The 51,466-nt window shown below is 69.4% G+C and carries 55 protein-coding genes and 1 tRNA gene; 36 read left to right on the top strand and 20 right to left on the bottom strand.

All coding sequences use genetic code 11. From position 1 onward, the window contains the following. Positions 1-128 precede the first annotated feature (128 nt). The 7 genes from ACWDKQ_RS15315 (at position 129) to ACWDKQ_RS15285 (ending at position 5,218) form a co-directional block, all read left to right on the top strand. Complete coding sequence (locus tag ACWDKQ_RS15315) at positions 129-1,298, top strand: isobutyryl-CoA dehydrogenase (protein WP_450139378.1); 1,170 nt, start codon at positions 129-131, stop codon at positions 1,296-1,298. Positions 1,299-1,342: 44 nt separating this feature from the next. After that, positions 1,343-2,377, top strand: coding sequence for an enoyl-CoA hydratase/isomerase family protein (locus tag ACWDKQ_RS15310; protein WP_450139377.1), 1,035 nt, complete (start codon positions 1,343-1,345; stop codon positions 2,375-2,377). Positions 2,378-2,426: 49 nt separating this feature from the next. Then, the gene (gene mmsB / locus ACWDKQ_RS15305; protein ID WP_450139376.1) at positions 2,427-3,317 is read left to right on the top strand and encodes a 3-hydroxyisobutyrate dehydrogenase; all 891 of its coding nucleotides are present in this window, start codon (positions 2,427-2,429) and stop codon (positions 3,315-3,317) included. Positions 3,318-3,473: 156 nt separating this feature from the next. Then, positions 3,474-3,710: a hypothetical protein gene (locus ACWDKQ_RS15300; RefSeq protein WP_010695717.1), complete on the top strand. Its 237-nt coding sequence runs from the start codon at positions 3,474-3,476 to the stop codon at positions 3,708-3,710. After that, positions 3,707-4,132 carry a ribonuclease domain-containing protein gene (locus tag ACWDKQ_RS15295; protein WP_450139375.1) on the top strand — a complete coding sequence of 142 codons (426 nt, stop codon included), beginning with the start codon at positions 3,707-3,709 and terminating at the stop codon, positions 4,130-4,132. The genes ACWDKQ_RS15300 and ACWDKQ_RS15295 overlap by 4 nt, the downstream gene beginning before the upstream one ends. A 50-nt stretch (positions 4,133-4,182) precedes the next feature. Then, the gene (locus tag ACWDKQ_RS15290; protein ID WP_450139374.1) at positions 4,183-4,551 is read left to right on the top strand and encodes a barstar family protein; all 369 of its coding nucleotides are present in this window, start codon (positions 4,183-4,185) and stop codon (positions 4,549-4,551) included. A 61-nt stretch (positions 4,552-4,612) separates the two neighbouring features. Next, on the top strand, positions 4,613-5,218 hold the full coding sequence (locus ACWDKQ_RS15285) for a Uma2 family endonuclease (RefSeq protein ID WP_450139373.1): 606 nt from the start codon (positions 4,613-4,615) through the stop codon (positions 5,216-5,218). A gap of 77 nt (positions 5,219-5,295) precedes the next feature. Here ACWDKQ_RS15285 and ACWDKQ_RS15280 read toward each other — a convergent pair whose 3' ends face one another. The 3 genes from ACWDKQ_RS15280 to ACWDKQ_RS15270 form a co-directional block, all read right to left on the bottom strand. Next, entirely contained in the window at positions 5,296-6,072 is a 777-nt protein-coding gene (locus tag ACWDKQ_RS15280; protein WP_450139372.1) for an enoyl-CoA hydratase family protein, read from the bottom strand. A gap of 169 nt (positions 6,073-6,241) precedes the next feature. Then, complete coding sequence (locus tag ACWDKQ_RS15275) at positions 6,242-6,496, bottom strand: DUF397 domain-containing protein (RefSeq protein ID WP_450139371.1); 255 nt, start codon at positions 6,494-6,496, stop codon at positions 6,242-6,244. Then, positions 6,493-7,335: a helix-turn-helix domain-containing protein gene (locus tag ACWDKQ_RS15270; RefSeq protein WP_450139370.1), complete on the bottom strand. Its 843-nt coding sequence runs from the start codon at positions 7,333-7,335 to the stop codon at positions 6,493-6,495. The genes ACWDKQ_RS15275 and ACWDKQ_RS15270 overlap by 4 nt, the downstream gene beginning before the upstream one ends. Before the next feature lie 68 nt (positions 7,336-7,403). On the opposite strand from ACWDKQ_RS15270, the gene ACWDKQ_RS15265 reads away from it, so the two are divergent. Both ACWDKQ_RS15265 and ACWDKQ_RS15260 read left to right on the top strand, forming a co-directional pair. Next, positions 7,404-7,712 carry a zinc finger protein gene (locus ACWDKQ_RS15265; RefSeq protein WP_450139369.1) on the top strand — a complete coding sequence of 103 codons (309 nt, stop codon included), beginning with the start codon at positions 7,404-7,406 and terminating at the stop codon, positions 7,710-7,712. Next, complete coding sequence (locus tag ACWDKQ_RS15260; RefSeq protein ID WP_450139368.1) at positions 7,694-7,903, top strand: hypothetical protein; 210 nt, start codon at positions 7,694-7,696, stop codon at positions 7,901-7,903. The genes ACWDKQ_RS15265 and ACWDKQ_RS15260 overlap by 19 nt, the downstream gene beginning before the upstream one ends. A 451-nt stretch (positions 7,904-8,354) precedes the next feature. Here the strand turns inward: ACWDKQ_RS15260 and ACWDKQ_RS15255 are convergent, their stop codons facing one another. The 12 genes from ACWDKQ_RS15255 to ACWDKQ_RS15200 form a co-directional block, all read right to left on the bottom strand. Then, on the bottom strand, positions 8,355-10,706 hold the full coding sequence (locus ACWDKQ_RS15255) for an ADP-ribosylglycohydrolase family protein (RefSeq protein WP_450139367.1): 2,352 nt from the start codon (positions 10,704-10,706) through the stop codon (positions 8,355-8,357). A gap of 21 nt (positions 10,707-10,727) precedes the next feature. Next, positions 10,728-15,503, bottom strand: coding sequence for a type VII secretion system-associated protein (locus ACWDKQ_RS15250; RefSeq protein WP_450139366.1), 4,776 nt, complete (start codon positions 15,501-15,503; stop codon positions 10,728-10,730). 233 nt (positions 15,504-15,736) lie between these two features. Further along, positions 15,737-15,970 (bottom strand): hypothetical protein, encoded by a 234-nt coding sequence (locus ACWDKQ_RS15245; protein ID WP_450139365.1) that lies wholly within the window; start codon positions 15,968-15,970, stop codon positions 15,737-15,739. A 379-nt stretch (positions 15,971-16,349) separates the two neighbouring features. Continuing rightward, positions 16,350-16,610 carry a Txe/YoeB family addiction module toxin gene (locus ACWDKQ_RS15240; protein ID WP_450139364.1) on the bottom strand — a complete coding sequence of 87 codons (261 nt, stop codon included), beginning with the start codon at positions 16,608-16,610 and terminating at the stop codon, positions 16,350-16,352. After that, on the bottom strand, positions 16,607-16,849 hold the full coding sequence (locus ACWDKQ_RS15235; RefSeq protein WP_245761466.1) for a type II toxin-antitoxin system Phd/YefM family antitoxin: 243 nt from the start codon (positions 16,847-16,849) through the stop codon (positions 16,607-16,609). Before ACWDKQ_RS15235 ends, ACWDKQ_RS15240 begins: the two co-directional genes overlap by 4 nt. A gap of 80 nt (positions 16,850-16,929) precedes the next feature. After that, positions 16,930-17,688 carry a sirohydrochlorin chelatase gene (locus ACWDKQ_RS15230; RefSeq protein ID WP_450139363.1) on the bottom strand — a complete coding sequence of 253 codons (759 nt, stop codon included), beginning with the start codon at positions 17,686-17,688 and terminating at the stop codon, positions 16,930-16,932. Between the two features lie 7 nt (positions 17,689-17,695). Next, positions 17,696-19,039 carry a sulfate adenylyltransferase subunit 1 gene (locus tag ACWDKQ_RS15225; RefSeq protein WP_450139362.1) on the bottom strand — a complete coding sequence of 448 codons (1,344 nt, stop codon included), beginning with the start codon at positions 19,037-19,039 and terminating at the stop codon, positions 17,696-17,698. Positions 19,040-19,288: 249 nt separating this feature from the next. Then, positions 19,289-20,224 carry a sulfate adenylyltransferase subunit CysD gene (gene cysD, locus ACWDKQ_RS15220; RefSeq protein ID WP_450139361.1) on the bottom strand — a complete coding sequence of 312 codons (936 nt, stop codon included), beginning with the start codon at positions 20,222-20,224 and terminating at the stop codon, positions 19,289-19,291. 17 nt (positions 20,225-20,241) lie between these two features. Beyond that, a complete protein-coding gene (locus ACWDKQ_RS15215; protein ID WP_450139360.1) occupies positions 20,242-20,967 on the bottom strand; it encodes a phosphoadenylyl-sulfate reductase in 726 nt (241 codons plus the stop codon). Continuing rightward, positions 20,964-21,143: a hypothetical protein gene (locus ACWDKQ_RS15210; RefSeq protein ID WP_450139359.1), complete on the bottom strand. Its 180-nt coding sequence runs from the start codon at positions 21,141-21,143 to the stop codon at positions 20,964-20,966. Before ACWDKQ_RS15210 ends, ACWDKQ_RS15215 begins: the two co-directional genes overlap by 4 nt. Next, positions 21,140-22,837 (bottom strand): nitrite/sulfite reductase, encoded by a 1,698-nt coding sequence (locus ACWDKQ_RS15205; RefSeq protein WP_450139358.1) that lies wholly within the window; start codon positions 22,835-22,837, stop codon positions 21,140-21,142. The genes ACWDKQ_RS15210 and ACWDKQ_RS15205 overlap by 4 nt, the downstream gene beginning before the upstream one ends. 119 nt (positions 22,838-22,956) lie before the next feature. After that, positions 22,957-23,049 carry a putative leader peptide gene (locus tag ACWDKQ_RS15200; protein ID WP_328592488.1) on the bottom strand — a complete coding sequence of 31 codons (93 nt, stop codon included), beginning with the start codon at positions 23,047-23,049 and terminating at the stop codon, positions 22,957-22,959. A gap of 66 nt (positions 23,050-23,115) precedes the next feature. Here ACWDKQ_RS15200 and hemW point away from each other — a divergent pair, with 66 nt between their 5' ends. Further along, on the top strand, positions 23,116-24,345 hold the full coding sequence (gene hemW, locus ACWDKQ_RS15195) for a radical SAM family heme chaperone HemW (protein ID WP_450139357.1): 1,230 nt from the start codon (positions 23,116-23,118) through the stop codon (positions 24,343-24,345). 94 nt (positions 24,346-24,439) lie between these two features. On the opposite strand, the gene ACWDKQ_RS15190 is transcribed toward hemW, so the two are convergent. Then, positions 24,440-24,793, bottom strand: coding sequence for a type II toxin-antitoxin system VapB family antitoxin (locus ACWDKQ_RS15190; RefSeq protein ID WP_450139356.1), 354 nt, complete (start codon positions 24,791-24,793; stop codon positions 24,440-24,442). A gap of 245 nt (positions 24,794-25,038) precedes the next feature. On the opposite strand from ACWDKQ_RS15190, the gene hrcA reads away from it, so the two are divergent. From hrcA to ACWDKQ_RS15130, 12 genes are all read left to right on the top strand, one after another. After that, positions 25,039-26,064, top strand: coding sequence for a heat-inducible transcriptional repressor HrcA (gene hrcA, locus ACWDKQ_RS15185; RefSeq protein ID WP_450139380.1), 1,026 nt, complete (start codon positions 25,039-25,041; stop codon positions 26,062-26,064). Between the two features lie 59 nt (positions 26,065-26,123). After that, positions 26,124-27,299: a molecular chaperone DnaJ gene (gene dnaJ, locus ACWDKQ_RS15180; RefSeq protein ID WP_450139355.1), complete on the top strand. Its 1,176-nt coding sequence runs from the start codon at positions 26,124-26,126 to the stop codon at positions 27,297-27,299. 233 nt (positions 27,300-27,532) lie between these two features. Continuing rightward, a complete protein-coding gene (locus ACWDKQ_RS15175) occupies positions 27,533-28,276 on the top strand; it encodes a 16S rRNA (uracil(1498)-N(3))-methyltransferase (protein ID WP_450139354.1) in 744 nt (247 codons plus the stop codon). Positions 28,277-28,694: 418 nt separating this feature from the next. Beyond that, positions 28,695-29,060, top strand: coding sequence for a histidine triad nucleotide-binding protein (locus tag ACWDKQ_RS15170; RefSeq protein ID WP_450139353.1), 366 nt, complete (start codon positions 28,695-28,697; stop codon positions 29,058-29,060). Positions 29,061-29,182: 122 nt separating this feature from the next. After that, entirely contained in the window at positions 29,183-30,262 is a 1,080-nt protein-coding gene (locus tag ACWDKQ_RS15165) for a PhoH family protein (RefSeq protein WP_450139352.1), read from the top strand. Further along, positions 30,259-30,825: an rRNA maturation RNase YbeY gene (ybeY, locus tag ACWDKQ_RS15160; RefSeq protein WP_450139351.1), complete on the top strand. Its 567-nt coding sequence runs from the start codon at positions 30,259-30,261 to the stop codon at positions 30,823-30,825. The genes ACWDKQ_RS15165 and ybeY overlap by 4 nt, the downstream gene beginning before the upstream one ends. A gap of 17 nt (positions 30,826-30,842) precedes the next feature. After that, entirely contained in the window at positions 30,843-32,165 is a 1,323-nt protein-coding gene (locus ACWDKQ_RS15155; protein WP_450139379.1) for a hemolysin family protein, read from the top strand. Further along, a complete protein-coding gene (locus ACWDKQ_RS15150) occupies positions 32,158-32,523 on the top strand; it encodes a cytidine deaminase (protein ID WP_450139350.1) in 366 nt (121 codons plus the stop codon). The genes ACWDKQ_RS15155 and ACWDKQ_RS15150 overlap by 8 nt, the downstream gene beginning before the upstream one ends. A 155-nt stretch (positions 32,524-32,678) precedes the next feature. Further along, the gene (era, locus tag ACWDKQ_RS15145) at positions 32,679-33,632 is read left to right on the top strand and encodes a GTPase Era (RefSeq protein WP_450139349.1); all 954 of its coding nucleotides are present in this window, start codon (positions 32,679-32,681) and stop codon (positions 33,630-33,632) included. Positions 33,633-33,760: 128 nt separating this feature from the next. After that, a complete protein-coding gene (locus tag ACWDKQ_RS15140; protein WP_450139348.1) occupies positions 33,761-34,198 on the top strand; it encodes a CD225/dispanin family protein in 438 nt (145 codons plus the stop codon). 79 nt (positions 34,199-34,277) lie between these two features. Continuing rightward, positions 34,278-34,664, top strand: a complete 387-nt coding sequence (locus ACWDKQ_RS15135) for a CD225/dispanin family protein (RefSeq protein ID WP_450139347.1) — start codon at positions 34,278-34,280, stop codon at positions 34,662-34,664. Continuing rightward, entirely contained in the window at positions 34,661-35,080 is a 420-nt protein-coding gene (locus ACWDKQ_RS15130) for a DUF2752 domain-containing protein (RefSeq protein ID WP_450139346.1), read from the top strand. The genes ACWDKQ_RS15135 and ACWDKQ_RS15130 overlap by 4 nt, the downstream gene beginning before the upstream one ends. On the opposite strand, the gene ACWDKQ_RS15125 is transcribed toward ACWDKQ_RS15130, so the two are convergent. Continuing rightward, on the bottom strand, positions 35,077-35,439 hold the full coding sequence (locus ACWDKQ_RS15125) for a DUF4190 domain-containing protein (RefSeq protein WP_450139345.1): 363 nt from the start codon (positions 35,437-35,439) through the stop codon (positions 35,077-35,079). The genes ACWDKQ_RS15130 and ACWDKQ_RS15125 overlap by 4 nt on opposite strands. A 113-nt stretch (positions 35,440-35,552) precedes the next feature. On the opposite strand from ACWDKQ_RS15125, the gene recO reads away from it, so the two are divergent. The 5 genes from recO (at position 35,553) to ACWDKQ_RS15100 (ending at position 39,608) form a co-directional block, all read left to right on the top strand. After that, the gene (gene recO / locus ACWDKQ_RS15120; protein ID WP_450139344.1) at positions 35,553-36,350 is read left to right on the top strand and encodes a DNA repair protein RecO; all 798 of its coding nucleotides are present in this window, start codon (positions 35,553-35,555) and stop codon (positions 36,348-36,350) included. Between the two features lie 66 nt (positions 36,351-36,416). Further along, entirely contained in the window at positions 36,417-37,259 is an 843-nt protein-coding gene (locus ACWDKQ_RS15115) for an isoprenyl transferase (protein ID WP_450139343.1), read from the top strand. Further along, positions 37,259-37,687, top strand: a complete 429-nt coding sequence (locus ACWDKQ_RS15110; RefSeq protein WP_450139342.1) for a hypothetical protein — start codon at positions 37,259-37,261, stop codon at positions 37,685-37,687. Before ACWDKQ_RS15115 ends, ACWDKQ_RS15110 begins: the two co-directional genes overlap by 1 nt. A 218-nt stretch (positions 37,688-37,905) precedes the next feature. Then, positions 37,906-38,910, top strand: a complete 1,005-nt coding sequence (locus ACWDKQ_RS15105) for a permease (RefSeq protein ID WP_450139341.1) — start codon at positions 37,906-37,908, stop codon at positions 38,908-38,910. Next, entirely contained in the window at positions 38,910-39,608 is a 699-nt protein-coding gene (locus tag ACWDKQ_RS15100; protein ID WP_450139340.1) for a TIGR03943 family putative permease subunit, read from the top strand. Before ACWDKQ_RS15105 ends, ACWDKQ_RS15100 begins: the two co-directional genes overlap by 1 nt. A 409-nt stretch (positions 39,609-40,017) precedes the next feature. On the opposite strand, the gene ACWDKQ_RS15095 is transcribed toward ACWDKQ_RS15100, so the two are convergent. Beyond that, positions 40,018-40,443, bottom strand: a complete 426-nt coding sequence (locus tag ACWDKQ_RS15095) for a Fur family transcriptional regulator (RefSeq protein ID WP_450139339.1) — start codon at positions 40,441-40,443, stop codon at positions 40,018-40,020. Then, the gene (locus ACWDKQ_RS15090; RefSeq protein WP_450139338.1) at positions 40,440-40,904 is read right to left on the bottom strand and encodes an ArsR/SmtB family transcription factor; all 465 of its coding nucleotides are present in this window, start codon (positions 40,902-40,904) and stop codon (positions 40,440-40,442) included. The genes ACWDKQ_RS15095 and ACWDKQ_RS15090 overlap by 4 nt, the downstream gene beginning before the upstream one ends. Before the next feature lie 282 nt (positions 40,905-41,186). On the opposite strand from ACWDKQ_RS15090, the gene ACWDKQ_RS15085 reads away from it, so the two are divergent. The 5 genes from ACWDKQ_RS15085 (at position 41,187) to ACWDKQ_RS15065 (ending at position 46,469) form a co-directional block, all read left to right on the top strand. Continuing rightward, a complete protein-coding gene (locus tag ACWDKQ_RS15085; protein ID WP_450139337.1) occupies positions 41,187-42,572 on the top strand; it encodes a glycine--tRNA ligase in 1,386 nt (461 codons plus the stop codon). A gap of 160 nt (positions 42,573-42,732) precedes the next feature. Beyond that, positions 42,733-43,389: a YdcF family protein gene (locus tag ACWDKQ_RS15080; protein ID WP_450139336.1), complete on the top strand. Its 657-nt coding sequence runs from the start codon at positions 42,733-42,735 to the stop codon at positions 43,387-43,389. 67 nt (positions 43,390-43,456) lie between these two features. Further along, positions 43,457-44,761, top strand: a complete 1,305-nt coding sequence (locus tag ACWDKQ_RS15075) for a deoxyguanosinetriphosphate triphosphohydrolase (protein WP_450139335.1) — start codon at positions 43,457-43,459, stop codon at positions 44,759-44,761. Positions 44,762-44,933: 172 nt separating this feature from the next. Further along, positions 44,934-45,119 (top strand): hypothetical protein, encoded by a 186-nt coding sequence (locus ACWDKQ_RS15070; RefSeq protein WP_450139334.1) that lies wholly within the window; start codon positions 44,934-44,936, stop codon positions 45,117-45,119. A gap of 255 nt (positions 45,120-45,374) precedes the next feature. Then, positions 45,375-46,469 (top strand): serpin family protein, encoded by a 1,095-nt coding sequence (locus tag ACWDKQ_RS15065; RefSeq protein WP_450139333.1) that lies wholly within the window; start codon positions 45,375-45,377, stop codon positions 46,467-46,469. Between the two features lie 265 nt (positions 46,470-46,734). Here the strand turns inward: ACWDKQ_RS15065 and ACWDKQ_RS15060 are convergent, their stop codons facing one another. After that, entirely contained in the window at positions 46,735-47,628 is an 894-nt protein-coding gene (locus tag ACWDKQ_RS15060) for a sigma-70 family RNA polymerase sigma factor (RefSeq protein ID WP_450139332.1), read from the bottom strand. 68 nt (positions 47,629-47,696) lie between these two features. On the opposite strand from ACWDKQ_RS15060, the gene dnaG reads away from it, so the two are divergent. From dnaG to ACWDKQ_RS15040, 4 genes are all read left to right on the top strand, one after another. Further along, entirely contained in the window at positions 47,697-49,589 is a 1,893-nt protein-coding gene (gene dnaG / locus ACWDKQ_RS15055; RefSeq protein WP_450139331.1) for a DNA primase, read from the top strand. Continuing rightward, entirely contained in the window at positions 49,586-50,125 is a 540-nt protein-coding gene (locus tag ACWDKQ_RS15050; protein WP_450139330.1) for a hypothetical protein, read from the top strand. The genes dnaG and ACWDKQ_RS15050 overlap by 4 nt, the downstream gene beginning before the upstream one ends. Before the next feature lie 66 nt (positions 50,126-50,191). Then, positions 50,192-50,950: a trans-aconitate 2-methyltransferase gene (locus ACWDKQ_RS15045; protein WP_450139329.1), complete on the top strand. Its 759-nt coding sequence runs from the start codon at positions 50,192-50,194 to the stop codon at positions 50,948-50,950. A 111-nt stretch (positions 50,951-51,061) separates the two neighbouring features. Next, a tRNA-Asn gene (locus tag ACWDKQ_RS15040) sits at positions 51,062-51,134 on the top strand. The last annotated feature ends 332 nt before the right edge of the window (positions 51,135-51,466 follow it).

Raw genomic sequence — 51,466 nt, 5'->3', positions numbered from 1 at the left:
GCAGGATGGCGAGGTCGCGGAGGCCCGGCTGGCGATCTACGAGCCCCCGCGTTTTTTCGCGAAATCGCCGCCGCACCCCATTGGAGGTGGCGGTTTCGCACGAAACCGCCACAGGGAAGGGAGCGGACGTGTCCGTTGCAGCCGTCGCCGGTCCGGTGTCGCCGTTCGAGCTCACCGAGGACCAGCGCGCTATCCAGCAGACCGCGTGGGAATTCGCCGCCGAACAACTCGCCCCGCACGCCATCGAGTGGGACCAGGCCAAGCACTTCCCGGTGGAGGCCCTGCGCGCCGCCGGGGAGCTCGGCATCGGCGGGGTCTACGTCGACGAGTCGGTCGGCGGCAGTGGGCTGAGCCGATTCGAGTCGGTGCTGATCTTCGAGGCGCTGGCCACCGGCGACCCGTCGATCGCCGCCTACATTTCCATCCACAACATGTGCGCGGGCATGATCGACCGCTTCGGCACCGCCGAGCAGCGCGTGCGCTGGCTGCCCCGGCTGTGCTCGATGGAGCAGTTGGCCAGCTACTGCCTCACGGAGCCCGGCGCGGGCTCGGACGCGGCTGCGCTGCAGACCCGCGCGGTCCGCGACGGCAACGACTACCTGCTCACCGGCGTCAAGCAGTTCATCTCCGGCGGTGGCAGCTCGGACGTCTACGTGGTGATGGCCCGCACAGGCGAGCCGGGCGCGAAGGGCATCTCCACCTTCATCGTCGAAGGCGACGCCGAAGGCCTGTCCTTCGGGGCCAACGAGAAGAAGATGGGCTGGAACGCCCAGCCGACCCGGCAGGTGATCTTCGACGGTGTCCGGGTGCCCGCCGACCAACGGCTCGGCGAGGAGGGCATCGGCTTCCGGATCGCCATGACCGGCCTTGACGGCGGCCGCGTGAGCATCGCCGCGTGCTCGCTTGGCGGTGCGCAGGCCGCGCTCGACAAGAGCCTCGCCTACGTGCGGGAACGCAGCGCCTTCGGTACCAAGCTCAGCGAGTTCCAGGTGCTGCAGTTCAAGCTCGCCGACATGGCCACCGATCTGGAGGCCGCCCGGCTGCTGCTGTGGCGGGCGGCGTGGGCGCTTGACGTCAAGGACCCCGGGGCCACCCGGTTGTGCGCGATGGCCAAGCGGCTGGCCACCGACGCGGGATTCGCGGTGGCCAACGAGGCACTTCAGATCCACGGTGGATACGGCTACCTTGCCGAGTACGGCTTGGAGAAGATCGTCCGCGACCTGCGGGTGCATCAGATCCTGGAAGGTACCAACGAAATCATGCGGCTGATCATTTCCCGGGGCCTGCTGGCGGCCTGACGCCGCCGGCCCGGGTGGGCAGCGCGAGAACTTGGAGTCGCATCATGACGGAGCCCGAGATCCTGGTTCGCGAACAGGGATCGCTCGGACGGATCACGCTCAACCGCCCCAAGGCGCTCAACTCCTTGACGCTGGGGATGGTGCGGGCGATGGCGCAGGCATTGGAGCAGTGGCGCACCGCCGAGCACATCCAGGCGATCCTGATCGATGGGGCGGGCGAGCGAGGGCTGTGCGCGGGAGGCGACGTCCGCGCGCTGCACGACGCGGCGAAGGCCGGTGACGAGTCGCTGCCCGCCGCGTTCTGGACCGAGGAGTACCAGCTCAACTCGGCGCTCGCGGGCTACCCGAAGCCGGTCGTCGGGATCATGGACGGCATCTGCATGGGCGGCGGCGTGGGCATCTCTGCGCACGGCTCGCACCGGGTGGTCACCGAGCGCTCCAAAGTCGGCATGCCCGAGGTCGGCATCGGCTTCATCCCCGACGTCGGCGGCACCTACCTGCTCTCCCGCGCCCCCGGCGACCTTGGCACCCACCTGGCGCTGACCGGCGCACCGATCGGCGGCGCCGACGCGATCTACTGCGGTGTGGCCGACTACTACGTCAACAGCGCGAACCTGCCTGAGCTCGTCAAGGCCCTGGCCGGCGGCGAGGTGGATGAGGCGCTGCAGAAGTTCTCCGAGCCCGCCCGCGAGGCGCCGCTGGCCGCGCAGCGGGAGTGGATCGACGCGGTGTACTCGGCGGACAGCGTGGAGGAGGTTCTGCGGCGCCTGCGCCAGCGGCCGGAAGAAGCCGCCCGCGAGACCGCCGAGGCGATCGAACACAAGTCGCCGACCTCCCTCAAGGTCACCCTGAAGGCCCTGCGCAGCGACTACGGTTCGCTGGAGGAGGCCCTCGTCCAGGAGTACCGGCTGGCGATGGCGTGCGTGCGGATCGGCGACTTCGTCGAGGGCGTGCGCGCGACGCTGGTGGACAAGGACCGCAACCCGCAGTGGTCCCCGGCGCAACTGTCCGATGTGGACGAGGCGCGGGTGGAGAAGTTCTTCGAGCCGGTCGAGGACGAGCCGAAACTGCTTGGCTGACGCCGCTTCGGCCTTGACGGAAGTTCCAGCGCAGAAGGGGAAAATGACAATGGCTGTCATCGGATTCATCGGGCTGGGCCACATGGGCGGCCCGATGTCGGCGAACCTCGTCAAGGCCGGTCACGCGGTGCAGGGCTTCGACCTTGTGCCGGCGGCGCTGGAGGCCGCCGACCGGCAGGGCGTGACCACCGTGGCGTCGGCCGCCGATGCCGTCGTTGGCGCCGATGCGGTGATCACCATGCTGCCCAGCGGCAAGCACGTGCTGGCTTGCTACGACGAGGTGCTGGCCGCGGCGAACGCCGGCACACTGCTCATCGATTCGTCCACGGTGGACGTCGCCGATGCCCGCCGGGCGCACGAGCGCGCCGCCGAGGACGGGTTCGGCTCGATCGACGCCCCGGTCTCCGGCGGCACCGCCGGCGCCGAGGCGGGCACCCTGACGTTCATGGTGGGCGGGTCGGAGGAGGACTTTCACCGCGCCGAGCCCCTGCTGGAACCGATGGCGCGCAAGGTGATCCACTGCGGTGGTCCCGGCAACGGCCAGGTCACCAAGATGTGCAACAACCTCATCCTCGGCGCGTCCATGGTTGCGGTGAGCGAGGCGTTCGTGCTGGGAGAGAGGCTGGGGCTCTCGCACCAGGCGCTCTACGACGTGGCGTCGATCTCGACCGGGCAGTGCTGGGCGCTGACCACCAACTGCCCGGTGCCGGACCTGGTGGAGACCAGCCGGGCCAACCACGACTACGAGCCAGGCTTCGCCGCGGCGCTGATGCTCAAGGACCTCAAGCTGGCGACTTCGGCGGCGGAGCAGAGCGGCACGGACGCCGCGATCGGGCGCCTGGCCACCGAGCTCTACCAACGGTTCAACGAAGAGGGCGGCGGCAGCCTCGACTTCGGCGCGATCATCAAGTCCGTCCGGGAGCACTCCGAGCAGCACTGACCTGCGATGTCGGTTTCGCGCGGAATCACCGTTCCCCAGGTGGCGGTTGATTCCTCGTTAGATCGTGCTGTCCTGGGGACAGGTGCACGTGGCGTAGTCGCGGGACGGGCCGGGGTGGCGCACGGCGTCATCGGACCGGGCGTACCCTGACGCTCTGTGTTGGAGTGGCTGGTCGAGTGGTATGACGGCGTCGAGCTGTGGCTCGTGCAGCTCGTCTACCCGCTGCAGGTGACCCTCGTGCTGGCGGTGCTGCTACCGCTGTGCTGGGGGCTCGCCCGCGTGATCGATCGCGGCATCGACGGCCTAGGAGCGAAGCTGACGAGGGTCCGTGACGCGGAACCCCCGGTCGGCCGCCGGGACGGCGAGACCGGGCGGAAGGGGACGGCGGCGTGACGTCGCGCAGACGTATCTCGGTGGCGTTGGTCGGGCTGATCGCGCTGGTCGTCATCGGCTGGTTCGTCCGGGACTACGTGGACCTGGATCCCGGTGCGGCGACGCAGCAGCGGGCCGTGCCCGGGACTGAGTCCGGCCTGCCGGTGAAGCAGCTGTCCATGCTCCCGCCGGAAGCCGGGAAGACCTGGCAGCTGGTCGTCAAGGGCGGGCCGTTCCCGTACCCGGGCAAGGACGGCTCGGTGTTCGGCAACCGGGAAGGCGTCCTGCCGGACAAGGCCTCCGGGTATTACCACGAGTACACCGTGCCGACCCCGGGCTCGAAGGATCGCGGAGCCCGGAGACTGGTCACCGGTGGCCAATCCGAGCTTTACTACACGAGCGATCATTACGATTCATTTGTGGTTGTCGACCCCGCAGGTTGAGTGCGATGTTTGCGACGAAGTGGGCTAGCAGGGTGCGGAAGGAGCCGGCGGTGAGCGAGGTGGAGCAGCCGTCGGGCGGCGTCACTGCGCGCGAGGCCGTGCAGGAAGCCGAGCGGCGCGGCGCGACCGCGCACGTCTTGGACGGCTCAGACCTGGTCAGCAAGCGGACGACGCTGGACGGTATCGCCGCGGTGCTGAACTTCCCGGAGTGGGCGGGCCGAAACCTCGACGCCCTCTACGACTGCCTGACGGACCTGTCGTGGCTGCCGGAGGGCGAGCACGTGCTGGTCTGGTCCGGCTTCCAGACTCTGGCGGAGCACGACCCGAAGGCCTTCGGCCGGATCAACGCGGTCCTACGCGACGCCTCCGAGCACCCCATCTGCGGCCGCGAGTTCACCGCAGTCCTGACCAGGCCTTGATCGCCCATTAGTGGCCGGGACCGTCTCGCAATACTGGCTGCCGTGCAGAACAGGAGGCAGTATGACTGTCGTGAACATGCGGGCGGACGAGCAGCACGTGCCGATGACCGTCGACGACCTGGAGCGGCTACCCGACGACGGGCGCCGCTACGAGTTGGTCGACGGGAGGCTTGACGTGTCTCCTGCGCCAGTAAGCATCCACTCCCTCGTTGAGGCAAGGCTCTGCCAGTATCTCGGCTTCGAAGTCGCCCCGGCGGATTTCGTGGTGATGCAAGGTGCTGGCATCAACTTCAACGCGGATCGGACGCACCACCGCATCCCGGACGTAGTCGTGCTCAACGAGACCGATTTCGAGCAGCCGTACCTCACCCGGCCGCCGTTGCTCGCGATCGAGGTTGTTTCCCCGGAGAGCGTCCTCCGCGACCATCACACCAAGCGTCGCGAGTACGCCAACTTCGGTATCCAGGCGTACTGGATCGTCACGCCGGATGAAGAGAAACCGGGGATCGTCGAGCTCCGGCTGGAGAATGGCGAGTATCGAGAGGTGCAGCAGGCGATCGGCGAGGACACCTTCGCCACCGACTTCCCGTTCCCGATCAAGCTCGTTCCTTATTGGCTTCTGGCCAAGGGGCCGTGGCGCAAGCGGATCGGCGGCGAAGACGACTGATCAGCCGGTCACCTGGGGTTTTCAAGCGCCTATGCGGGCTTTCGCGGCGAAGCCCCGCATGCGACTGAGCGGGCTGGTCACCTGAGATTTTCGGGCACCCATGCGGGCTTGCGCTTTTCGGCGAAGGCCTGCATGCCTTCCTGGCCCTCTTCGCCCGCGAAGTGCTTCGCCGACAGCTCTAGCATCTGCGCGAACGCCTCGCCCATGTTCGGCGGGCGCTGGCTGGTGAGCATCTGCTTCGTGGCCGCCAGGGCGTTCGGGGCGCCGAGGGCGAGCATGTCGGCGTAGCGCTTGACCTCCGCGTCCAGCTCGTCGGCCGCGACCGCGGAGTTCAGCAGGCCGATTTCGGCGGCGCGGCGAGCGTCGAAGGTCTCGCCGGTCAGGAACAGCTCGTGCGCCTGGCGGGAGTTGAGGCGGGGCAGCACGGTCACCGAGATCACCGCGGGCACGACGCCGATGCGCACCTCGGAGAATGCGAAGGTCGCGGTGGCCGCCGCGACCGCGATGTCGCAGGCCGCGACGATGCCGACGCCGCCGGCGCGGGCGGGCCCGGCGAGCTTGGCGACCACCGGCTTCGGGCTGGTCCAGATCTGCTCCAGGATCGCGGGGAACTCGTTCACGCCCTGCTTCTCGGAGTCCGCCGAACGCGACTCCTTGAGGTCCATCCCGGCGCAGAACACCGTGCCCGTGTGGGCCAGGACGATCACGCGCACAGCGTCGTCCGCGATCGCTGCGTTCAGGTGGTCCCGCAGTTCACGCCGCAGCTGCGCGGACAGCGCGTTGCGGTTGTGGGGCGAGTCCAGCGTGATCGTCGCGATGCCGTCGGCCACGGCGAGGTGCACGAGTTCATCCATGACAGGCACGCTAACCGCCGTTAGCCATCCAGGGCCAGTGAGCAACATCCCACTCCGGGTCGGACTGAGCGCCTCCACCGCAGGCCACGGCCCGTGAGCACGCCGTAGTGGTCCAACGTACTCGCGGGCCCTGGCCAGTAGAGATGCGGTACCGGTCCCGGCGTGCGGGTCAGGCTTGGAAGCGCCCGGCCTTGACGGCGGTGAGGAACGAACGCCACTGGGCCTGATCGGCGGTGATGTACCCGGCGTCGCGGTCCTTGGTGTCCCGGATCGCGGCGCCCCCGGCTAACCGCCCGACCTCCGCACAGTTGCCGTTGGGGTTGCTGTAGCTGGACTTGCGCCAGTCAGTAACACGTCCGACCTCGACGCAGTTGGTCTGGTTGCCGCTGTAGCTGGACTTGCGCCAGCCTTGGATCATGCTCATTTCAGTCGCTCCATCTCGTCTGCGATCTCAGCGATGAGACTCGCGGTTAGGTCTGCGCTCAACGCGGCCTTGCGGACGCTATCCGTCGCGGTTTGGTAGTCCTTGACGTCGGTGGCGTCAGTGATCGTCGTGCTTGAGCGGTAGTGCTCCAGATGCACGACGGCCTTCGCGCGGTCGAACTCGATTAGCACGAACGGCCCTTCCAACGTCGGGGAATAGCCTTGATCGATGGGGATCGCGTGGATGTTGACGTTGTCCAGCTCGCCCCACTTCACCAGGTGCCGGAGCTGTTCGACCATCACATCGCGGTCGCACGGCGGGTATCTCAGTGCGTGTTCACCGATGATTGCGACCAGTTCAACCGGGTTTCGGCGCGTGAGGACGTCTCGGCGACCGAGTCTGAACGTGACCCGTCGATCGGCCTCGCCACGCGTCGTTCCGGCACCGACCATGATGGATCGCGCGTAGTCGGCGGTCTGCAACAAACCGGGAATCAGCAGCGGCTGCACATCGGTGACCGTTCGAGCTGTCCGCTCGTACTCGGTCAGCGCTGCGAGTTGACGATCGACACCAGGTGCCACCCAGTTGGGATCGCCCGCGTCCCTTGCGAGTTGCAGTAGTCTTTCGCGCTCTTTCCCAGTGACTCCGAGGATGCCCAGCACTGCACCCGCATCCGCTTCGCTGGGAGTCAGCTTCCCGTTCTCCCAACGCGATATGTGCGTGTGGGATCGGCCCAGCTTCTTCCCGAGCGCTTGCGTCGACATACCAACTGCCTTGCGGGCGGTCCGCAATTCGGCTCCGAGCTGCCTCGCGCGCGGTGTGTCAGCGGTGCTGGCCATGCACGAATCCTAGTCCCGCCACCAATGACGATCACGATCACGCGATCGAGTAATTGCGAATCTTGTGCATGCACAATCATTCTGTGCATGCACAAATGATCGTCGGGTTGGAGGTTGCGATGTACCCGTTCCACTGGGTACCGGCGGGTGGGGTTCGGCACGCGAGCACCGATGCGCGCTCGGCTGGCCTCCTGGTGTATCCGACTGGGACTCCGGTTTCGACTTTGTGCGGGCTCGATGCCGTGGCCGACAACTCTGAACTGGCGTGGCTGTGGGCGACCTGCGCGGAGTGCAACTCCCAAGCTCACCGAATCGCGCAGTCGTTCACCGGCTCGATCACGGGGAAGGAGCCCGGAAAATGGGCGCTGAGACCGTGACATTGGCGGTGCTGCTGCGCCAAGCCCAGTGGTTGCTGGACGATCTGGCTTTCCACGTCGGCGCGGGTCGCCTCGACGCTCGGGAATTCGCCGACACCGCAACCGTTCTCGACGAGATCTCCCTGCTGTTGCGGGAGAAAGATCCGGTCCCGATCGACGTGGAAGGTCCTGCTGCATGTTCCTCACACTGACCCAGGTCGTCGAAATCACCGGCATCGCCGGTTCCTACCTGCTCTTGACGTGCTGGCGGAACCATCGCCCGCAGCATGCCGGAGGTGGCGCGGATGCGCTGCCGGTACGGCAGTTGATCGCCCATGTCGAAGCGGAGCGACGACAACGCGAACGAGGCGGTCAGCACCGGCTTCGCGAGCCCGAACCGGATCTCCCGGTGCCCGAAGCGTCTACATCAGACGGTCCAGTGATGGCGTCGCTGCACTCCAGCGCAGAGTGCTGGAAGGACTCCGGCGCAGCTGACGCTCCAAGCCACGGGTCGGGTGGCAGACGCATCCCCGGGCGTCCCCGGCCCTTGCGGGCCGGTCGGTGCGGTCCCTCCCCGTGCACCGACCGGCCACCCCGCGGCGCCGCCGCTGGTGAGTGAAAGTTCCGGTAAGGACCGGAACTTTCACTCACGAGCCTTGGGTGTCAGGTCGGGGGGTAGCGGTCGGACCAGTCCGGCGGGCGGGGACCGAACTCCAGGACCGCGTCGTGGGCGAGGCGCTCGATCACCTCGTACACCTCCAGCTCGGCCTTCCAGCGCTCCGGGATCTGCTCCGCCCCGGATGCTGCGCCGATCAGGCTGCCGCAGACCGCGCCCGTCGTCGCGCTGTTGCCCGAGTGGTTCACCGCTACCGGCAGCGCCGCATCGAAGTCGCCGTCGCAGACCAGCGCCGCGTACAGCCCGATGCCCAGCGCTTCGGCCGCCGTCGATCCCGTGCCGAGGTTGCGCTCCAGATCGCTCGGCGCGATACGGCCGCTGCGGGCCAGGCGGACCGCCGCGGTGATACGGCGGCTCACGTCCTCGTGCCCGGTGTGCGGGGTGAGCTGCTCCATTGCCGCATCGACCGCTGTGGCCAGCGGCTCGCCGTTCATCAGGCGCGACACCAGGAACGCCAGCGCTCCCGCGCTCAGCCAGGCCGCCGGGTGGCCGTGGGTCAGCGCTGCCGTCCTCATGCCTACGTGGAAGACCTCCGCCGAGTCGTTGCTCCACAGCGCGGCCGGAACGGCGCGCGTGATCGCGCTGCTGCCCTGCGAGTCGCTGACCGGGTTGTCCGGGGATCCCATCTGCTGCTGGCCCTTGGCGAACGCGATGAGCGTTCGCATCATGGTGCGGCCCGGGTTGCGGGTCTGGAACAGCGCCCGCTGGCCGACCAGCCAGCCGTCCGGTTCGGGGCTGTCGTGGAGGAACTCGCCGGCCGCGCGCGGCCAGCTAAGGTGCTGGGTGTGCAGCCAGCGCTGGTAGGCGTGCTGGATGTGCCGGGTCGGGTTGTGGGTGCCGGTGGCGCGCCGGCTGATGTTGGCCCGGATCGTGCCCTCCAGCGAGAACAGCAGCAGTTGGGTGTCGCTGCCGAGCCGCCCGGACGGGTGCCCGGCCGGGACGTAGTCGGTCAGGCCGTCCGCGCCGTGCCGGGACTGGATCTCGTCCCAGCTGTCGGCCGAGATGGGCATGCCGAGCGCCTCGCCGACCGCGCAGCCGAGCACCGCGCCGAGGAACCGGTCGCGGGACGCCGCCAGGCGGGGGACCGCGGTCAGCCCGGTACGGTAGTCCGCTGTGGACGGGGCCAGGGGCTCGGCGGATTCGGTGGTCGGGTAGCGGCGCTCCCACTGATCGGATTCGTCCGGGTACGGGCCGAATTCCCTTGCTGCGTCCGCGGAAAGCTGCTCGACCAGTGCGATGATCGGGAGTTCTTCCAGCCATTCCGGCGGAATCGCCGTCGGGCCGTGCAGCGCGCCGAGCAGCTGCCCGCACAGCACGGCTGCCGTCGCCCCGTCTCCGCTGTGCTCGCTGGCGGAGCCGATGGCGGCGGCGAAATCGTCCTCGCAGGCCGATGAGACCCTGACCGCGACCGCCAGCGCGTCCAGGCCGCTGCGGCCGGGTTGCGTCGCGTCGAGGTTCCTGCGGCGCGGCCGCAACCCTGCGGGGCTGATCTGGCCGAGCCGCAGTGCGCGCCTGAGCGGGGTGCGTCCCGACTGCCAGCCGGAAAGTCCTTGGCTAAGCGATGTTTGCAGTGCGTTCCCGCGCAGCAGCGACAGCATCGTCACCCCGAGCACGCTGGCCGGGCTGTGGCCGTTCGGGTGGCCGTGGGTGAGCGCGGCGAGGTCGCCGCCGAGCGCGAAAACCGTGCCAGGATCGCTCGACCACAGCGCGGCGAGTGCGCCGAGCGGCACGGCAGTGGCCGCGTCCGAGGTGTTGATGGGCTGCCGCCGGGAACCGGCGGCGTGCCCGGCGGCAACGCGGGCGAGTGCGGTGAGCATCGTCGGCTCGTCGCTGCTGGCGGAATGCAGCGCGGGTTCGGTCACCAGCCAGCCGTTGGGCTGGGCGGCGTCGGTCCCGCAGTCTCGCCAAGGCACGCCGCGGGTGTGCAGCCATCGCTGGAGTCCGCCGAGGGCGCAGCCGACCGGATCTCCATCGCCCGCCGACCGCGCTTGGGTGTGCGCGCGGATCAGGCCCTCCAGCACGAAGAGCATGGCAGTGGTGCGTTGCCCGACCCGGCCGAGCGCGACGAATTCGCCCACCGCGCCGCCGAGCAGCATGCCAAGCAACCGTCCCGGTGCTTCGGGCAGCGGGCCGTTGCGGTCGGCCAGGCCGGTGGCAGGCGCCGGCGGGGGTTCTGTGCTGAGCCGGTGTTGCAGGGCCGTCGCCCACAGCGGGCGGGTGGCGGGTTTCCGCTGCCACTGCCGCCAGGTGTCCAGCAGCTGCTGCTCCACCGGGTCGCGGCGGCTGGTCGCGTGCGCGTCGCGCCAGGCCGCCAGCAAAGCCCGTTCTGTCTCGTCCAACCAGGATTCGTCCACTGTGGATCAGCCGGGGTAGCGCTGTGTCCAGCCGGGCACCGGCTCGTGGGTGTCGATCTCCGTGCCAGCGCGGTGCGCGTCTTCCAGCAGCTGGTCCAGGACCGGGTGCAGCTCCAGGCCGGTGGTCCACGCCGCGGGGATGGGCCCGGCGCCGCGGGCGGTGCCCAGCAGGCTGCCGCAGATGGACGCGGTCGCCGCGCTGTTCCCGGCGTGGGTAGCCGCCAGCGACACGGCGTCGGCGAACGAGTTCGGGTGCGCCAGCGCAGCCGCAACGGCGATCGCCAGCGCTTCCGGCGCTTGCCAGCCAAGGCCCAGGGTTTCCAGTCTGGTCGACGACACTGGGCCGTTCGCGGCGATCTCGATCGCGGAGCGCAAGCCCTGCGCAGTGGTCTCAGCACCCTCCATTTGGTCCAGCTCGGCCAGCACGGCATGGACCGCTTCGGCGAGGGTGTGGCCCTCCTGCAACGCGGACACCAGCCCGGACAGCGCCCCGGCCGGCAGGTAACCGTCCGGATGCCCGTGGGTGATCGCGGCGATCTCGATACCGAGGGAGATCGAGTCCTGCACGGTGCGGACTTCGAAGCCGACCACGGCACCGCGGACAGTTGCCGCGGGCGTGCGTGCGGCGTTCGGCGGGTTACCCGGCGTCGGGGGCTCCCGGCGGTCGTTGCACTGCGCCAAAGAGGTCAGCGACGCCTCGTCCGGGAACCGCTGCACGCGAAGCGTTTCGTTCTCGGCGAGCGTCCCGGTCGGCAGGTCCACGTCGACCCGGGCGCCCTGCGTGAGCAGCCATTGCCGGAGCGCCGTGCGGACCAAGCCCGGCCGGAACGCCGGGACGCCGCGCAGCGTCGAGCGGATGGTGCCGCCGATCAGGCCGTAGAGCACGAATGCCGCCTGCTGCGAGTAGGCGGTGGCCGCGCCGCGGCGGCCGAAGGCCTCGGCGAGTTCCCGCACGCCTTCCGGGTTCGCGCCCAGGATCGTGCGCAGGTCGGCGAACATCCAAGGCGCGCCGAGGGCGTCACCGACGGCGGCGCCCAGCACGCAGCCTTCGAGCCGCTCGCGGCGGCTGAGCTGCACCCGGGTTTCGGCGGCGAGGCCAGCTCCGGCTTCCGGCTCGGCGGCGGCCTGGCCGATGAGCTGGGCCGCGCGTTCGGCGCCGAAGGCCTCGACGAGCAGCTTCTGCAGGCCCTGCGTCAGGTCGGCGGAGTTCCCTTCGCCGTTGTCGCGGAACTTGCGCCACACGCTGAGCAACTGCAGTTCCTCGTCCGACAGGCCTTCGTCGGCTTCGTCGCCCGCCTCGGCCGGTGCGTGCGGGACGGCGGTTCCCGCAGCCGAAGCCTCGACGACTGCCGCCTCGGCAACCGGGGCTCCGGAAGCTGGAGGTTGCGCAGCGTCCGCTTCGGCGGCAGGAGCATCGGCGACCGGAACTTCTGCCGCTTCGGCTTCCTGGGCGGGCGCTTCCTGGACCGGGGTTTCCGGCACCGGGTCGTCCTCGACCGGTCCCTCACCAGCCTGCGCGGTCTCCGATTCCGGTGTTCCTGCTGCGTACCGAGGCCCTTCGGGTACTTCGGCCGTTGGCGCGACGACGTCCTCGTGCGGCGACTCGGCCTCCCCGATCGGATAGCGCTCCAGCCACTCCGCGTCCGACGGCGGATTCGGGCCGAACTCGCGGATCGCGTCGCCGGCCAGCGCCTCGATGACCTCGCGCAGCTCCAGCTTGTCGCGCCAGGTCTGCGGGATCGCGTCCGCGGTTAGCGTCGCACCCATGATGTTCCCGCAGATCGCCGCGGTCGAGTCGCTGTCGCCGGAGTGGTTGGCGGCCAGGACCAACGCGTCGGCGAACGACTCCGGGTGGGTCAGCGCCGCGCACACCGCGATCGCCAGGGCCTGCTCGCCGAACCAGCCCTCGCCGAGGAACTCGTGGATCTGCTCCGGTGTCGGGGTGCCCGCGGTGGCCAGCTCGATGGCCTGCCGCAGCGCGGCGCTGGTCTCGTCGTGCCCGTCCCATGTGGACAGCTCGGTGAGCGCGCGGTCCACCGCCTCCGGCAGCGACCGGCCCGCCAGCAGCTGCTGGACGATCACGGCGAGCGCGCCGGCGGGCAGGTAGCCGCTGGGGTGGCCGTGGGTTAGCACCGCGGTCATCGCGCCGACCTGGAACACCTCGGCGGAATCGGCGGACCACAACCCGGCCGGGGCGGCCCGCATCACCCCGCCGCAGCCCTTCGAGTCGTTGAGGCGGTTGGTGAACGAGCCCTGCTGGTTGCCGTTGGCGTAGCCGTGCAGCGCCTGGATGGTGGTGGTGGCGGGCGCGCGGCGGACGAACAAGCCCTTCTGCTTGATCAGCCAGCCGTCCGGCGCGGTCGCGGCCAGCGGCCCGCCGGCCTCCCGCCAGTCGAAGCCCTGGGTGTGCAGCCAGCGTTGGTAGGCATGCTGAACCTGGGTGGTGGGCTCGTTCTCCCCGAAGAGTCGGCGGCGGATGCTGGCCCGGATGAGGCCCTCCAGGGTGAACAGCGTCATCTGGGTCTCGTCGCTGATCGACCCGCCGGGCCGGTGTGCGTCGACGTAGTCGGTCAGCCCCGCCTCGCCGTACTTGCGGCGGATGTCCCGCAGCGAGGCGTCCTCGATGGGGTAGCCGAGCGCGTCACCAGCGGCGCCGCCGAGCAGGAAACCCAGGATGCGGTTCGGCCGGAACTCCGCCGGGTCGGCGGCGGGTTCGGCATGTTCGTCGACCGTCTTGACCGTCTCGGGCGCCTCCGCGTCTGGCTGGCCGGCACTTTCAAACGAAACTGCGGGGGCTTCAGGCTCGGGGGGTGCGGTGTTCTCCGCCTCCGGCTGGTCCGCAGTTTCAATTGAAACTGCGGGTGCGTCTGGTTCGGCTGTGGGCTCGACCGCTTCGGCTGGTGTGTCGGCGACCGGCGCCGCCTCCGCGCTCGCCAGCGGCAGGGTGGAGGTGAACACCAGGTCCGAGATGTCCTTCGCGGCCGGGTAGCGCGAGGCCCACGCGTCACCGCTCGGCGGAGTCGGGCCGAACTCCAGCAACGCGTCCGTCGCCAGCGCCTCGACGATCTCGCGCTGCTTGAGGTCGCGAAGCCACACACCCGGCAGCGCGGGCGCACCGTAGCGGGCACCGACGATGTTCCCGCAGATGGCCGCGGTGGAGTCGCTGTCGCCGGAGTGGTTGACGGACACCATCAGCGCGGCCGCGATGCTGTCGGTGCTAAGCGCCGCGCATACCGCGATGGCCAGTGCCTCGTGCCCGGCCCAGCCGCCGCCCAACGTGTCCTTGAGCTGCTCGGGGCTCGGTCTGCCCTGCTTGGCGAGCTCCTCCGCGGCCTGCAACGCGCGCTCCGTGTCTTCGTGGCACTGGTACTGCACGAGCAGTTCGCGGGCCTGCCGCACCGCGGCTTCCAGCGGCTCCTCGCGCAGCAACCGGTGCACCACCACGGCCAGCACGCCGGCGGGCAGGTAGCCGTTGGGCTGCGAGTAGGTCAGGGCCGCGGTCGCGGCGGCGAGTTCGAAGACTTGCTCGGGGTCGTCGGACCACAGCGCCACCGGTGCCGCCCGGACCACGCCGCCGCAGTCCTGCGAAGCGTTGATCGGCCGATCGAAGGTGCCCGGCGCGCCGACCGCGGCGAACTCGCGCAGCGCGGTTATGCAGCTGCTGTTCGGCGAGCGCACGGCGAACAGGTCGCGCTGCTCGATCAGCCAGCCGTTGGGCTTGGGGTGGCTCATCGTGAACGGCCCGGCGGCTCGCATCCACGCGTAACCCTGGGTGTGCAGCCAGCGCTGGTAGGCCAACTGGATCGCGGACAGTGGGCTGTCGGCCCCGGCGGTGCGGGCCGCGAAGTGCCCGCGGATCAGGCCTTCCAGGGTGAACAGCACCATCTGGGTGTCGTCGGTGAACTCGCCCGGGTGCTCACTGGCGCGGTCGTACTCCGTGACTCCCATCGCGCCGAAGCGGCTGCGGATCTGGTCCACCGGGTAGAACTCCACCGGCGCGCCGAGCGCGTCGCCGATCGCCCCGGCCAGCATCGAGCCGAGGAAGCGGCGGCCGAACTCGGTTTCCAGGGGATCGCCCGGCGGCTGCGCGGTCGGCCCGGCCGTCGGCTTCGGAGCCTGCTCGCCCGGCGGCGGCGCAGCTCCCGGCGGGGCCTGCGTCGGCATTCCGTTCGCGGGGGAGTTGATCGGGACGCCAGGGGCCTTCGGTGGCACGGCGGCCGCGGCCTTGGCCAGGTCCTCGGCGGGGAGCCGGGCCTTGACCGGGCTGGTCGGGTTGACCTGCACGTCGATGCCAATGAGGTTGTGCGTCGCCAGCTGCCGACCGGTCATCCGCTGCCAGGTCGTCCAGTTGGGCGGCAGGAAGGTCTCCGAGGTGAACACCTGCAGCTGCCGGCGGCCCGACTCGTGCTCCATCGTGAACAGCCCGTTACCCTGCGGCTGCGCGAAAAGGATCAGCTCGGCGTCCAGCATCGCGGTCAGCAGCGAATGCCCCTGCGCATAGCCGGTGGTGGTGAGTTGCAGGGCGCGTTCGACGTCGTTGGTCGGCGCGGGCAGCCGCAGCGCCACCGGGGACGGCCGGTAGTTCGGGTTCGGTGAGAAGTCGTCGGTGATCTCGCCCTGCTCGTCCACCCGGTAGCCGCCGATGAAGCCCCACGGCGGCACCTCGGCGTTCGGATCGGTGAAGATGGGGTCGACCACGTACAGCCAGGTGTTCGGCTGCTTCTGGGCCTGTTCCCGCATGGTTGGCGTGATGACCGGTCGATTCGGCTGCTGCGTGTTCATCTCGCGCTGTTGTCCCCGACTCCTCGTCCAGCCTTGCATTGATCGCCCCCACACAGCGGCGCGGTCACTCGATAGCGCGGCCTGACGGGTGAGACGAGCACAAGGAGCGGCCGGCTCCCCGTCCAGACGCTGGCACTAAACTCTCTCATGACCACATGGGGTGAAGCTAAGTGTTCGGAAGAACAACTCAGCGTTAGGTGCGGGTTTCTGCCGTCATCGCTGGTCGCGAGCGATCACACTTTGCTGTCGGAGAGCGCGGCGGTCATCAGGCACTGCAGGCACGGCATGCCGGCCGGCCCGTCGAGAGCTTCCGCCTGACCTGGGACGATGCCGAAACCGCAGTAGGCGTACAGCATTTCGGGCAGCTCACCGTCGTCCGGCAGCGGGAAGAAATGGCAGGATTTGTCCTGCTCGCTGCGCGCGAACTCGGCTCGGACCCGCGCGATCAGGTGCGGTCGCGCGTTCATCCGGCCCTCACGGTGCACTGCGAAGTCGAGTCCGGCAGCGGCGCGGGCTGTCGGGGGTGTCCGGGCCGCTGCCGGTCTTCGTGTACCCAGCTGGATGACACGGCCACATCATGCCCCGTAGGTTGCGTCCACCAACAGACTTGTCGACTTTTGCTCAACCCCCGGGCGACAACCCGTCCCTAGGAAGGCGGAATTCCCTGCCGCAACAACGTCAACGCTGCTATCCGCGACGGTCGCACGCCCCGGCTGCGCCCCGAAACCGCTCGTGGCGGATTTCCTCGGTTCGCTCCGCGAGGCCGGGCTCCGCGCCGAAGTATCCTGCGTATTCGCTCAGGTCGCGCACAGGCTGGCCGGCGAGGGTGGCCGGGTCGTGAGCAAGTCATTTCCCGTAGTGGTAGCGGCAAGCCGCGATTCGAATCTCGTCTTCCGCTACCTTGTAGACGAGCCGATGCTCGTCAGAGATGCGACGCGACCAGTAGCCCTGGAAACCGTGCTTGAGCGGTTCGGGTTTGCCGATTCCTTCGTTCCCGTTGCGGCAGATGTCTTTGACCAGCGCGTTGATTCGCTTGAGGATCTTGCGGTCCTCGGTTTGCCACCAGACGTAGTCGTCCCAGGCAAGCCCGTCCCAGACCAGTTTCATTCGGCGAGCTCGTGTTGTTCACCGCCGCCGGCTTCCAGCCGCTCGATCGCGAGGATCAGACGGCGGGCGTTCTCGGGGCTGCGGAGCAGGTAGGCAGTTTCTTTCAAAGACTGGTAGTCATCCAATGACACCATCACGACCGGCTCGTGACCTGCTCGGGTGATCACGACTTCCTCGCGGTCGTTCACCACGGAGTCGAGCGTCTCGGCGTACTTGGCACGGGACTCGGAGTAGCTCATCGTCTTCACCGAAACACCTCCTTGTACAAGTTACTGTACGCCTCGCGTGGGGTGGCGGCAAGCACGGGCAGAACCGCAGGTTATAGGGCTGCGGATAGCTGAAGGGGAGCTGCGGTGAGTGCCTCGGCGTAGCGGTTCAGGATCAGTTCGGCCACGCCCTCGTCGTCGGCCATCGGGGCCGCTAGCCGCGGGTTTGGCGCGTGCTTGCGGGCCAGATCGATGATCCGGTCCGGGAGCAGGCCCGGCGCCAGGAACCAGGAGGCGACCGCGATGCGGCGGGCACCGCGTGCGCGTAGGGCCTCGATCGCCGCCGGAACAGCGGGTTCGGCGGCTGCTGCGAACGCCGCGACTGCGCCGGCCCACGACGTGCGCGACTGCCAGCGCGCCGCGACGTCGGCGACCAGGCGGTTCGCCGGTGCGTGAGACGATCCCGCGCCGGCCAGCAGCACGCCCAGTTCCCGGTCGTCGGCGGACGCTCCGACCTCGACAAGCCGCCGCCACGCGGCCTCGTCCAGTCGCGGATCCGGGCCCAGCACGTCGGCCACGTGCACCCGGAACCGCGGATAGCGCCGCTCCGCGTCGGCCACCGCCGCGGGCACGTCGACGCGGGCGTGAAAGGCCCGGCCGAGCAGCAGCGGCACGACGACCGCCGAATCGTGGCCGTCGCCGTGCACCGCGCTGAGCACGTCGCCCACGCGCGGTGCCGACAGGTCCAGGAACGCCACGCGCACATCGAGATCTGGGCGCATCGCGCGGACCACGTCCATCAGGGCGTGGATGGTCGCGGCCGAACGCGGATCCCGGCTGCCGTGCGCGACAGCCACCAGCGGAGCGGTCATCTCCGGCTCATTCCGATGCGGCAGCCAGCGGCGCCAACGGCACCCCGATCAGTCCGGCGGCCAGCGTGGTGCCGTCGGCGGGGTCGATCACCAGGAACGATCCGGTGCGCCGGCTCGCGGAGTAATCGTCGATCGGCAGCGGCTCCGCCGTGCGCAGCTGCACCCGGCCGATCTCGTTGAGCTGCAACGAATCCGGGCCATCGACACTCGACAGCTGCTGCTCGTCGAAGCGGGCGGACAGCTCGGTGACGATGGCCTGCACGGTGCGGGTGCCGTGCTTGATCAGTACCTTGGCGCCCGGGTTCAGCGGCTTCTCGGCCAGCCAGCAGACCGTGGCGTCGAGCTGGTCGGTGACTCGCGGCGGGGCGTCCGCGGCGGCGATCAGGTCGCCGCGCGAGATGTCCACGTCGTCGGCCAGCAGCAGGGTGACGGAGTGCCCGGCCGCGGCGCGCGGCTTCGCCCCGTCCGGGCTGTCTACCTTGGACACCCGGGTGCGCAGCCCGGCGGGCAGCACGACCACCTCGTCGCCCTCGGCGACGACACCGGCGGCCACCTGGCCCGCGTAGCCGCGGTAGTCCGGGTATTCGGCGGTGCGTGGCCGGATCACGTACTGGACCGGCATCCGCAACGGCGCGTCATGCGGGTCCGGCGCCACCGGCACGCTTTCCAGGTGCTCCAGCAGCGAAGGACCGCTGTACCAGGGGGTGTTCGCGGAGCGTTCCACCACGTTGTCGCCGAGCAGCGCGGACACCGGGATGGTCACCACGGTGTCGTCGCGGTAGCCCAGCGCGCGGGCGTGCTCGGTGAACTCGGCGGCGATGCGGGTGAACACCGCCTCGTCAAAGTCGACCATGTCGATCTTGTTGACGGCCAGCACCAGCTGCGGCACGCCCAGCAGCGCCAGCACCGCTGCATGCCGCCGGGTCTGCTCGATGACGCCCTTGCGCGCGTCCACCAGCAGAACCGCGAGCTGCGCGGTCGACGCACCGGTGACGGTGTTGCGTGTGTACTGCACGTGACCGGGGGTGTCGGCGAGTACGAAAGTCCGCTTGGGCGTGGCGAAGTAGCGGTAGGCCACGTCGATGGTGATGCCCTGTTCTCGCTCCGCGCGCAGGCCGTCCACCAGCAGCGACAGGTCCGGGGTGGCGAGGCCGCGGTCCGCGCTGGCGCGGCGCACCGCGTCGAGCTGGTCGGCCAGCACCGACTTGGTGTCGTGCAGCAGCCGCCCGACCAGGGTGCTCTTGCCGTCGTCGACGGAACCGGCGGTGGCCAACCGCAGCAGATCGCTGTGCACCGGCAGAGTCACCTCGGTACCGCTGTCCGGCGCGGTGCGAGTGGTCGTCTCGGTCATTGATGAACCCATTCCTGGTGGTTCGGCTGTGTGCCTTGGCTCTGAAGTTCGGTCGTGTTCTTGAAGCGGTGAAGCCGCTTGGCCTGCCCGCGCCACTTGCACCGCCGCGGGTTCTCAGACGTGCCCCCGGGAGGACAGCGCCAGCGCCGCGTATCGGACACATGCAAGGAGTCGGCGGTCCCCGACCGAAGGGGCGTCTGATGTTCCGCTACCGGCACTGCTACTCGAAACGAGTGCGGAAACCGTTTTTTAGAAGTAGCCCTCGCGCTTGCGGTCTTCCATCGCTGCCTCGGAAATCCGGTCGTCGGCTCGCGTCGCGCCACGCTCGGTGAGCCGGCTGGCGGCGACCTCGGCGATCACGTCGTCCACCGTGTACGCCTCGGATTCCACCGCGCCGGTGCAGGAACCGTCGCCAACGGTGCGGTAGCGCACGGTCTTGGTGGCCGCGACCTCGCCGTCGCGGGGCCCGCCCCACGGACCCGAGGTCAACCACATGCCGTCGCGCAGGAAAACCTCGCGCCGGTGCGCGTAGTAGAGCTCCGGCAGCTCGATCTTCTCCCGCTGGATATAGCGCCAGATGTCCAGCTCGGTCCAGTTCGACAGCGGGAACACCCGGACGTGCTCGCCCGGTCGGTGCTTGCCGTTGTACAGGTTCCATAGCTCGGGGCGCTGTCGGCGCGGGTCCCACTGACCGAAGGCGTTGCGCAGGCTGAAGATGCGCTCCTTGGCGCGGGCCCGTTCCTCGTCGCGCCGACCGCCGCCGAAGACCGCGTCGAACCGGTTCTCGCTGATCCCGTCCAGCAGCGGCGTGGTCTGCAGCGGGTTGCGCGTGCCGTCGGCCCGCTCCTGGAGCCGGCCGTCGTCGATGTAGTCCTGCACGGACGCCACCACCAACCGCAGGTCGTGCCGCTCCACCAGCTCGTCGCGGAAAGCCAGCACTTCCGGGAAGTTGTGCCCGGTGTCGACGTGAAGCAGCGGGAACGGCACCGGCGCGGGCCAGAACGCCTTCAGCGCCAAGTGCACCAGCACCGTGGAGTCCTTGCCGCCGGAGAACAGGATCACCGGTCGGTCGAATTCCCCGGCCACCTCGCGGAAGATGTGGATCGCTTCGGACTCCAGCGCGTCCAAATTGTCCGCCTGCGGCGGCACGTCGGTCCGATCGGTCAGCAACTCGACTGTCGTCATGTTTCCTCCGGAGTTCCTCAGCCGTGCAGTCCGCACTCGGTCTTGGCGCTGCCCGCCCAGCGCCCGCTGCGCGGGTCGGCACCGGGCGCGGGCTTGGCCGTGCAGGGCTGGCACCCGATCGACGGGTAACCGGCCGGCACCAGCGGGTTGACCAGCACGCCGTGGTCGTCGATGTAGCGCTGCATGTCGTCGTCGGACCAGGCCGCTAGCGGGTTGATCTTGACGAGGGCGTTGCGGTCGTCCCAGGTCACGATCGGCGTGTTCGCGCGCGTCGGGGCCTCCACCCGGCGCACCCCGGTCACCCACGCCTCGTAACGGGCCAGCGTGTCGCGCAGCGGCACCACCTTGCGCAGGAAGCAGCAGCGGTTCGGGTCCCGCTCGAACAGCCGCGGGCCTTCGCTGGCGTCTTGCTCGGCGACGGTCTGCGCGGGGATCGCGTTGACGATGTTCACGTCGTGGACCTGCGCGACGGCGTCGCGGGTGCCGATGGTCTCGGCGAAGTGGTAGCCGGTTTCCAGGAACAGGATGTCCACGCCCGGCTTCGCCTTGGCCGCCAGGTCGACCAGCACCGCGTCCTGCATGTTGGACGCGACGATCAGGCCGTCGCCGAAGTTGTCGACGGCCCAGCGCAGGGCTTCCTCCGCGTCGGCCTCGGCCAGCCGCGGCGCGGCCTCCTCGACCAGCGCCCGCAGCTCGTCGTCGCTGCGCCGGGCGCCGATGTTCGTGGTGGTGTCGGCAGTCATGCTTCTCCGTTTCCTCCGGCCGGGTCTTCGGCCTGTTCGCCGAGGGACAGTCCGACGAGCCGCACGACGAAGACCCGCAGGCACGATGCGCACTGCCACGCCCCGGCCGGCTCGGCCTCGGGCGTGAGGTCCTCGTCCCCGCAGTACGGGCAGTAGAACGGCGCCGCTCGGCTCACTTGAGGTCGTCTTCCTCGGCCCGCGCCACCCACTGCGCGAAGCGCTCGCCGGTGGATCGCTGTGCCAGGTAGCGGCGGACCAGCCGCTCCACGTAGTCGCCGAGCTCAGCGGAGGTGACCTTGTGACCGCGGATCTTGCGACCGAACCCGGCGTCCTCGCCGAGGCCACCGCCGAGGTGCACCTGGAAGCCCTCGACCTGGTTGCCTTCGCTGTCCGGGACCATCTGGCCCTTCAGGCCGATGTCGGCGACCTGGGTGCGGGCGCAGGCGTTCGGGCAGCCGTTGAGGTTGATCGTCACCGGGTCGGTGACGTCGCCCTGGATGTCGCCCAGCCGCTGCTCGAGCTCGTCGACCAGCGCGATCGCCCGCTCCTTTGTCTCCACGATGGCCAGCTTGCAGAACTCGATGCCGGTGCAGGCCAGAACGCTGCGCCGCCAGGGCGACGGGTCGGCATGCAGGCCCAGCCCGTCGAGGTCCGCGACCAGGCTGTCCACTTCGGACTTCGGCACGTCGAGGACCAGCAGGTTCTGCTCGACGGTGGTGCGCACGCGCCGCGAACCGACCCGCTCGGCGGCCTTCGCGACCTCCACCAGCGTGGAGCCGGCGACCCGGCCCGCCGCGGACTTCGCACCGACGTAGAAGTTGCCGTCGGCCTGCGGATGCACCCCGACGTGGTCGCGGTGACCGGTCGGCGTCTCCGGCGCGGGGCCGTCGACCAGCTTGCGGCCCAGGTACTCATTCTCCAGCACCTGCCGGAACTTCTCCGCGCCCCAGTCGGCGAGCAGGAACTTCAACCGGGCGCGGTGCCGCAGTCGCCGGTAGCCGTAGTCGCGGAAGATCTGCACCACGGCCTGCCACACTTCGGCGACCTCGCCGAGCGGCACCCAGGCGCCCAGCCGCACCGCCAGCTTCGGGTTCGTGGACAGGCCGCCGCCGACCCACAGGTCGAAGCCGGGCCCGTGCTCCGGGTGCACGACGCCGACCAGCGAGATGTCGTTGATCTCCGGCACGGTGTCCCAGCGCGGCGAGCCGCTGATCGCGCTCTTGAACTTGCGCGGCAGGTTGGACAGCGATTTGTCGCCGATGAACCGCTCGGCGATCTCCTTGATCGCCGGGGTGGCGTCGATGATCTCGTCCGCGGCGATGCCTGCGACCGGCGATCCCAGCACGACGCGGGGGCAGTCGCCGCAGGCCTCCGTGGTGGACAGCCCGACGCCCTCCAGTTTCTGCCAGATCGTCGGCATGTCCTCGACCCGCACCCAGTGCAGCTGGATGTTCTGCCGGTCGGTGATGTCGGCGGTATCGCGCGCGTAGGTCTGCGAAACCTCACCGATGGCGCGCAGCTGCTCGGTGGTCAGCGCACCGCCGTCGATGCGGACCCGCAGCATGAAGTAGCGGTCGTCGAGCTCCTCGGGATCGATCGTGCCGGTGCGCGCGCCGGGGATGCCAGGTGCGCGCTGGGTGTAGAGGCCCCACCAGCGGAAACGACCACGCAGGTCGGCCGGGTCGATCGAGTCGAAGCCGCCGTGGGCGTAGATCGTCTCGATGCGCTGCCGGACGTTCAGCGGGTTGTCGTCCTTCTTCGAGCGCTCGTTGGCATTGAGCGGCTCGCGATAACCGAGCGCCCACTGGCCCTCGCCGCGCGTCTTGCGCTTGCGGGCGGGCCGAGCAGGGGCTTCCGTCGGGGGGACCATGTCCGACCTCCGGGATTCGGGCGCGGCAGCGCCGCGTGGAAATCCCGTCGACGGTGACGGTTCTCACTGCTCGGCGCTCCCGGCGCCGACTGGACAAAGCAGAACGCGGCGGCGGGATTTCAACCCATGGCGCGGCACAGCGCGCTGGACACGCGCCGCAGATCCACGTAGCGGCGGGTGACCAGCAAGAGCCTCGGCAAGGTCGCACCCATGTAGGGCAGCGTGCCACGTGCTCACCGACCGGTCCATCCCCATCCGAATGGTGAGACAGTGGTGGAGTGCCTGCTCAACTGCCTGTCGGTGAACCCGCCCCGGCCGACGGAACGCTCCCGCCCGAGGCCCTGACGGGCTTGGGGTCGCGGCCGTTAGGGGTGTACGTCCACGTGCCGTTCTGTGCAACCCGCTGCGGCTACTGCGACTTCAACACCTACACCGCCGATGAGCTGGGCTCATCAGCGAGTTTCGGAAGCTGGCTGGACGGCCTGCGGGCGGAGCTGGAGCTGGGCGCGCGGGTGCTGGCGGCAGGCGATCGGCCGGTGCCGGCGGCGGAGACGGTCTTCGTGGGCGGCGGCACGCCGTCGCTGCTCGGCACAGGTCGGCTGGGCGAGGTGCTGGCGGCGATCCGCGATTCATTCGGGCTCGACGGTGCGGCGGAAATCACCACCGAGTCCAACCCGGAGTCGACGTCGCCGGAGTTCTTCGCCGGGATACGCGAGGCCGGGTTCAACCGGGTTTCGCTCGGCATGCAGTCCGCCGCAGAGCACGTGCTGCGGGTGCTGGAGCGGCGGCACACGCCAGGCCGCGCGGTCGCGGCAGTCGGCGAGGCGCGTGCGGCTGGCTTCGACCACGTCAACCTGGACCTGATCTACGGCACGCCGGGGGAGACCGACGACGACCTGCGGGCGTCGCTGGACGCGGTGCGCTCCGCCGGGGTCGACCACGTCTCGGCGTACGCGCTGATCGTCGAGGACGGCACCGCGATGGCCCGAAAGGTCCGCCGAGGCGAACTCCCGATGCCCGACGACGACGTGCTGGCCGACCGCTACGAACTGATCGACGGCGCGCTCGACGAGGCGGGTTTGGGCTGGTACGAGGTGTCGAACTGGGCGCGGGACGACGCGGCGCGCTGCCGCCACAACCTCGGCTACTGGCAGGGCGGCGACTGGTGGGGTGCCGGCCCGGGCGCGCACAGCCACGTCGGCGGCGTCCGCTGGTGGAACGTCAAGCATCCGGCCCGCTACGCGGCGGTGCTGGCGGCGGGCAACTCCCCGGCGGCGGGGCGAGAGCGCCTCGACGCCGAGGATCAGCGGGTCGAGCGGATCATGCTCCAGCTCCGCCTGGCCACTGGTCTCCCGGTGGACGCGCTGGACGAGCCGGGTCTCCTGGCAGCGAAGCAAGCAGCCGCCGACGGTCTGCTTCAGCCCGAGGGGCTGACGGCGGGCCGTTGCACCCTGACGAACCGGGGTCGCCTCCTCGCCGACGGAGTGGTTCAGCGCCTGATCTCCTGACGCCACGACCTCACTCGGGAGATCTCAACGGAAACTGTGAGCAACCGGCGTGTCGCATCACGACACGCCGCTGGCAGTGGACAACTCCCGCGATTCAATGGAAATCGGAGCTTCGATTCCCATTGAAATCGCGGCCAGACCTGGTCTGAGGTGCCGCGTCCAGGTCGAGGACTCTGGCGTGGAGGACCGTGCGCTGGTGGAGGGCGGCTCGCAGGGCCCGGTGCAGACCGTCCTCCAGGTAGAGCTCGCCGCGCCAGCGGACCACGTGCGGGAACAGGTCCCCGAAGAACGTCGAGTCCGGGCTCAGCAGCCGATCCAGGTGCAGCACCTTCGTCGTGGTGACCAGGTCTTCCATCCGCACCGGGCGCGGCGGCACCTTCGCCCAGTCCCGCAGCGCCATCCGGTGGTCGGGGTACGGCTGACCCTCCCGGACGTCCTTGAAGATCACGGCAGCTGGCACCTCCTGGCGAACGGCGGAACGTGTTGCACGCCGCAGTTGGTCCGCCTGCGGCTACCGCCGCCGGAACCGATCTGCTCCGCTCGATGTACCGGCCGTCGGCCCCGCGGCAGGCTACCGCCGCCCGCCCGTGCGCCTCGGCTCCGGTGCACGAACACCGTAAACTCGATGGTGGTACCCGGGCTGTGCCTGGGATCGAGCCTGAGCGGGGGCCGCTGGAGGTGAAGGAGGTGGCGGTGGTGAACGCGGATGAACGCCGTTTCGAGGTGCTGCGGGCGATCGTGGCCGACTACGTGTCGACCAAGGAGCCGGTGGGTTCGAAGGCGCTCGTCGACCGCCACAACCTCGGGGTGTCCAGTGCCACGGTCCGCAACGACATGGCCGCCCTGGAGGAGGACGGCTTCATCGTCCAGCCGCACACCAGCGCCGGCCGGGTGCCCACCGACAAGGGCTACCGGCTGTTCGTGGACCGGCTGCACGAGGTCAAGCCGCTGACCGAGGCCGAGCGTCGCGCCATCCACAAGTTCCTCGAAGGGGCGCTGGACCTGGACGACGTGATGCGCCGCAGCGTCCGGCTGCTGGCGCAGCTCACCCAGCAGGTCGCCGTGGTGCAGTACCCCACGCTGACCCGATCGACCGTCCGGCACGTCGAGGTCGTCACCATCACCCCGGCGCGGCTGATGCTGGTGCTGATCACCAACACCGGGCGCGTCGACCAGCGGATGGTCGACCTCGGCGACGTGATCACCGACGACGACGTGGCCCGGCTGCGCAACGTGCTCAACGCGTCGATGGCCGAGAAGCGGCTCGCCGACGCCTCCGCCGCGGTGGCCGAGCTGCCCGACCAGGCTCCGGCGGAGCTGCGCGACTCGCTGATCCGGGTGTGCAGCGTGCTCATCGAGTCGCTGGTGGAGCACCCGGAGGAGCGGATGCTGCTGGGCGGTACGCCCAATCTGACCCGCAACGTCGCCGACTTCCCCAACTCGCTGCGCCAGGTCATGGAGGCGCTCGAAGAGCAGGTCGTGGTGCTCAAGCTGCTCGCGGCGGCTCGCGATTCGGGCACCGTGCGGGTCAGCATCGGGATGGAGAACGAAGCCAAGGAGATGCAGACGACCTCGGTGATTTCCACCGGATACGGTTCGGATGGCATGGTACTGGGTGGCCTGGGAGTTGTCGGGCCGACTCGCATGGACTACCCAGGCACCATGGCGGCTGTGCGGGCCGTAGCCGCGTACGTGAGTGAAATCCTGGTCGGTCGGTGACGGTTCACCGCGCCCGACCGGCGTGTACTCGTTGATCGAGCAGAGAAAGTACGGAGAAGGTGGCCAGGGACTACTACGCGACCCTCGGGGTGGCCAGGGAAGCGACACCCGAGCAGATCAAGCGGGCGTACCGCAAGCTCGCACGAGAACTGCACCCGGACGTCAACCCCGATGAGGCCGCGCAGGAGCGGTTTCGCGAGGTGACGACCGCCTACGAGGTGCTCTCCGACCCGAAGAAGCGGCAGGTGGTCGACCTCGGCGGCGACCCGCTGTCCAACGGCGGCGGCGCCGGCGGTGGCATGGGCGACCCGTTCGCGGGCTTCGGCGGTCTGGGCGACATCATGGACGCCTTCTTCGGCGGCGGCGGCGCCAGCGGCGGCGGGCGGGGCCCGCGTAGCCGCGTCCAGCCGGGCTCCGACGCGTTGCTCCGGCTAGAGCTGACGCTGGAGGAGTGCGCCAGCGGCGTGAACCGGGACATCACCGTCGACACCGCGGTGCTCTGCGACTCTTGCGATGGGGGCGGATCCCGCGTCGGCAGCGCCCCGTCGACCTGCGACACCTGCGGTGGACGCGGCGAGGTGCAGTCCGTGCAGCGGTCGTTCCTGGGGCAGGTCATGACGTCCCGGCCGTGCCCGGTCTGCCGCGGTTTCGGCGAGGTCATCACCGATCCGTGCCAGCAGTGCGGCGGCGACGGCCGGGTCCGCGCGCGGCGCACCATCACCGTCAAGATCCCGGCCGGTGTCGGCGACGGAATGCGGGTGCGGCTGGCCGGCGAAGGCGAGGTCGGGCCCGGCGGGGGGCCGGCCGGTGACCTGTTCGTCGAGGTCGAGGAGCTTCTACACGAGCGGTTCACCCGCGACGGCGCGGACCTGCACTGCACCGTCGAGCTGCCGATGACGGCCGCGGCGCTGGGCACCATGCTCGTCCTGGAAACCCTCGACGGCGGCCAGGAGGAGCTGACGGTCGAGCCCGGCACTCAGCCCGGCACCGAGCACGTGCTCACCGGTCGGGGCCTGCCCAAGCTGCGGTCCAACGGCAAGGTCAACGGCCACGGCGACCTGTACGTGCACCTCGACGTCGTGGTGCCGACTCGGCTCGACGACTCGCAGTCCGACCTGCTGCGCCAGCTCGCCGCACTGCGCGGCGAGGAGCAGCCGGAACCGACGGTGACCGCCAACGGCAACGGCAACCGGCACGGGCTGTTCTCGCGCTTCCGTTCCTTCGGCCACCGCTGAACTAAAAGAGTGTTTCAAAGTGGTTTGCGCGGCGGTGCGGGCAGCGGAACCTCGGAGGCCTTCTCGCTGCGGGATCCCCGACTCATGAATGCCGATTCAGCACGTCGGGGTGTCCTCGCTGGGAGAACCCCAGAGGGGCGGACACCTTTGAACTCGCGACGGTGCCGATTGAGTCCCGCACCGCATGCGGCTACCGCGGCATGCGAAGAACAGACTGAACGGTAAGGCGGGACATGTCCGAATCCTCGCTGCCGGTGTTCTCCGTCGAGCGGCTGCCCGCTGTCGGCGCGGCCACCCTGAACGGCCCGGAGGGCAAGCACGCGGCCACCGTCCGCCGCCTGCGCGTCGGCGAGCAGCTGCTGCTCTCGGACGGGCTGGGTGGTTTGGCGCGCTGTGAAGTGGCGGCCGCTGCGAAGGATTCGCTGCAGCTCGCCGTCTCGGAGACCTGGCACGTCCCGCAGCCCGGACTGCGGGTGCGCCTGGCGCAGGCGCTGGTCAAGGGCGACCGCGGGGAGCTCGCGGTGGAGCTGGCGACCGAGGCGGGCGTGGACGCGGTGGTGCCGTGGCGCGCCGCCCGGTGCGTGGCGAAGTGGGACGACGGCCCCCGCGGCGCGAAGGCGCTGGCGCGGTGGCGGAGCACGGCCGCTCAGGCGGCGAAGCAGGCGCGGCGGGCGTGGACGCCGCCGGTGGACGAGCCGGTGAGCACCAAGCAGCTGGCGGCGCTGGTCCGCGGTGCCGACGCGGCGCTGGTGCTGCACGAATCGGCGACCACGCCGCTGTCGTCGGTGGATCTGCCCGCGACCGGCGAACTCGTCCTGGTCGTCGGCCCGGAGGGCGGCGTGACCAGCGATGAGCTCGCGGCGCTGGTCGAAGCGGGGGCGAACGTCGTCCGCCTGGGCCCGACCGTCCTGCGCGCCTCGACAGCCGCCGCGGTCGCCCTCGGCGCCCTCGGCGTTCGCACCGACCGCTGGGCCTGAACGACCCGATCTCACGACTGGGTGACTGGTGATCTCATTCGAAATCGGCGCAGTTACGCGCAAGGTGGTCACATACCGCTAAGAAGATCAAATACTTCGGTCGATCCGTAGCGCGAACGGCTGATTCAGCGATACGCTCGGTTTGCGAAAGATCGCGGCGGGGTTTCGCCGCAACCGGTGCCGCACGGGGCATCGGACCCCAGCACTCGTCGGACACCTCCCCCCTCGGTCCGGCGAGAGCTGCGCCGCAAACGGGACAACCCCCAGACCCGATTGCGGCGCAGCGTGCCGGGCATGCGACCGGCTTGCGGTGATCGAGCCGCATCGAGTCGGAGATCCCGGAGTCCAGGCGGCGTCTGCGATTGCGCTACCCGCACCGCTTCGCAAGATGAACCGTGAAACCTCTAATCTTCCGGGCATGAGCGACATGGACTCCCTGTTCCTGCGGATCATCGCGCGCGAGGTCCCGGCCGACGTGGTGCGCGAGAACGACCGGGTCATCGCGATCCGCGACATAAACCCCCAGGCCCCGACCCACGTGCTCGTCGTGCCGAAGAAGCGATACCGCAACGTCGGCGAGCTCGCCGCCGCCGACCCGGAACTGCTGGCAGAGCTGATCACCGTCGCCCGCGAGATCGCCGAGCAGGAAGGCATCGCCGAATCGGGTTACCGGCTGCTGTTCAACACCAACGCCGACGCCGGGCAGACGATCTTCCACGTGCACCTGCACCTGCTCGGCGGCGAACCGCTCGGTGGACTAACCGGCGGCCCGCTCAAGGGCTGATCTCGGCATCGACGAGGTGGCGGTGACGGCGGCAATCTGATTGCCGGGTGGACTACCATCGACGCCAGGGAGAACTGACCGAACAACCCGCGCGAACGCGCAGAAAGCAGGCCCGAACACACGTGGCCGGTATTGCAGCGGGTGGAGCCGCCGCCCAGTCCGGAGAGCACCCCCAGACCGCAGCGCAGCAGGCAACAGCGCAGTCGAAGGTGACCGTTCCCGACAACGTCGTGCTGACGCTGGTCGGATCCAGGGACGAGAACCTCCGGGTCGTGGAGGATTTGCTCACCGCCGATGTCCATGTCCGGGGCAACGAGGTGACGCTGTCCGGGGATCCCGCAGAGGTCGCGTTCGCCGAACGGCTGTTCGCCGAGCTGATAGCGCTGATCGCCAAGGGCAGCCCGCTCACGCCGGACATCGTCCGCCGCAGCGTCGCGATGCTCTCGGCCGACCACAACGAGTCGCCGGCCGACGTGCTCAGCCTCGACATCGTGTCCCGGCGCGGCCGGACGATCCGCCCCAAGACCCTCAACCAGAAGCGCTACGTCGACGCCATCGACCACCACACCGTGGTGTTCGGCATCGGCCCCGCCGGTACCGGCAAGACGTACCTTGCGATGGCCAAGGCGGTACAGGCGCTGCAGGCCAAGCAGGTCAACCGGATCATCCTCACCCGCCCCGCCGTCGAGGCGGGCGAGCGGCTCGGGTTCCTGCCGGGCACCCTCTACGAGAAGATCGACCCCTACCTGCGGCCGCTGTACGACGCGCTGCACGACATGGTCGACCCGGAATCGGTGCCGCGGCTGACGCAGGCGGGCACGATCGAGATCGCGCCGCTGGCTTACATGCGCGGACGCACCCTCAACGACGCGTTCATCATCCTCGACGAGGCGCAGAACACCACGCCCGAGCAGATGAAGATGTTCCTGACCAGGCTGGGCTTCGGCTCCAAGATCGTGGTGACCGGGGACGTCACGCAGATCGACCTGCCCGGCGGGCAGCGCAGCGGTCTGAAGATCGTGCAGCAGATCCTGGACGGCGTCGACGACGTGCACTTCGCCCTGCTGGACAGCCACGACGTGGTGCGGCACCGGCTGGTCACCGACATCGTCAACGCCTACGACCGCTGGCACGCTCTGGAGGACGCCGACCACCAGGACCGGTCGGATCGGCGAAACGGGCATCGACGGGGACGCGCATGAGCATCGAGATCGCCAACGAATCCGGCGTCGAAGTGCCCGAGGCGACCATCGTCTCGGTCGCCCGCTTCGCGCTGGACAAAATGAGCGTCAGCCAGCTCGCGGAGCTGTCCATCGTGCTGGTGGAGCTCGACGTGATGGCCGACCTGCACGAGCGGTGGATGGACCTGCCCGGTCCCACCGACGTGATGTCGTTCCCGATGGACGAATACGACTCGGCCCGCCGTCCCGACTCCGCCGGCTCCGGACCGGCGCTGCTGGGCGACATCGTGCTCTGCCCGGCGTTCGCCAAGGACCAGGCCCGCAAGGCCGGGCACAGCCTGCTGGACGAGTTGCACCTGCTCACCGTGCACGGCGTGCTCCACCTGCTCGGCTACGACCACGCCGAGCCGGAGGAGGAGCGGGAGATGTTCGGCCTGCAGAACCGCATCCTTGCCGAGTACCGCGAAGCCCGCGACGAGGCCGAGCGGGTGGCCGCGCAGCGCAGCGCGGACGCCAGGGTGCTGGGTGCCGTCGGGCTGGACGAGCCGGAGCCGCCGCAGGGCGGCCCGGCCGCCACCAACTAGGGGAGTCGGCGGTGGCCGTGACCGGTTCCACTGCGTTCCTGATCATCGTGGTGCTGCTGGTGCTGGCGGCCGGGGTCTTCGCGGCCTCCGAGTCCGCCATCGCCGTGGCTTCCCGGGCCCGCGTCGACGAGCTGGTCCGCGAGGGGCGCGGCGGCGCCAAGCAGCTCGCGCAGCTGCTCGCGGACCGGCCCCGGCACGTCAACCTGCTGCTGTTGCTGCGGCTTGCGTGCGAGATGGGCGCCACGGTGCTGGTCACCGTGGTCGCCATCCGGATGGCCAACTCCGAGGCCTGGGCGGTGGTGATCGCAGGGCTGATCATGCTGGTGGCGTCCTACGTGCTGGTCGGCGTCGGCCCGCGCACCCTCGGTCGGCAGCACCCCTACGGCATCGGGCTCAAGGTGGCCGCGCCGGTGCGGGTGCTGGCCAGGCTGCTCAACCCGCTGACGAGGCTGCTGATCCTGATCGGGAACATGATCACCCCCGGCAAGGGCTTCCGGGAGGGCCCGTTCTCCACCGAGGTGGAGCTGCGCGAACTGGTCGACCTCGCCGGCGAGCGCGGCGTGGTGGCTGCGGGCGAGCGGGAGATGATCCACTCAGTCTTCGAGCTCGGCGACACCCTCGCCCGCGAGGTGATGGTGCCGCGCACCGAGATCATCTGGATCGAACAGACCAAGTCCGCCCGGCAGGCGCTGGCGCTGTGCTTGCGCTCCGGGTTCTCCCGCGTCCCGGTGATCGGCGAGAGCGTCGACGACATCGTCGGTGTGGTGACCCTCAAAGACCTGACCCGCGCCGTGCTGGACGCCCGCGACGAGGCCGGTCCGGCGGTGGCGGAGCTGATGCGCCCGGCGAGCTTCGTGCCGGACACCAAGCGGTTGGACGAGCTGCTCGGCGAGATGCAGCTGTCCCGCAGCCACCTGGCCATCGCGGTCGACGAGTACGGCGGTACCGCCGGGCTGCTGACCATCGAGGACATCATCGAGGAGATCGTCGGCGAGATCACCGACGAGTCCGACCTGGAGGAGCACCGCCCAGTCGAGCGGCTCGACGACGGCACCATCCGGGTCAGTTCGCGGCTGCCGGTCGAAGACCTCGGCGAGCTGTTCGGCGTGGGGCTCGACGACTCCGACGTGGAGACGGTCGGAGGGCTGCTGGCGCAGCGCCTCGGCCGGGTGCCGCTGCCCGGGGCGGAGACGGAGATCGCCGGGCTGCGGCTGCGTGCCGAGGGCGGCAAGGACCACCGCGGGCGGATTCGCATCAACGCGCTGCTCGTCCGGCCGGTGAACGCAGATCAAGCACCGCTTCGCGGTGCCGACCAGGAGGGAAGCAACGCCCGTGGCTGAGCACGTCGAATCGGTGGCCCCGCAGGAGATCGACCCGGAGGACGGCAAGATCGTCACGCTCGCGCGGTCGTCCCGGGCCCGCACCGGAGCGGCCGAGGGAGCAGCGGTGCGCGACACCGACGGCCGGACCTACGCGGCGTGCACGGTCGCCCTCCCGTCCCTGCGGCTGACGGCCCTGCAGGCGGCGGTGGCGGCTGCGGTCGCCAGCGGCGCCGAGGGGCTGGAGGCGGCTGCGGTCGTCACCGACGCCGACTCCATCGACGCCGACTCCGCGGCTGCGGTCCGCGACCTCACCAGCACCGTGACGATCCTCCGCGCGGACGCCACGGGCACCGTCGCAGGCGTTATCCAGGCGTAACCCAGCCCCGGGTCGCGCGACCGCCTTCGGCGTGTCGTTCCCCGACACGCCGAAGACGGTCGACAACTTCCGCAATTTCAATTGGAAATCGGACCTCTGATTTTCATCGAACTTGCGCCACCGGGTGCCTTCCCGGTTTCAGGTACCCGGGTCGGATGCCCACTGTGCTGCGGCCAGGGCGGGCCGGTCACAATGGTGCGGTGACCAGCTCCGCAGATGTGCACCGCTCCGGATTCGCCTGCTTCGTCGGCCGCCCCAACGCGGGGAAGTCGACGCTGACGAACCGCCTGGTCGGCTCGAAGGTGGCGATCACCTCGAGCAAGCCGCAGACCACCCGGCACGCCATCCGCGGCATCGTGCACCGCCCCGACGCGCAGCTGATCATCGTGGACACCCCCGGCCTGCACCGGCCACGCACGCTCCTCGGGCGGCGGCTCAACGACCTGGTTTACGAGACGTGGTCCGAAGTGGACGTGGTGGGGTTGTGCGTGCCCGCCGACCAGAAGGTGGGCCCAGGGGACCGGTTCATCGCCGAGCAGCTCAAGAAGGTGGCGCGCCGCACCCCAGTGCTGGGCATCGTCACCAAGACGGACCTGGTCGGCAAGGACCAGGTGGCGCAGCAGTTGCTCGACCTGCAGCAGGTGATGGAGTTCGCCGACCTGGTGCCGGTGTCCGCAGTGGACTCCTTCCAGGTGGACGTGCTGGCCGATCTGCTGGTCGGAAAGCTGCCGGAGGGTCCGCAGCTCTACCCGGACGGCGAGCTGACCGACGAACCGGAGACGACGCTCATCGCCGAGCTGATCCGGGAGGCGGCGCTGGAGGGGGTGCGTGACGAACTGCCGCACTCGCTGGCCGTGACCATCGAGGAGATGATCCCCCGCGAAGACCGCGACGACCTGATCGACGTGCACGCGGTGCTCTACGTCGAGCGCTCCAGCCAGAAGTCGATCGTCATCGGCCGCGGCGGGGAGCGGCTGCGTGCCGTCGGCACCCAGGCGCGCAAGCACATCCAGGCGCTGCTGGGCACCAAGATCTACCTCGATCTTCACGTGAAAGTCGCCAAGGATTGGCAACGCGACCCGAAGCAGCTGCGCAAACTGGGGTTCTGATCACAACTTCGCGGCGGATTCCCGGGAACCGGCCAAAATGCGTGCGCGTCTCAGGTACGTTGCTGCCCGGTCTTTGCGCACGGCAAGGACGCACCGGCTTCTCTTGTTGACCATTAAAAGGAAAAATCGTGACTAATCCCTATGGCGGCCCGCCCTCGGGGCCCAACCCGCAGCAGCCGTACGGCCAGCAGCCGGGCGGATACGGTCCGCCGTCGGGCCCGATGCCGCAGCAGCCCTACGGTCAGCCCGACCCGTACGGTCAGGCGAACCCCTACGCGCCGCAGCCCGGCATGGGTGGTGCGCCGCCGAACAACAACATCGGCTGGGGCATCGGTTCGATCTTCCTGTGCTGGCCCTTCGCGATCCCGTCCCTGATCAAGGCCACCTCGGTGCAGAACCTGTGGGCCCAAGGCCAGTACGCGCAGGCCCAGGCGGCCGCGGACGACGCCAAGAAGTGGGGCAAGATCGGGATCATCGCCGGTGCCGCCTGGTGGGTCCTGATCATCCTGATCTACGTGATCTTCTTCGTGATCATCGCCGCCTCGGTGAGCTCCTCCTCCTACTGAGTCCGACTGATCAAAATCGTGTGGTTGCGGCCGGCCGGGCGCTGGCCGCAACGGCATGCTCGAGTCCCCAGGTGAGGCCATGACCGAACCGTCCGACCTCCCCGGCCTGCCGGCGCAGCAGCCGCCAACGCCACCGCCGCCGCCTCAGCCGGGGCCGGGACCCTACGCGGCGCAGTTTGGATACGCCCCGGTGCCCGTGAACAACAACCTGGGGTGGGCCATCGGCGGCATCCTCGTGTGCTGGCCCTTCGGGATCCCGGCGCTGATCAAATCGCTGGCGGTCAACTCGTTGTGGGCCCAGGGCCAGTTCGGCCAGGCTCAGCTGGCCGCGGACGAAGCCAAGAAGTGGGGCAAGATCGGCATCATCGTGGGTGCCAGCGCCTACGGACTGCTGATCCTCGCCTACGTCGTCTTCTTCATCGTGTACGCCGTCCTCATCGGCAGTCTGGTAGCAACGACGCGATGACCGCGACGCGGCTGCGCGCCATGCTGTTCCCGGTGGCGACGGTGCTCGTCGGCTGCGCGGCGGCCGGTGTTGTGCTGGCCGCCGATCCGACGTCCGACGCGGGTTTCCCGCTGCCGCCGTGCCCGGTCAAGTGGCTGACCGGGCTCGACTGCCCCGGCTGCGGCGCGACGCGCATGTTCTACAGCCTGCTGCACGGTGACGTGTCGTCGGCGCTGCACTACAACGCGGCGCTGATCGCGTTCATCCCGTTCTTCCTGTGGACCTGGGGCGCTTGGGTGCTGGGCCGCTGGCAGGGGCGGCGCATCCCGACCTGGGAGCAGTGGCGTTGGTCCCCGATGGTGGGGCTGGTCCTGATCGCCGTCTGGGCAGTGATCAGGAACCTGCCGTTCCCGCCGTTCACAGCGCTCTACGTCTAGTCATCGAACGAGCTCTGCAGACCGCTGCCGAGTACACCGGTCGCGGCCAGGATCATGAAGGTGATGAACAGCACCCAGAGCGCGGGCACGACCCACCCGACGATGATGCCCGTCAGCGCCATGGCGCGGTTGGTGTAGGCCTGCGGATTCCGATTGATCTCGCGCATTGAGACGTGGCCCAGGATCGCACCGACCGGCCCGATGAGGATCGCGCCGTAGCAGGTGAAGATCGCCGCCAGCGAAACGCACATCGAGGCGATGGCCATGCCGTTGTTGCGCGGCATCATCGGATAACCCGGCCCGACGACGATCGGTACCTGCTGCTGGTACGGGTTCTGCGGGTCGTGCGGGTAGGTCATCTCTTCCTCTCAGCGATTGACGGCACACCTGGGACGTTCCAGGACGCGAGCCGGATCCCTCGAATCTCCGCCTTCGCGGCGGGGAACCCGCACGAAGGTGCGACGATGGGGAGGTGAGCCTCTACCGGGATACCGCGGTCGTGCTGCGGGTGCAGAAGCTGGGCGAGGCAGACCGGATCATAACCCTGCTCACCCGGCGGTACGGGAAAGTCAGGGCTGTTGCCAAAGGCGTGCGCCGGACGACGTCGCGCTTCGGCGCGCGGGTCGAGCCGTTCTGCCACGTCGACGTGCAGCTCTACACCGGTCGTACGCTCGACGTGATCACCCAGGTGCAGACCGTGGACGCGTTCGGCGTGCACATCGTCGATGACTACCAGCGCTACACCGCGGCTTGCGCCGTGCTGGAGACCGTCGACCGGCTGGCCGCCGAGGAAGGCGAGCCGGTGTTGCGGCTCTACCTGCTCGCCATCGGCGCGCTGCGTGCGCTGGCCGGGCGGGAACGTGATCCCTCGCAGGTGCTGGACGCCTTCTTGCTCCGCGCGATGTCCTTCGCGGGCTGGGCGCCGGCGCTCGCCGAGTGCGCGCGCTGCGGTGAAGTGGGCCCGCACGCCGCGTTCAACGTGCAGGCCGGCGGCGCGGTGTGCGTCCGGTGCCGGCCGGCCGGTTCGGTGCGGCCCTCGGTGCAAACCTTGCCGCTGATGGAATGCCTGCTGCACGGTGACTGGCCGTCCGCGGAGACCGCCTCGAACTCGGTCCGCAGGGAGGCCAGCGGCCTGATCGCGGCGCACCTGCAGTGGCACATGGAACGGCAGTTGCGGTCGTTGCCGCTGGTCGAGCGGACGGTGCCGGAGCTGATCCAGGAGCGCGCGGCCGATGCCGCGCTGGTCGCCGCCGCCGACGACGGGCGCTGAACCGATGACCGACCGGGGCGAGGACAATGAGCACGCACGCCCAGCAGTCCGAAGGAGAACCCAGTTATGTTGCGACGCCGTGGGCGGGGCAAGGACGACCTGACCGTGCGGACGCCGGAATCGCACGCCTCCGGCGCGAAGCCGCCGGCGTTGCCACCGGAATTCGTGCCCAAGCACGTCGCTATCGTGATGGACGGCAACGGTCGCTGGGCCAACGAGCGCGGGCTGCCGCGCATCGAGGGGCACAAGCGCGGCGAGGCGGTCGTGCTGGAGCTGGCCAGGGGCGCGATCGAGATAGGCGTCAAGTGGCTGTCGCTGTACGCCTTCTCCACCGAGAACTGGAAGCGCAGCCCGGACGAGGTCCGGTTCCTGATGGGGTTCAACCGCGATGTGATCCGGCGACGCGTCGACGAACTCGACGAGATGGGCGTGCGGGTGCGCTGGGCGGGCCGCAAGCCGCGGCTGTGGCGCAGCGTGGTGAACGAGCTGCAGGCCGCGGAGGTCCGCACCCAGCACAACGAGGTCATGAACCTGACCATGTGCGTCAACTACGGCGGCCGGGCCGAGATCGGCGATGCCGCGCGAGAGATCGCCAAGTTGGCGGCGGCGGGCCAGATCAACCCGGACCGGGTGGACGAGCGCACCGTCGCCCGCTACCTGTACCAGCCGGAGATGCCGGACGTGGACCTGTTCATCCGGCCGTCAGGTGAGCAGCGAACCTCGAACTTCATGCTCTGGCAGTCCGCCTACGCGGAGCTCGTCTTCCAGGACACCCTGTTCCCCGACGTGGACCGCCGGCACCTGTGGAACGCGTGCGAGGTGTACGCGCGCCGGGACCGGCGGTTCGGCGCAGCCATCGATAGGGCGGCGGCCGGTGCGCCCGCCGATGTCGCCCGGGAGGGCAATTGATGACCCAGGAAGCCGCAGCCACCGCCCGGTTGTTGACCTCAGCGAAGGAAGCGCTGGAGAACTACCACGACGTGCACGTCGACGACGACGGCGCGCTCACCTTCCGACACTCCGACGTACCGTGCGCAGTGCAAGCGATGCAGCTCGCCGAGGGGCTGACGGTGCTGAGCCTGACCTGCGTGGTCGCCTGGGACCTGCCGCCCACCGACGAGCTCGCGCAGTCTGTCGCGGAACGCGCGGGCCAGGGACTGTTCGGCACGCTCGGGGTGGTCCGCACCGAGCGCGGCATGGACGTGACCCTGCGCTACGCCTTCCCGGCGGAGGGGATGGCGGCGACGCCGCTGGGCACCCTGCTGATGCTGGTAGTCGCGACGGCGTCCCAACTGCGCACCGAGCTGCTGACCGAATCCGAGGGCACCACCAACTAGCCCACGGACCGGGGTTGGGCCGCAATTTTAATGGGCATCGGGTCTTCGATTCCCATTAAAATTGCGGGTCGTCGCGGAGCCGAGGGACGCGTCGGCGTGTCGGTCCGGCGGCAAGCACGCCGCTTGAGCAGGGGCGATGGTGTCGGTGCCGGGATTCGCGGGGGTGGTTTCGCCCCCTAGTGCGAACGATTATCAGTTCGAACTGGCACGATGGCCCGGTGATCGAGATCGCCGACCCGCCGCGCACGCGGCGCCCCATCATCACCTCGTTGGAGGTGCTCTGCGGCCTGCTGGTCGTTGCGGCGCTGTTCCAGCAGCAGCTGAGCGCACTGCTCGACGTCCCCGCGCTCCGCACCGGCTCGACGGTGTTCGTCGCCGTCTGCGTGCAAGCCATGCCGTTCCTGGTGCTCGGCGTGCTGATCAGCGGGTTGATCGCGGCGTTCGTCCCGCCGGAGGCGCTGCGGCGGTTGCTGCCCGCCAACCCCGCCGCCGCGGTGCCGGTGGCTGGTGTCGCGGGCGTGGCCTTGCCCGGCTGCGAGTGCGCTTCGGTACCGGTGGCGCGGCGGTTGATGCAGCAGGGCGTCGCACCGGCCGCGGCGCTCGCCTTCCTGCTGGCCGCTCCGGCGGTGAATCCGATCGTCCTGGTATCCACTGCGGTCGCCTTCCCGGACGAGCCGCTGATGGTGGTGGCGCGGTTTGTCGGGTCACTGCTGACGGCGTGCGTGATGGGCTGGCTCTGGGCCCGGCGCGGCAAGGTGGAATGGCTTGCCGAGCGGGCGCTGCAGCGGGTCGAGGGGCACCGCGGATCCGGCAGCCGGTGGGTGGTGTTAGCCGAGTCCGCTCGGCACGATCTGGTCGAGGCGGGCGGGTTCCTGGTGCTCGGCGGCCTGACGTCCGCAGTGTTCAACGTCCTCGTGCCCGCGGCCTGGCTGGAGTCGCTCGGCGGTCAGCTGGTGGTGGGTGTGCTGGTCATGGCGGTGCTCGCGGTGGTCCTGGCGCTGTGCAGCGAGGCCGACGCGTTCGTGGTGGCTTCGATGCCGGGCCTGCCGTTGATCCCGAAGCTGGTGTTCCTGGTCGTCGGGCCTGCCGTGGACCTCAAGCTGATCGCACTGCAGTCCGGTGCCTTCGGCCGCCGCTTCGCCGCCCGGTTCGCACCCGCCACATTCGTGGTCGCCATCGGCTGCGCGGTCGCCGTCGGCACCCTGCTGCTGGGAGGTTCGTGATGCGCCGGGAAACGCAGAACCTGCTGCTGTTGCTGTTGGGCGGCGCGCTGCTCAAGATCGCTTTGGGCGGCAGCTACCTCCGCTACGTCAAGCCCACCCTGTTCCCGTGGCTGGTAGTCGCGGGGATGGTCGTGATCGCGCTGTCGGCGTTCGCGATCGTCCGCGACGTCCGGGACGGTCGGCCCGGGCTGCACGAGCACAACTCGCGGAGTCCCTGGATGCTGCTGCTGCCGGTGTTCGCGATCTTCCTGATCGCCCCGCCCGCTCTCGGCTCCGACTCGGTGACCCGCGACCGGATGGTGGCGCCGGCTGCGCCGAAGGAATCCCTGTTTCCGAGCCTGCCGCCCGAACAGGCACCGCTGCTGAGCATGTCGGAGTTCGTCACCCGCGTCATCTGGGACGACAGCGGGGCGCTGAACGGCCGGGAGGTGCGCCTCCAGGGCTTCGTCGTGCATCCGACACCGGCAACGACGCAGCTCGCGAAGATGCGCATCAGTTGCTGCGCCGCGGACGCGGCCCCGGTGAAGGTCGACCTCGCGGCCGCCGCGCAAGCGGCGGAGCTCCCGGCGGACACCTGGATCGAGGTGACGGGCAAGCTGCGACCGGGAACGGCCACGGAAGCCAACGACTACGTCCCGACGCTGGAGACGACGCTGATCCGCCCGATCCCGCCCCCGCAAGACACCTACGAATACTGACCAGGCCATGTCTCGTAGACCCTGCTGGCTAATTCCGCGAGGGGCTGGTTTCACCGCGGAAGTGGTTCTGCCTCGCCAACCGGTGTGCGGTGGACGGCCTATTCGCTTCGGTAGACGACACGAACGGTCCGTCCGCTTCACGCCCGCACCTTCCCAAACAGCCCCACACCGCGCCGAAATTAACCAGCAGGGCCCTTCCTCGTAGGCCATCCGAGCTGGTGGTCTGGTCGTTGTTTTGAAGCGGCGCAGCCGCTTACCCCACCCTCGTGGCTCGCACCGCCGCGGGTCTTCTCACGAGGACGGCCCCGATGCTGCGGTCATGCACAAGTCAGGGGTCTCGGAGTCGAGAAGGCGTCCGAGGTTGCGCTACCGGCGCCGCGACGCAAGATCGAGTCTGGGATCCCAAACATCAGAAGCCCCGGGCGGTGCAGTCCGGGCAAGTGCCGATGATCTCCACCGTGTGGCTGACGTCGGAGAAGCCGTGTTCCTGGCCGATCCGCTCGGCCCAGTTCTCCACCGGTGGGTCGGCCACCTCCACGGTCCGGCCGCAGTGCCGGCACACCAGGTGATGGTGGTGGTGGCTGGAGCACCGCCGGTACACCGCCTCGCCGGAAGGGGTGCGCAGCACGTCGACCTCGCCCGCGTCGGCCAGGGTTTGCAGCGTGCGGTACACCGTGGTCAGGCCGATGCCCTCGCCCTGCCGCCGCAGCTCCTCGTGCAGTTCCTGGGCGGAGCGGAAGTCATCGACCTGGTCAAGCAGGTTCGACACAGCCGCTCGCTGCTTGGTGGCCCGCAGTCCCGGTACGCCGACCGTGGGACCCTCGCCGGTGGTCACGCTGTCTCCGTCTCCTGTTGGGATGCGATGGGACGTGGTGCCGGACCGCGCGACCGGGTGCCGGAGATCTCCTCCGCGTGCGCGGCGGCATCCACCACGATATGCGCCAGGTGCTCGTCCACGAGCCGGTAGACGACCTCCCGGCCGTGCCGCTCGCCGTAAACGACCCCGGCGGATTTCAGCACCCGCAGGTGCTGGCTGATCAGCGGCTGGGCGACGCCGAGCGCGTCGACCAGCTCGTGCACGCAGCGTTCCGCCTCCCGCAACTGCAGGACGATCGCGATGCGCACCGGTGCGGCCAGCGCCCGCAGCAGCTCTCCGGCCTCGACCAGGATCCGCTGGTCCCGCAGTGGGACGGGGCGCGCTGCGCGCTCTGGCGAGTGCACGTGGTCGGCGGTGCTGTCCAGGGCGGGGCCCGCAGTCGACCGGGCCGGCTCGGAATCCGGGCTGACGGCGGGCATCGTTTCCTTTCCGGCGAGCCTCGACGCGGGTTCGCCTGACTGCGGTTGCGTCGGCCGCGCACCGCCCGAACGGCGGCCTGCGGGCGGGGACGCTGCACGCACCCCATCCTACGGGTACGTCCCACCTGACCTGTCACATCAATACCGCACGCCCGGTCGATGGCTTCGCGCCACCCGATGGCCAGCCCGGGCGAACGTCACCCGGTCCGGGATCGGTACGCTGGGAAACTCCAGCCCGACCAGCTGGTTCGACGTACATCCAGTGATGATTCCGGAGTGAACGTGCCCGCCGACCAGATCGACACGATCGTCAATCTCTGCAAGCGCCGTGGTTTCGTCTACCCGTCCGGCGAAATCTACGGTGGTACGCGGTCGGCCTGGGACTACGGACCGCTCGGCGTCGAGCTAAAGGACAACATCAAGCGCCAGTGGTGGAAGTCGATGGTGCAGGGCCGCGACGACGTCGTCGGCCTGGACTCGTCGGTGATCCTGCCCCGTCCGGTCTGGGAGGCCTCCGGGCACGTCACCGCGTTCCACGACCCGCTAGTGGAGTGCACCTCCTGCCACCACCGCTTCCGCGCCGACCAGCTCGCGGAGGAGTACGCCGAGCGCACCGGCAAGGAGATCGCCGAGGACGACCTCTCCGACGTCCCGTGCCCGAACTGCGGAACCCGCGGCCAGTACACCGACCCGCGCGAGTTCAACATGATGCTCAAGACCTTCCTCGGCCCGGTGGAAAGCGAGGAGGGGATGCATTACCTGCGGCCGGAGACCGCGCAGGGCATCTTCGTCAACTTCGCGAACGTGATGACCACCGCGCGTAAGAAGCCGCCGTTTGGCATCGGTCAGGTCGGCAAGTCGTTCCGCAACGAGATCACGCCCGGCAACTTCATCTTCCGGACCCGCGAGTTCGAGCAGATGGAGATGGAATTCTTCGTTGAGCCCGGCGAGGACGAGCAGTGGCACCAGTACTGGATCGACGAACGCACCCGCTGGTACACGGACCTGGGCATCGCCCCGGAGAACCTGCGCACCTACGAGCACCCCAAGGAAAAGCTCTCGCACTACGCGAAGCGCACCGTCGACATCGAGTACCGGTTCCGGTTCGGCGGCCAGGAGTGGGGTGAGCTGGAAGGCATCGCCAACCGCACCGACTTCGACCTCACCACGCACTCGAATCACTCGGGCGTGGACCTGTCGTACTTCGACCAGGCCAGCAACTCCCGGTACCGGCCGTACGTGATCGAGCCGGCCGCGGGCGTGGGGCGGCCGATGATGGCATTCCTGATCGACGCCTACCACGAGGACGAGGCGCCGAACGCCAAGGGCGGCGTGGACAAGCGCGTCGTGCTGAAGCTGGACCGCCGGTTGGCGCCGGTGAAGGTGGCGGTGCTGCCGTTGTCGCGCAACGCCGAGCTGTCGCCGAAGGCCCGCGATATCGCAGCGCAGCTGCGCCGCAACTGGAACGTCGACTTCGACGACGCCGGTGCGATCGGGCGCCGCTACCGGCGGCAGGACGAGATCGGCACGCCCTTCTGCGTAACGGTCGACTTCGACTCGTTGTCCGACCACGCGGTCACCGTCCGCGAGCGCGACACCATGTCCCAGGAGAGGGTGGCGATCGACAAGTTGGAGGAGTACCTGGCGGTCCGCCTGCTCGGCTGCTGAGCTTGGTGCGCCGGGTTCGGGCCGGCGGCGTCCTCGGACGTCGTCGGCCCGACGTCTGGGAGCGGTTGAGAAGGCTGGTGCTTCCGGACCTGTCGAACCGCCGGTGGTGCCGGCCCCGGATCGGCGTAGGCGGTCCCCGACGATCTGCGAGGATGCCAACGTGAGCCCTCATCGAGCCGCCCATCGGCGCCGACCCGCCAGTCGGCTGCTGGGGCGCGCGGTGGTCGGTGCCCTACTGGTGGTGCTGCTGGTGATCGGCGGCACCGCGTTCCGCGTGTGGCAGGTGGCCCGCGCCGACGACCGGCGGCCGGTCGACATCGTGATCGTGCTCGGTGCCGCCCAATACCACGGCAAACCCTCGGACGTGCTGGCCGCCAGGCTCGGCCAGGCCCTGAAGCTCTACAAGGACGGCCTGACCAAGTACATCGTCACGGTCGGCGGCCGGTTGCCTGGTGACGCCTACACCGAGGCGCAGGCTGGCAAGAAGTGGTTGATGGGCAACGGGGTTCCCTCTGGGAAGATCGTGGACGTCGATGTCGGCAGCGACACGCTGGGCAGCCTCCAGGCCGTCGCCGAGCTGTCCCAGCAGCGCGGTTGGACGAGTGCGCTGATCGTGAGCGACCCCTGGCATTCGCTGCGGGCGCGGACGATGGCCAGCGATTTCGGGCTCACGGCGTGGGCGTCCCCGGCCCGGTCCGGTCCTGTGGTGCAGACCCGCGAGGTCCAGTTCAAATACATCGTCCGGGAAACCGGCGCACTCATGTACTACCGCTTGACGCACGCCCCGTCCGAGATCTCCGGCGACGGGCTGGGCTGAGGCGCGGCTGCGACAGGCCCCGTTGCGCTGCGGCGATGTGTCGGGTTCTAGCCGTAATCTGAGCGCGATGAGCTCCGGAGACCCGACGGGCGCGATGCCCGGCTACGACGCGCACGACCTTCGGCGGCTGCTGCCCGAGCCGCCGAAGGTCGCGGTGCCCGTCGGCGCCCGTTCCGACGACCGGAGTCCGTTCGCGCGGGACCGGTCGCGAGTGCTGCATTCGGCGGCGTTGCGCCGGTTGGCTGGGAAAACACAGGTCGTGGGCCCGGAAGAGGGCGATGTGCCGCGCACCCGGCTGACCCATTCGCTGGAGGTCGCGCAGATCGGGCGGGGTATCGCCGCCGCGTTGGGCGCCGATCCGGATCTGGTGGACACCGCCGGGCTCGCGCACGACATCGGGCACCCGCCGTTCGGGCACAACGGCGAGCGGGCGCTAAACGACCTGGCCGGCGACTGCGGCGGTTTCGAGGGCAATGCGCAGACCCTGCGCATCCTCACCAGGTTGGAGCCGAAGTTGGCCGAATCAGGTGACGTCGGCCGCGGCCTGAACCTGACCCGCGCGTGCCTGGACGCGGCGACGAAGTACCCGTGGCCGAAGCGCCCGGGCCAGGCCAAGTTCGGGGTCTACTCGGACGACCTGGCGGTGTTCGAGTGGCTGCGCGAAGCCGCGCCACCGGCGCGCCGGTGCCTGGAAGCCCAGATCATGGACTGGTCCGACGACGTGGCCTACTCGGTGCACGACGTTGAGGACGGGGTGCTGTCGGGGCGGATCTCGCTGCGCTCGCTGACCAGCGGCGATGAGCGGGCGGAGATCGTCCGGATGGCGGCCAAGCAATTCTGGGGCGACGGTTCGGGGGATACCGCCGGGCTGCTCGAACACGCGGCGTCGGAGCTGGTGCGGTGGCCGGTGGTGGCCGCGGTGCTGGACTACGACGGCACGTTCCGTGCGCAGGTCGCGCTGAAGCGGCTCACCAGCGAACTGGTCGGGCGGTTCGTGGCCGCGGCGGTGACCGGGACGGCCGACAGCTTCGGGCCCGGACCGCTGACCAGGTACCGCGCGGAGCTGGTCGTACCCGAACCGGTGGTGGCCGAGGTCGCGGTGCTCAAGGCCGTCGCGCTGCGGTACGTGATGAGCGATCCGCAGCGGTTGCGGATGCAGGAGCGGCAGCGGGCGCTGCTGGCTGAGCTGGTGTGGGCGTTGTCTGAGCAGGCCCCGGATTCGCTGGACCCGGCGATGGCCTCGGCCTGGCGCCGGGCGGGCAACGACGCGGCCCGGCTGCGCGTCGTGCTGGACCAGGTTTCGTCGTTGACGGACGCGCAGGCGATCGGCTGGCATCGAAAGCATGTACGGAACGTGGCGAATCCGATGTGACATTAATCCGAAGGGGAGAGTTGATCTGGTATTTTACCGCAGAATCCTTACTCAGAGTGTTAATCGGCGGGTCCCGACCGCCGACAGCACGGCCCCCGATCCCCGTCCGGCTGTCCGATGTCGAGACAGCCCGCGGCCCGGCCCCGAAGCCCCGGGTCGCAAGGAGACCCCGATGCGCAACCGGCACTACATCCAGAAGCTCGTCGTCGGCGGCGAGCCGTACGTGAACACCGACAACCTGGCCGACTGGGTCCGGGACCTGCGATGGCAGGACCCGGCGGCCCAGCAAGCGGCCGACTACATCGCCCAGGAGCTCCGCCTGATGGGCCTCTCCGACATCGAGGAATCCATCCGCTAGGAGCCAGTTCCAGCTCGTTGCGCGTGGCGGTGCGGTTGCAACGGCGCCTGGGAGCTCACGCCGACGCCTGCGCTCCCGGGCGGCGATTTCGCGCGAGGATGGCCGCCCGCCCCACTTCGGGCGCAACACCATTCGCCCTGCACGGTGCCCGGGTGGGCGAGAATCCGCCAGCGCCGTTGCGAGCGGTATGGGCCGCTCGGCTGGCAGACTCGGGATCAGCCCGAGCCAGCCGACACGGAACGGAGCCCAGCGGCCGTGAGCGAACACCTCGATTTCAGCCTGTCCCTGCACCGGCAGCTCGCTCCGCCGGCAGACGCCCCGTTCTGCTGGTCGCCGTACTCGGTGGCCAGCGCACTCGGCCTAGCCGCGACCGCGACCAACGGTCAAACCAGGGACGAGCTGGTCTCCGCGCTGCGGGACGACCCGGCCGGGCTGCTGAAACTGCTCAGCGGCGCCGCCGAGCTCTCCGCCGGTGGAGCCGCCGAGCCACCCGTCCTGGCGGTGGCGAACACGCTGTGGACGCACGCGGATCTCCCGGTCGAGCGGTCCTACCTGTCCACGCTGGAGGACTGGCCCGGCAGCGCGGTGCGCAACGCGCCATTCCGGGCGGCTCCGGAGGAGGCCCGGCAGCTGATCAACGCGGACGTCGCGGAGACGACGCGTCAGCTGATCCCCGAGCTGCTGCCCGCCGGTTCGGTCGACCCGGAAACGGTCGCGGCCCTGGTCAACGCCCTTTACCTGAAGGTTTCGTGGCGGGAGGCCTTCGACGAGAAAGCCACCGGTCGGCGGCCGTTCCACGCCCCGGCTGGCGACCGCGAAGTTCAGACCATGCACGCCACCCGCCGCCTCGGCTACGCCGCAGCGGAAGGTTGGCAGGTTGTCAGCCTGCCCGCAGCAGGTGGTGTCGAGGCCGTGGTGCTGCTGCCGGACGCCGACCTGGCCACGTCCGAACCAGACCTCGACGCGGCACGGCTGGGCAGTCTGCTTGCCGCCATCGAGCAGCAGCGGGTGGAGCTGTTCCTGCCGAAGTTCGACGTCACCGGGGACGCCGAGCTGAGCAGCCCGCTCGGCGCGCTCGGGGTGCGCGCGCTGTTCACCCCAGCAGCGGACTTCTCGCCACTGACGGATCAGCCCCTGCGCGTTTCGATGATCATGCACCAATCGGTGCTGGAAATTGACGAGAGCGGCCTCGAAGGCGCAGCGGCGACGGCGATGATGATGCGGCTGACCGCGATCGTCCGGGAGCCGGACCCGATCCGCGTCGAAATCGACCGGCCCTTCCTATTCCTGGTGCGCCACAAGACCACCGGAGCCCTCTACTTCCTGGCCCGAGTCACCGACCCCAGCTGAGCCGGCGGCCTGCTTAAGAACCGCAGGTAGAAGTCTGTGAGCGCGTTGGGGCTGTAGGGGCAGCTGGAGAACGGTTCTGCCTCGAGGTTTCGGTGGCGATCGCGACGGGAGCGGGCTCGTTCCGCCTCGCCAACCGATGGAAGCGAACGGACTGTCCACCATTCGTAGGCGGCATGAACGGTCCATTCGCTTCAACCATCACGCCCAAACAGGCGCTACCGCTGCCAACAGCGCTCACGGGTTCAGGACAGGCGGGGCCCTGTTCTCACCAGGGGACGCGGGTGAGTTTGTCCGGGTTGACGATGTCGAAGATCTGCGCCGGGCGGCCGTCGCGCACCGCCATGCTGAACACGCGGGGTGCCGCCTTGCGGTCCTCGGAGCCGCTGAACACGACCCCCAGGTCACCGTTGACCAGCACCGGCCGGATGTTCTCGACCAGCCCGTCGCCGTACTTCTCCATGAGCCCAACGATGAACCGGGCGACCTTGTCGACACCCACCACCGGGCGGCGCGCGGTGAGGGCCTTGCCGCCACCGTCGCCGTAGACCGCTGCCGCCGGGTGCAGCACCCGGGTGATCGCGCCGATGTCCTTGGAAGCCACCGCGGTGAGGAAGTCCTCCAGCGCCCGTTGCTGCTCGGGCAGCGGCACACGCTGCGGCGGTTCCGCATCGGCCATTGCCCGCCGCGCCCGCGACGCGTACTGCCGCGCCGCCGCGACGCTGCATTTCAGCATCTCGGCGATCTCGGCGAACGGCACGTCGAACCCGTCGTGCAGCACGAACGCCAACCGCTGGTCCGGGGGCAGTTCGTGCAGCACCCGCAGCGCGGCCATCCGCAGGTCGTCGCGGCCCGCGATGATGTCGCCCGGATCCTCGTCGAGAGAGGTCACCAGCGGTTCCGGCAGCCACGGCCCGACGTACTGCTCGCGTCGGACGGCGGCCGAACGCATCCGGTCCAGGCACAGTCGGCTGACCACGGTGGTCAGCCAGCCGCCCAGGTCGCGGATGCTCTCGCGGTCGGTCGCCGCCAGCCGCAGCCAGGAGTCCTGGACTGCGTCCTCGGCGTCGGCGAGGCGGCCGGTGAGCCGGTAGCCGATGCCGATCAACCGGTTGCGGTGCTGGTCGAATTCTTCGGCGAGGGTGATGTTCGTGGCCGACACAGCCGCGATTCTGCCGCACCGGCAAGCCACCTCGACCGTGACGATCACAATGCCCCTAGACTGGGTGCGTGGCAGGCAGGATCCGGGAAAGCGACATCGCCGAAGTGCGCGATCGCAACCGGATCGACGATCTGGTCGGCGAATACGTCGCCCTGCGCAACGCCGGTGGCGGCGCGCAGAAGGGTCTGTGCCCGTTCCACGACGAGAAGACGCCGTCGTTCAACGTCCGACCCAGCCACGGCACTTTCCACTGCTTCGGCTGTGGCGAGGGCGGCGACGTCATCGCCTTCCTGATGAAGATCGAGCACCTCGGCTTCGTCGAGTCCGTCGAGCGGCTGGCCGACCGGGTTGGTCTCCAACTGCAGTACGAGGGCGGTACCCCGGGGCCGAAGCGGGACCGCGGCACGCGCGCCCGGATGGTTGAAGCGCACCGCATCGCTGCCGAGTTCTACGCCGAGCAGCTCCGCTCACCGGAAGCGCTGAAGGCCCGGGAATACCTGGCGCAGCGCGGTTTCGACGAGGCGGTGGCCGAGCGCTTCGGCTGCGGCTTCGCCCCGGCCGGTTGGGACAAGCTCACCAAGATCCTGCTGATGAAGGGGTTCGAGCTCGACGAGCTGATCAAGTGTGGCCTGTCCAAGGAGGGGCGCCGCGGCCCAATCGACCGGTTCCACCGGCGCCTGCTGTGGCCGTTGAAGGACCTCAGCAGCGACGTGGTCGGATTCGGCGCGCGGCGGATCTTCGACGACGACCCGATCGAGGCCAAGTACGTCAACACCTCGGCCACCCCGATCTTCAACAAGTCCCAGGTGCTCTTCGGTATCGACCTGGCCAAGCGGGAAATCGCCAAGCGCCGCCAGGCGGTGGTGGTCGAGGGCTACACCGACGTGATGGCGATGCACCTGGCCGGAGTGCCGACGGCGGTGGCCTCCTGCGGTACGGCGTTCGGCGACGACCACATCTCCGTGCTGCGGCGCCTGATGATGGACGACGACGCGTTCCGCGGCGAGGTCATCTTCACCTTCGACGGCGACGAGGCCGGCCAGAAGGCGGCGCTGAAGGCGTTCGACGGCGAGCAGCAGTTCGCCGGCCAGACCTATGTGGCGATCACCCCAGATGGTATGGACCCGTGCGAGCTGCGGGAGACCAAGGGCGACGCGGCGGTGCGCGACCTGGTCGCCCGCCGTCGGCCGCTGTTCGAGTTCGCCATTCGCAGCCTGCTCACCGAGTACGACCTGGACTCCGTCGATGGCCGGGTCGCGGCGCTGAAGCGCACGGTGCCGCTGATCGCCCAGATCAAGGACCCGGCCAGCCGGGACGGCTACGCCGCCAAGCTGGCCTGGTGGGCGGGCTGGAACGACGAGAACCAGGTGGTCCGCCGGGTGCGGCAGAGCTCCGGCGCCCCCACCCGTTCGTCGCGGCGCCGCCCGCGGCAGGACCACTCGCAGCAGTCGCTGGGCATGGAGATCGACCTGCCGAAGCGCCCGCCCCGCCACGACCCGCGCTTCCTGCAGCGGGAGGCGTTGAAGGCGGCGCTGCAGGTGCCTGCGCTGGCGGGCCCGCTGTACGATTCGCTGCCCGAGGAAGCGTTCACCGAGCCCGCTTACGCCGAGCTGCACCGGGCTCTGCTGGCAGCAGGAGGCACCGTGTCCGGCCTGTCCGGCGCGGCGTTCGTGGATGCGGTGTCGCAGCATTCCGAGAGCCAGGTAGCGCGGCACCTGCTCACCGAGCTTTCGGTGGAGCAGTTGGAGAACCAGTCGGAGGAGGACCCGCGCTACGTCGCGGCCTTGATCGCCCGGTTGCAGGAGCGGCTGGTAAGTAGGCAGATCGCGGACATCAAGTCCAGGGTGCAGCGGATGTCGCCGTTGGAAGACGCCGAGGAGTACAACGCGCTGTTCGGCGACATGGTGGCGTTGGAGGGCTACCGCAAGGCTCTGCTGGACCAGGCGATGGGGACGCTGTGATCGCCTGGCTGCGGCGGTTGGTCGCGCGGCTGAGCGGCACGGCCGAGGTGCCGGCGGAGTTCCCCGGCTCGCTGGAAGCCGAGGAGTACGTGCTGGCGGTGGCGAAGACGGCCGACGGAGCGCTGGTCGCCACGCACCTGGGGTTGTGGTTGCCGGAAGGTCGCCGCCTCGGCTGGCACCTGCTCAGCAAGGCGACCTGGAAGAACGGCGCGCTCACCGTGATCGAGGCCGAGGAAGCCGGTTCGGCGGGCGGAGCGGTGCTGCTTCGCGACCAGCCGGGGCGTCGGCTCGAACTGACCGAACCGGGGCGGCTGCCCGATGTCGTGCACGAGCGCGTCAACCAGTCCATCCGCTCCCGCCACCACCGAGACCTGCCCGGCGGGGGAGCGTGGTTCGTGCAGCGCAAGGTGCCTGGCGAGGACGGGATCGTGCTGCAGGTCCGGGCCGACCGGGACGCGGACGAGGCGGCGGTGGCCGAGTTCGCCGCGACCGTCGCCGAGCGCCTGCGGGAGGCGAAAGGCCCGGAGCCGGACTGATTTCCGCTCGACGCCGCCGAAGCGCCGGATATACAGTACGAACGTACTGTTTATGGAGGTGTGGACGTGTGGGACCCGCAGAAGTACCTGTCGTTCAGTTACCAGCGTGACCGCCCGGCCCACGACCTGATGGCCAGGGTCGGTGCGACCGGGGCCCGCCGCGTCGTGGATCTCGGCTGCGGCGCGGGGAACCTGACCTCGTTGCTGACCGATCGGTGGCCCGAGGCAGCGGTCGAGGCCGCGGATGTGTCACCGGAGATGGTCGCGGCGGCCCAGGCCCGCGGGGTGGCTGCGAGGCACGAGGATGTCCGGGACTGGAAACCGTTGCCGGACACTGATGTCGTGCTGTGCAACGCGGTCCTGCAATGGGTGCCGGAGCACCCGCAGCTGCTGCAGCGCTGGCTGCCCCAGCTGCCCGCCGGGGCGTGGTTCGCCTTCCAGGTGCCGGGCAACTTCGAATCGCCGTCCTATGTGGCGATCCGGGAACTGGTCGCGGAGTCGCGCTGGCGAGACCGGGTTGGCGAGGTGCTGCGAGCCGACGCCGTGCTGTCCCCGATCGGCTACGCGAACGTGCTCGCCGACCTCGGCGCGGAGGTGGACGCCTGGGAGACGACGTACGTCCACGCGCTGAGCGGCGCCGAGCCGGTGCTGGAGTGGGTCACGGGCACGGCGCTGCGCCCGGTCCGGGCGTCGTTGGACGACGCGGAGTGGGCGGAATTCCGCGCGGAGCTGGCCCCTCGCCTGGCGGCGGCGTACCCGCGACGACCCGACGGTACGACCTGGTTCCCGTTCCGCCGCATCTTCGTCGTGGCCCACCGTCGCTGACCAGCGGGTTCATCACCTGGATCAACAACAGGGGGGCCCGGTGAGGCGGCCTGAGAGTATGGGCTACAGTAGTTCTTGTCAGCGCGACGAAGGCTGATGAGAACGAAATATTCCTCCGTAGCTCAATTGGCAGAGCATTCGGCTGTTAACCGAAGGGTTACTGGTTCGAGTCCAGTCGGGGGAGCAAAAGCCCAGGTCAACGACCTGGGCTTCTTCTTTTTGAGACCGGTTTCAAGATCGAAGATCCTAAAATGGTCCGTTCTCAACCCACGCTGTTGGTGCCGCGGAACGCCTGCCTAATGGTCGGTGATCGTCGTAGTCCTCGTTGTGAACTGCTTGGCAGTGGACGGTGACCGCACCTCGTCCGTTGATGCGTTTCGGACGGCAGGCCGGCTGCGAGTAGCTCGTAGCACTGGTATTCGCTCACTAGGCCACCATCCCTTTTGCAGCCCTGTCGGATAGGGTTGTGACCTCTCGGTCCCGGTGGGTGCATGGCCTGTGTCGCGTGCCGCTTGA

Source organism: Saccharopolyspora sp. NPDC000995, from assembly GCF_053599315.1.
This window is presented reverse-complemented; position numbering and strand designations above follow the sequence as displayed.

Coding starts and splice junctions, on each gene's coding strand:
- ACWDKQ_RS15125 (WP_450139345.1), bottom strand. CDS start 35,439: ATGACCTACCCGCACGACCCGCAGAACCCGTACCAGCAGCAGGTACCG.
- ACWDKQ_RS15250 (WP_450139366.1), bottom strand. CDS start 15,503: ATGAACACGCAGCAGCCGAATCGACCGGTCATCACGCCAACCATGCGG.
- ACWDKQ_RS15090 (WP_450139338.1), bottom strand. CDS start 40,904: ATGCCCGCCGTCAGCCCGGATTCCGAGCCGGCCCGGTCGACTGCGGGC.
- cysD (WP_450139361.1), bottom strand. CDS start 20,224: ATGACGACAGTCGAGTTGCTGACCGATCGGACCGACGTGCCGCCGCAG.
- ACWDKQ_RS15265 (WP_450139369.1), top strand. CDS start 7,404: ATGCACAATCATTCTGTGCATGCACAAATGATCGTCGGGTTGGAGGTT.
- ACWDKQ_RS15260 (WP_450139368.1), top strand. CDS start 7,694: ATGGGCGCTGAGACCGTGACATTGGCGGTGCTGCTGCGCCAAGCCCAG.
- ACWDKQ_RS15110 (WP_450139342.1), top strand. CDS start 37,259: ATGACCCAGGAAGCCGCAGCCACCGCCCGGTTGTTGACCTCAGCGAAG.
- era (WP_450139349.1), top strand. CDS start 32,679: ATGCCCACTGTGCTGCGGCCAGGGCGGGCCGGTCACAATGGTGCGGTG.
- ACWDKQ_RS15275 (WP_450139371.1), bottom strand. CDS start 6,496: ATGAGCATGATCCAAGGCTGGCGCAAGTCCAGCTACAGCGGCAACCAG.
- ACWDKQ_RS15270 (WP_450139370.1), bottom strand. CDS start 7,335: ATGGCCAGCACCGCTGACACACCGCGCGCGAGGCAGCTCGGAGCCGAA.
- ACWDKQ_RS15280 (WP_450139372.1), bottom strand. CDS start 6,072: ATGGATGAACTCGTGCACCTCGCCGTGGCCGACGGCATCGCGACGATC.
- ACWDKQ_RS15205 (WP_450139358.1), bottom strand. CDS start 22,837: ATGGTCCCCCCGACGGAAGCCCCTGCTCGGCCCGCCCGCAAGCGCAAG.
- ACWDKQ_RS15130 (WP_450139346.1), top strand. CDS start 34,661: ATGACCGCGACGCGGCTGCGCGCCATGCTGTTCCCGGTGGCGACGGTG.
- ACWDKQ_RS15215 (WP_450139360.1), bottom strand. CDS start 20,967: ATGACTGCCGACACCACCACGAACATCGGCGCCCGGCGCAGCGACGAC.
- ACWDKQ_RS15100 (WP_450139340.1), top strand. CDS start 38,910: ATGCGCCGGGAAACGCAGAACCTGCTGCTGTTGCTGTTGGGCGGCGCG.
- ACWDKQ_RS15075 (WP_450139335.1), top strand. CDS start 43,457: ATGAGCTCCGGAGACCCGACGGGCGCGATGCCCGGCTACGACGCGCAC.
- ACWDKQ_RS15225 (WP_450139362.1), bottom strand. CDS start 19,039: ATGACCGAGACGACCACTCGCACCGCGCCGGACAGCGGTACCGAGGTG.
- ACWDKQ_RS15235 (WP_245761466.1), bottom strand. CDS start 16,849: ATGAGCTACTCCGAGTCCCGTGCCAAGTACGCCGAGACGCTCGACTCC.
- ybeY (WP_450139351.1), top strand. CDS start 30,259: ATGAGCATCGAGATCGCCAACGAATCCGGCGTCGAAGTGCCCGAGGCG.
- ACWDKQ_RS15310 (WP_450139377.1), top strand. CDS start 1,343: ATGACGGAGCCCGAGATCCTGGTTCGCGAACAGGGATCGCTCGGACGG.
- ACWDKQ_RS15175 (WP_450139354.1), top strand. CDS start 27,533: ATGTCCGAATCCTCGCTGCCGGTGTTCTCCGTCGAGCGGCTGCCCGCT.
- ACWDKQ_RS15285 (WP_450139373.1), top strand. CDS start 4,613: ATGACTGTCGTGAACATGCGGGCGGACGAGCAGCACGTGCCGATGACC.
- ACWDKQ_RS15115 (WP_450139343.1), top strand. CDS start 36,417: ATGTTGCGACGCCGTGGGCGGGGCAAGGACGACCTGACCGTGCGGACG.
- ACWDKQ_RS15135 (WP_450139347.1), top strand. CDS start 34,278: ATGACCGAACCGTCCGACCTCCCCGGCCTGCCGGCGCAGCAGCCGCCA.
- ACWDKQ_RS15240 (WP_450139364.1), bottom strand. CDS start 16,610: ATGAAACTGGTCTGGGACGGGCTTGCCTGGGACGACTACGTCTGGTGG.
- mmsB (WP_450139376.1), top strand. CDS start 2,427: ATGGCTGTCATCGGATTCATCGGGCTGGGCCACATGGGCGGCCCGATG.
- ACWDKQ_RS15070 (WP_450139334.1), top strand. CDS start 44,934: ATGCGCAACCGGCACTACATCCAGAAGCTCGTCGTCGGCGGCGAGCCG.
- ACWDKQ_RS15170 (WP_450139353.1), top strand. CDS start 28,695: ATGAGCGACATGGACTCCCTGTTCCTGCGGATCATCGCGCGCGAGGTC.
- ACWDKQ_RS15230 (WP_450139363.1), bottom strand. CDS start 17,688: ATGACCGCTCCGCTGGTGGCTGTCGCGCACGGCAGCCGGGATCCGCGT.
- ACWDKQ_RS15245 (WP_450139365.1), bottom strand. CDS start 15,970: ATGAACGCGCGACCGCACCTGATCGCGCGGGTCCGAGCCGAGTTCGCG.
- ACWDKQ_RS15200 (WP_328592488.1), bottom strand. CDS start 23,049: ATGGGTGCGACCTTGCCGAGGCTCTTGCTGGTCACCCGCCGCTACGTG.